The 57,671-nt window shown below is 61.6% G+C and carries 45 protein-coding genes (1 of these 45 only partly in view); 20 read left to right on the top strand and 25 right to left on the bottom strand.

Going from position 1 to position 57,671, the window contains the following annotated elements; genetic code table 11:
- Positions 1 to 43: 43 nt before the first annotated feature.
- Both QMG84_RS07110 and QMG84_RS07105 read right to left on the bottom strand, forming a co-directional pair.
- Positions 44 to 436: a type II toxin-antitoxin system MqsA family antitoxin gene (locus QMG84_RS07110; RefSeq protein WP_281931426.1), complete on the bottom strand. Its 393-nt coding sequence runs from the start codon at positions 434 to 436 to the stop codon at positions 44 to 46.
- Positions 437 to 485: 49 nt separating this feature from the next.
- The gene (locus tag QMG84_RS07105; protein WP_281931424.1) at positions 486 to 803 is read right to left on the bottom strand and encodes a type II toxin-antitoxin system MqsR family toxin; all 318 of its coding nucleotides are present in this window, start codon (positions 801 to 803) and stop codon (positions 486 to 488) included.
- A gap of 331 nt (positions 804 to 1,134) precedes the next feature.
- Here QMG84_RS07105 and QMG84_RS07100 point away from each other — a divergent pair, with 331 nt between their 5' ends.
- Positions 1,135 to 2,301, top strand: coding sequence for a glycosyltransferase family 4 protein (locus tag QMG84_RS07100; RefSeq protein ID WP_281931423.1), 1,167 nt, complete (start codon positions 1,135 to 1,137; stop codon positions 2,299 to 2,301).
- A gap of 12 nt (positions 2,302 to 2,313) precedes the next feature.
- Positions 2,314 to 3,585, top strand: a complete 1,272-nt coding sequence (locus QMG84_RS07095) for an O-antigen ligase family protein (protein ID WP_281931421.1) — start codon at positions 2,314 to 2,316, stop codon at positions 3,583 to 3,585.
- Here the strand turns inward: QMG84_RS07095 and uvrA are convergent.
- The 3 genes from uvrA to QMG84_RS07080 all read right to left on the bottom strand — a co-directional run bounded on the left by uvrA (position 3,542) and on the right by QMG84_RS07080 (position 8,339).
- Positions 3,542 to 6,544, bottom strand: a complete 3,003-nt coding sequence (gene uvrA / locus QMG84_RS07090; protein WP_281931420.1) for an excinuclease ABC subunit UvrA — start codon at positions 6,542 to 6,544, stop codon at positions 3,542 to 3,544. The genes QMG84_RS07095 and uvrA overlap by 44 nt on opposite strands.
- A 128-nt stretch (positions 6,545 to 6,672) precedes the next feature.
- Positions 6,673 to 7,080, bottom strand: a complete 408-nt coding sequence (locus QMG84_RS07085) for a hypothetical protein (protein ID WP_281931419.1) — start codon at positions 7,078 to 7,080, stop codon at positions 6,673 to 6,675.
- 308 nt (positions 7,081 to 7,388) lie between these two features.
- Positions 7,389 to 8,339: an AIM24 family protein gene (locus QMG84_RS07080; protein WP_281931418.1), complete on the bottom strand. Its 951-nt coding sequence runs from the start codon at positions 8,337 to 8,339 to the stop codon at positions 7,389 to 7,391.
- Between the two features lie 127 nt (positions 8,340 to 8,466).
- On the opposite strand from QMG84_RS07080, the gene dctA reads away from it, so the two are divergent.
- The 5 genes from dctA (at position 8,467) to QMG84_RS07055 (ending at position 13,487) form a co-directional block, all read left to right on the top strand.
- Positions 8,467 to 9,729, top strand: a complete 1,263-nt coding sequence (gene dctA, locus QMG84_RS07075; RefSeq protein ID WP_281931416.1) for a C4-dicarboxylate transporter DctA — start codon at positions 8,467 to 8,469, stop codon at positions 9,727 to 9,729.
- A 296-nt stretch (positions 9,730 to 10,025) separates the two neighbouring features.
- Positions 10,026 to 10,550, top strand: a complete 525-nt coding sequence (gene ssb, locus QMG84_RS07070) for a single-stranded DNA-binding protein (protein WP_281931414.1) — start codon at positions 10,026 to 10,028, stop codon at positions 10,548 to 10,550.
- 100 nt (positions 10,551 to 10,650) lie between these two features.
- Positions 10,651 to 10,884, top strand: a complete 234-nt coding sequence (locus tag QMG84_RS07065; protein WP_202072554.1) for a hypothetical protein — start codon at positions 10,651 to 10,653, stop codon at positions 10,882 to 10,884.
- Positions 10,885 to 10,983: 99 nt separating this feature from the next.
- Positions 10,984 to 12,570 (top strand): OpgD/OpgG family glucan biosynthesis protein, encoded by a 1,587-nt coding sequence (locus QMG84_RS07060; protein WP_281931413.1) that lies wholly within the window; start codon positions 10,984 to 10,986, stop codon positions 12,568 to 12,570.
- 17 nt (positions 12,571 to 12,587) lie between these two features.
- On the top strand, positions 12,588 to 13,487 hold the full coding sequence (locus QMG84_RS07055) for an FkbM family methyltransferase (RefSeq protein WP_281931411.1): 900 nt from the start codon (positions 12,588 to 12,590) through the stop codon (positions 13,485 to 13,487).
- A 210-nt stretch (positions 13,488 to 13,697) separates the two neighbouring features.
- Here the strand turns inward: QMG84_RS07055 and QMG84_RS07050 are convergent, their stop codons facing one another.
- A complete protein-coding gene (locus tag QMG84_RS07050) occupies positions 13,698 to 15,017 on the bottom strand; it encodes a glycosyltransferase family 4 protein (RefSeq protein ID WP_281931410.1) in 1,320 nt (439 codons plus the stop codon).
- Positions 15,018 to 15,319: 302 nt separating this feature from the next.
- On the opposite strand from QMG84_RS07050, the gene QMG84_RS07045 reads away from it, so the two are divergent.
- Positions 15,320 to 17,704 (top strand): bifunctional diguanylate cyclase/phosphodiesterase, encoded by a 2,385-nt coding sequence (locus tag QMG84_RS07045; protein WP_281931409.1) that lies wholly within the window; start codon positions 15,320 to 15,322, stop codon positions 17,702 to 17,704.
- 373 nt (positions 17,705 to 18,077) lie between these two features.
- On the opposite strand, the gene QMG84_RS07040 is transcribed toward QMG84_RS07045, so the two are convergent.
- The 4 genes from QMG84_RS07040 to QMG84_RS07025 form a co-directional block, all read right to left on the bottom strand.
- Positions 18,078 to 19,289 carry an ATP-grasp domain-containing protein gene (locus tag QMG84_RS07040; protein ID WP_281931407.1) on the bottom strand — a complete coding sequence of 404 codons (1,212 nt, stop codon included), beginning with the start codon at positions 19,287 to 19,289 and terminating at the stop codon, positions 18,078 to 18,080.
- 94 nt (positions 19,290 to 19,383) lie between these two features.
- A complete protein-coding gene (locus QMG84_RS07035) occupies positions 19,384 to 22,461 on the bottom strand; it encodes an efflux RND transporter permease subunit (RefSeq protein ID WP_281931406.1) in 3,078 nt (1,025 codons plus the stop codon).
- Positions 22,462 to 22,589: 128 nt separating this feature from the next.
- Positions 22,590 to 23,777 (bottom strand): efflux RND transporter periplasmic adaptor subunit, encoded by a 1,188-nt coding sequence (locus QMG84_RS07030; protein WP_281931404.1) that lies wholly within the window; start codon positions 23,775 to 23,777, stop codon positions 22,590 to 22,592.
- Positions 23,767 to 25,434, bottom strand: a complete 1,668-nt coding sequence (locus QMG84_RS07025) for an efflux transporter outer membrane subunit (RefSeq protein WP_281931403.1) — start codon at positions 25,432 to 25,434, stop codon at positions 23,767 to 23,769. Before QMG84_RS07025 ends, QMG84_RS07030 begins: the two co-directional genes overlap by 11 nt.
- Positions 25,435 to 25,699: 265 nt before the next feature.
- Between QMG84_RS07025 and QMG84_RS07020 the strand changes: the two genes are divergently transcribed.
- The gene (locus QMG84_RS07020; protein WP_202072545.1) at positions 25,700 to 26,341 is read left to right on the top strand and encodes a TetR/AcrR family transcriptional regulator; all 642 of its coding nucleotides are present in this window, start codon (positions 25,700 to 25,702) and stop codon (positions 26,339 to 26,341) included.
- A 159-nt stretch (positions 26,342 to 26,500) separates the two neighbouring features.
- Here the strand turns inward: QMG84_RS07020 and QMG84_RS07015 are convergent, their stop codons facing one another.
- Positions 26,501 to 26,833 (bottom strand): hypothetical protein, encoded by a 333-nt coding sequence (locus QMG84_RS07015; protein ID WP_281931401.1) that lies wholly within the window; start codon positions 26,831 to 26,833, stop codon positions 26,501 to 26,503.
- Between the two features lie 2 nt (positions 26,834 to 26,835).
- Between QMG84_RS07015 and QMG84_RS07010 the strand changes: the two genes are divergently transcribed.
- Positions 26,836 to 27,018 (top strand): DUF2933 domain-containing protein, encoded by a 183-nt coding sequence (locus tag QMG84_RS07010; protein WP_281931399.1) that lies wholly within the window; start codon positions 26,836 to 26,838, stop codon positions 27,016 to 27,018.
- Positions 27,019 to 27,054: 36 nt separating this feature from the next.
- Positions 27,055 to 29,340, top strand: coding sequence for a copper-transporting P-type ATPase (locus QMG84_RS07005; RefSeq protein WP_281931397.1), 2,286 nt, complete (start codon positions 27,055 to 27,057; stop codon positions 29,338 to 29,340).
- Between the two features lie 32 nt (positions 29,341 to 29,372).
- On the opposite strand, the gene QMG84_RS07000 is transcribed toward QMG84_RS07005, so the two are convergent.
- Both QMG84_RS07000 and QMG84_RS06995 read right to left on the bottom strand, forming a co-directional pair.
- Positions 29,373 to 29,822, bottom strand: coding sequence for a DUF6691 family protein (locus tag QMG84_RS07000; RefSeq protein ID WP_281931396.1), 450 nt, complete (start codon positions 29,820 to 29,822; stop codon positions 29,373 to 29,375).
- Between the two features lie 10 nt (positions 29,823 to 29,832).
- A complete protein-coding gene (locus QMG84_RS06995; protein WP_281931395.1) occupies positions 29,833 to 30,264 on the bottom strand; it encodes a YeeE/YedE family protein in 432 nt (143 codons plus the stop codon).
- 174 nt (positions 30,265 to 30,438) lie between these two features.
- On the opposite strand from QMG84_RS06995, the gene QMG84_RS06990 reads away from it, so the two are divergent.
- Positions 30,439 to 31,701 (top strand): OmpP1/FadL family transporter, encoded by a 1,263-nt coding sequence (locus QMG84_RS06990; protein WP_281931394.1) that lies wholly within the window; start codon positions 30,439 to 30,441, stop codon positions 31,699 to 31,701.
- A gap of 129 nt (positions 31,702 to 31,830) precedes the next feature.
- Here QMG84_RS06990 and QMG84_RS06985 read toward each other — a convergent pair whose 3' ends face one another.
- Positions 31,831 to 32,049 (bottom strand): hypothetical protein, encoded by a 219-nt coding sequence (locus QMG84_RS06985; RefSeq protein ID WP_281931392.1) that lies wholly within the window; start codon positions 32,047 to 32,049, stop codon positions 31,831 to 31,833.
- A gap of 108 nt (positions 32,050 to 32,157) precedes the next feature.
- Positions 32,158 to 32,490, bottom strand: coding sequence for a copper-binding protein (locus QMG84_RS06980; protein WP_281931390.1), 333 nt, complete (start codon positions 32,488 to 32,490; stop codon positions 32,158 to 32,160).
- A 415-nt stretch (positions 32,491 to 32,905) separates the two neighbouring features.
- Here QMG84_RS06980 and QMG84_RS06975 point away from each other — a divergent pair, with 415 nt between their 5' ends.
- The 6 genes from QMG84_RS06975 to QMG84_RS06950 all read left to right on the top strand — a co-directional run bounded on the left by QMG84_RS06975 (position 32,906) and on the right by QMG84_RS06950 (position 42,552).
- Positions 32,906 to 33,331, top strand: coding sequence for a hypothetical protein (locus QMG84_RS06975; RefSeq protein ID WP_281931388.1), 426 nt, complete (start codon positions 32,906 to 32,908; stop codon positions 33,329 to 33,331).
- 151 nt (positions 33,332 to 33,482) lie between these two features.
- A complete protein-coding gene (locus tag QMG84_RS06970; protein ID WP_281931387.1) occupies positions 33,483 to 34,220 on the top strand; it encodes a hypothetical protein in 738 nt (245 codons plus the stop codon).
- Positions 34,221 to 35,314: 1,094 nt separating this feature from the next.
- A complete protein-coding gene (locus tag QMG84_RS06965) occupies positions 35,315 to 37,633 on the top strand; it encodes a DUF1549 and DUF1553 domain-containing protein (protein WP_281931385.1) in 2,319 nt (772 codons plus the stop codon).
- Between the two features lie 33 nt (positions 37,634 to 37,666).
- Entirely contained in the window at positions 37,667 to 39,118 is a 1,452-nt protein-coding gene (locus tag QMG84_RS06960; RefSeq protein ID WP_281931383.1) for a DUF1501 domain-containing protein, read from the top strand.
- Positions 39,119 to 39,743: 625 nt separating this feature from the next.
- Positions 39,744 to 42,260: a TonB-dependent receptor gene (locus tag QMG84_RS06955; protein ID WP_281931381.1), complete on the top strand. Its 2,517-nt coding sequence runs from the start codon at positions 39,744 to 39,746 to the stop codon at positions 42,258 to 42,260.
- Positions 42,261 to 42,330: 70 nt separating this feature from the next.
- A complete protein-coding gene (locus tag QMG84_RS06950; protein WP_281931379.1) occupies positions 42,331 to 42,552 on the top strand; it encodes a hypothetical protein in 222 nt (73 codons plus the stop codon).
- A gap of 276 nt (positions 42,553 to 42,828) precedes the next feature.
- On the opposite strand, the gene QMG84_RS06945 is transcribed toward QMG84_RS06950, so the two are convergent.
- Positions 42,829 to 43,011 (bottom strand): hypothetical protein, encoded by a 183-nt coding sequence (locus tag QMG84_RS06945; RefSeq protein ID WP_281931378.1) that lies wholly within the window; start codon positions 43,009 to 43,011, stop codon positions 42,829 to 42,831.
- Between the two features lie 163 nt (positions 43,012 to 43,174).
- Between QMG84_RS06945 and QMG84_RS06940 the strand changes: the two genes are divergently transcribed.
- On the top strand, positions 43,175 to 43,786 hold the full coding sequence (locus tag QMG84_RS06940; protein ID WP_281931377.1) for a transglycosylase domain-containing protein: 612 nt from the start codon (positions 43,175 to 43,177) through the stop codon (positions 43,784 to 43,786).
- A 156-nt stretch (positions 43,787 to 43,942) separates the two neighbouring features.
- On the opposite strand, the gene QMG84_RS06935 is transcribed toward QMG84_RS06940, so the two are convergent.
- From QMG84_RS06935 to ribA, 5 genes are all read right to left on the bottom strand, one after another.
- Positions 43,943 to 45,418: an MBL fold metallo-hydrolase gene (locus QMG84_RS06935; RefSeq protein WP_281931375.1), complete on the bottom strand. Its 1,476-nt coding sequence runs from the start codon at positions 45,416 to 45,418 to the stop codon at positions 43,943 to 43,945.
- Positions 45,419 to 45,531: 113 nt separating this feature from the next.
- Positions 45,532 to 48,714, bottom strand: coding sequence for an efflux RND transporter permease subunit (locus QMG84_RS06930; protein ID WP_281931373.1), 3,183 nt, complete (start codon positions 48,712 to 48,714; stop codon positions 45,532 to 45,534).
- Entirely contained in the window at positions 48,705 to 51,824 is a 3,120-nt protein-coding gene (locus QMG84_RS06925) for a multidrug efflux RND transporter permease subunit (RefSeq protein ID WP_281931940.1), read from the bottom strand. The genes QMG84_RS06930 and QMG84_RS06925 overlap by 10 nt, the downstream gene beginning before the upstream one ends.
- A 5-nt stretch (positions 51,825 to 51,829) precedes the next feature.
- A complete protein-coding gene (locus tag QMG84_RS06920; RefSeq protein ID WP_281931370.1) occupies positions 51,830 to 53,080 on the bottom strand; it encodes an MdtA/MuxA family multidrug efflux RND transporter periplasmic adaptor subunit in 1,251 nt (416 codons plus the stop codon).
- Between the two features lie 121 nt (positions 53,081 to 53,201).
- A complete protein-coding gene (gene ribA / locus QMG84_RS06915; RefSeq protein WP_281931368.1) occupies positions 53,202 to 54,272 on the bottom strand; it encodes a GTP cyclohydrolase II RibA in 1,071 nt (356 codons plus the stop codon).
- Between the two features lie 202 nt (positions 54,273 to 54,474).
- Between ribA and QMG84_RS06910 the strand changes: the two genes are divergently transcribed.
- Entirely contained in the window at positions 54,475 to 55,107 is a 633-nt protein-coding gene (locus QMG84_RS06910; RefSeq protein ID WP_281931367.1) for a RibD family protein, read from the top strand.
- On the opposite strand, the gene QMG84_RS06905 is transcribed toward QMG84_RS06910, so the two are convergent.
- The 4 genes in view from QMG84_RS06905 to QMG84_RS06890 are tightly spaced (at most 26 nt apart) and all read right to left on the bottom strand, a layout consistent with a single transcriptional unit that may run on beyond the window.
- A complete protein-coding gene (locus QMG84_RS06905) occupies positions 55,104 to 55,907 on the bottom strand; it encodes a class I SAM-dependent methyltransferase (RefSeq protein WP_281931366.1) in 804 nt (267 codons plus the stop codon). The two genes, QMG84_RS06910 and QMG84_RS06905, sit on opposite strands and share 4 nt — an antisense overlap.
- A complete protein-coding gene (locus tag QMG84_RS06900) occupies positions 55,904 to 56,962 on the bottom strand; it encodes a glycosyltransferase family 4 protein (RefSeq protein ID WP_281931364.1) in 1,059 nt (352 codons plus the stop codon). Before QMG84_RS06900 ends, QMG84_RS06905 begins: the two co-directional genes overlap by 4 nt.
- The gene (locus QMG84_RS06895) at positions 56,959 to 57,363 is read right to left on the bottom strand and encodes a 6-pyruvoyl trahydropterin synthase family protein (protein ID WP_202072522.1); all 405 of its coding nucleotides are present in this window, start codon (positions 57,361 to 57,363) and stop codon (positions 56,959 to 56,961) included. The genes QMG84_RS06900 and QMG84_RS06895 overlap by 4 nt, the downstream gene beginning before the upstream one ends.
- Positions 57,364 to 57,389: 26 nt before the next feature.
- On the bottom strand, positions 57,390 to 57,671 hold the 3' portion of the coding sequence (locus QMG84_RS06890; protein ID WP_434085977.1) for a zinc-dependent alcohol dehydrogenase. It continues 726 nt past the right edge of the window; only the last 282 of its 1,008 coding nucleotides appear in the window; the start codon falls outside the window, past its right edge — the gene reads right to left on this strand; it ends in the stop codon at positions 57,390 to 57,392.

The following is a 57,671-nucleotide window of genomic DNA, read 5'->3' as shown; positions in this document are numbered from 1 at the left end:
GCTGCAGCAAAGCTACGAAATTGCCTCAGTCAAAACTGCCCCATTAATCGCCCGCGCGGAGTTCGCCGAACGAAGGCGGGGAGGCCGGACGCGGCCGTGCAGACAGCACGGCCAAGCCCGAAGGGTCATGATCGAGCAATGCGAGCGCACTGCCAATCGCACGACTGGGCAGAAGATCGCCCGCCTCGTATTTTTGGAAGGCGCGCGGCCCGCCGCCGATTAGCTCGCCGGCTTGCTCTTGGGTCAACCCCAGCTTGGTACGAATGCGCTTGATCTCCTCCGGCGAAGGCAAGCCCTCTCTCTCGGCTTTGAGCCGATTAAGGGCGCGGTCGGACACCTTCATGTCCTCGCCCGTGTGGATGCTTTCGCCGGACTCCTCACAATACCAGCCGGGCATGTCGAAGGTGATGCTCGCGCCTTTGTAGTCGAGGGTCATGGGACGCACCCCGCGCTGCATCGGCGCTCCCGTCGTCGGACAGACTGGATTAGTCATTGTCTTTCTCCTTGAACGACAGCAACAAAAATTCCGTCACGGCGTCGGCCGTGAACTTGATGTAAAGCGCGCCGACCGGCGAGGGCACGTGATAGACGTCCTGCCAAATCCGATGATCTGCGTAAGAGGTCATGGATTTGTAGAAATGGTCGCGCTGCATGGTCTGAATCGTTGCGGCGATGTCCACTCGGCCGAAACCCAAGGCCGCAGCGCTCCGCACAGCCGTGCCCGTAGCATTGAGCTTATCGGCGTCCCCGCAAGCCAACTTAAAAGCTGCCAAATCGTAGGTCGGCTTCCGCTTTTCATTCATACGGCGTTACACCATAATGGTGTTCAGTCAAGGCAATTATCGTTCCGCCTTCACGCGCGGCCCGCTTTTGCAAAGCAGCCTCGGCAAGCGCTTCGCTGCCCGAATGCTGGGCCACTACGCGCCCACGCGAACCCATAGAGCAAATGGTGATCGAAATCCTCAATAAGGTGAGGAATGACAGTGGCTATGAAGAGCAAAAATTCCTGCAGCGGCGCCCGATCCTCGGGCGCCGCTAACTTATTCTTAAGCAAGAAGCAAAATAGTCGCTTGGGGCGAAAATGGGCGACTCTGCTGAGCGGCGCGATAAAGCAGAGGGAAAAGGACATCCCTGGTGCAGCAGTCCGCGGAACATTCGGCAGCGCCGCTACGCATTGTGCATGTGTTTCGCGCCCCCGTGGGCGGCCTGTTTCGCCATGTGCTCGATCTGACGCGAGCGCAAATCGCGCGCGGCCATGCGGTCGGCCTGATCGCGGACTCGACCACCGGCGGCGCGGCGGCTGAAAAACAATTCGCCGAACTGCTCCCCAAGCTTTCTCTCGGCGTCATGCGCCTGCCGATCCACCGTTTGCCGCATCCCTCCGACCTTGGGGCCGCCATCGCGATCAACAAGCGCATCGCGGCGTTGAAACCCGATGTCGTCCATGGCCATGGCTCGAAGGGCGGCGTTTATGCGCGCGCGAACGGCTTGTTCTCCGGGGATAATAGCCCCGTCCGCATCTACACGCCGCATGGCGGAAGCCTCAATTACGAGCCCGGCTCTCTCAGCCATCGCATCTTCATGGCGATGGAAGCCTTGCTTGCCACGCGCACCGACGCGCTGTTGTTCGAGAGCGCCTTTATCGCCTCCCGCTTCGAGGCGTTCGTCGGCAAGCCGAAGGGCCTCGCGCGCATCATTCCCAATGGCGTTTCCGAGGACGAATTCGCGCCCGTGCAACCGCGGGCGGACGCCGTGGATCTGCTTTATGTCGGCGAGCTGCGCGACGCCAAAGGCATCGACACGCTGATCGACGCCATGGTGTTGCTGGGTCGACGCGGCCTGACGCCACGCCTTCTGCTGATCGGCGGCGGGCCAAATAGAGCTGCGCTCGAACGCCAGGCGCAAGAGGCCGGTCTGGCGGACAGGATCGTTTTCGGGAGCCCGCGGCCCGCGCGCGAGGCTTTCGCTTTGGGGCGCGCGATGGTCGTGCCGAGCCGCTTCGAATCCCTACCCTATATCGTGCTGGAAGCGGCGGCGGCGGGCGTTCCGCTCGTCGCCACCAATGTAGGCGGCGTGCCGGAAATCTTCGGGCCCTATGCAGATCGCCTCATTCAACCCGACAACCCGGAAATCCTGGCGGACGCTCTCGCGCGTCTCCTCTCCCAACCGGCGGAGACGCTCCATGAGGAAGCGCGGGCGCTCTCGACTTATGTCGCCTCGCGGTTTTCGGTCTCGCGCATGGTCGACGATGTTCTGCAAGGCTATCGCGACGCCATTGCGGCGCGGGCCGCAGACCGCTGAGAGTCGCAACGGATGATAGACGCCGCCGCGCAAAAGACCGGCTTGGTCGTCAACTACCAGCGCCTCGTCGACGTCGCCGTCTTTATATTCGTGGCTTGCGGCGCCATCGCGATCATCGAGCCCTCGCCCTATGACTTCGCCTCGCTCGTCGCCATGCCGCTCTGGTTTCTCGGCGGCTTTTCGATCAACCGCAGCTTTCTCGTCTTCGCCTTTCTGATCATCGCCTATACGATTATGGGCTTTCTGGCGCTCATTCCCTATTGGGACAGCGCCGATTCATCACTCTACCAGTATCAGTCGGCCTATCTCGTTCTCACCGGCCTGTTCTATGCGCTCTTCATGGGCAATGAAACGAACCGCCGCGTGGGTTTATGTCTTAATGCTTATATCGCTGGCGCGCTGATCGCGTCGATCGCCGGCATTCTTGGCTATTCCGGCATCCCCGGGTTTGGCGAAGGCGTTTTCCTGCATGCGGGCCGCGCCTCCGGCACGTTCAAAGACCCCAATGTTCTCGGCTCCTTTCTCGTGCTGCCGATCGTCGCTCTGGCGCACCGGCTGATTGTCGGACCAACGCGCAGCGTCATTCTCACAGGCGCGATGCTGCTCGTCGTTTTCCTCGGCATGTTTCTGTCTTTCTCGCGCGGCTCCTATGGCGCGACGGTCGTCGCTTTCGTTCTGATGCTCGCCTCCGTCTTCGTCAGCTCGACAAACAGGAAGATGAAACGCCGGATCGTCATGGCGGCATTCGGCGCGGTGGCGATGATCGGCGTCGTGATCGCCGTGGTTCTCTCAGTCCCCGAGACACGGGAATTCTTCTCCCAGCGCACCGCCGCCACGCAAGACTATGACGAAGGCTCCACCGGCCGTTTCGGCAATCAGCTCCGCTCGATCCCGATGTTGCTCGACCGTTTCATGGGGTTCGGGCCGCTGCGTTTCCGTCTCATTTTTGATCTCGAGCCGCATAATTCCTATGTCGGCGCCTTCGCCAACAATGGCTGGCTCGGCGGCTTTCTCTTCTTTCTGCTCGTCGGCGTGACAGTCTTCATCGGCTTGCGGCTGATGTTTACGCTCTCGCCCGCGCAGCGTCAGGCGCAAGCCGTCGTGCCCGCGGCGATCGGCCTGTTCCTGCAAGGCTTCCAGATCGATGTCGACCACTGGCGCTTCGTCTTCTTCATGCTCGGCGCCGTCTGGGGCCTCGAAGCGCAGCGGCAGAGGTGGGTCTACCGAGGCCAGGAGCCCCTCACCCCACCTTCGCGCCCCGCCGCGCCGGCTTCTTCTCGCTGACGAGCGGCCGCCGCGTCATCACTTCCGCCAGATAGCGGCCGGTGTGGCTGCGCTTTTCCTTGATGATGTCGGCGGGCGGGCCCGCCGCGACAATCTCTCCGCCGCCGTCGCCGCCCTCCGGCCCCATATCGATGATCCAGTCGGCGGTCTTGATCACCTCCAGATTATGCTCGATCACGACGACCGTATTGCCCTGCTCCACAAGCTCATGCAGCACTTCGAGCAGTTTCGCCACATCGTGGAAATGCAGGCCCGTCGTCGGCTCGTCGAGAATATAGAGCGTCCGACCCGTTGAGCGGCGCGACAGCTCCTTCGACAGCTTGACGCGCTGCGCCTCGCCGCCCGAAAGCGTCGTCGCCTGCTGCCCGACGTGGACATAGTCGAGGCCGACGCGCTTCAAGGTCTCCATCTTGTCGCGGATCGACGGCACGGCCTTGAACAGCGTCGCCGCTTCCTCGACCGTCATGTCGAGCACATCCGCGATCGATTTTTCGCGATATTTCACTTCCAGCGTTTCGCGATCGTAGCGCTTGCCCTTGCAGACGTCGCAGGTGACGTAGACATCCGGCAGAAAGTGCATCTCGATCTTGATGACGCCGTCGCCCTGACAGGCCTCGCAGCGCCCGCCCTTCACATTGAAGGAGAAGCGCCCCGGCGCATAGCCGCGCGCCTTTGCCTCCGGCAGGCCGGCGAACCATTCGCGGATCGGCGTGAAGGCGCCCGTATAGGTCGCGGGATTGGAGCGCGGCGTGCGGCCGATCGGCGATTGGTCGATGTCGATGATCTTGTCGATATGCTCCAGCCCTTCGAGCTGATCGAAAGGCGCGGGAACCTCATGGGCGTTGTTGAGGCGACGCGCGATTGCCTTGTAGAGCGTTTCGATCACGAGCGTCGACTTGCCGCCGCCGGAGACGCCCGTCACCGCAGTGAAAAGCCCCAGCGGAATTTGCGCGTCGACATCCTTGAGATTATTGCCGCGCGCGCCGGAGAGCTTGAGCCAACGCCCCGGCGTCGGCTTTCTCAGCTTGTGAACGAGCCGCACCTGCTTCTCGCCGGTGAGATATTGGCCGGTCAGCGAGACAGGATTGTCCATGATCTCCTGCGGCGTTCCCTGCGCCACGATCCGCCCGCCATGAATGCCGGCGCCGGGGCCGACGTCCACCACATAATCAGCGGCAAGTATCGCGTCCTCGTCATGCTCCACGACGATGACGCTGTTGCCGAGATTGCGCAGCCGGCGCAGCGTATCGAGCAGGCGGTCGTTATCGCGCTGATGCAGGCCGATCGACGGCTCATCGAGAACGTAAAGCACGCCTGTCAGTCCCGAGCCGATCTGCGAGGCGAGACGAATGCGCTGGCTCTCGCCGCCCGACAGCGTGCCGGAATTGCGCGAGAGCGTCAGATAATCGAGGCCCACGTCGACAAGGAAGGTCAGCCGCTCGCGAATTTCCTTCAGGATGCGGAAGGCGATCTCGTTCTTCTTCTTGTCGAGTTCGCCCGGAAGTTTAGTGAACCACTCGAGCGCCATGCGCACCGAGAGTTCGGACACCTCGCCGATATGCTTGCCGGCGATCTTCACCGCGAGCGCTTCCGGCTTCAGGCGGAAGCCTTCGCAGGCAAGACACGGCGTCGCCGACATGAAGCGCCCGATCTCCTCACGCGCCCATTCGCTATCGGTTTCGAGAAACCGCCGCTCCAGATTGATGACGACGCCCTCAAAGGGCTTCTTCACGTCATAGGCGCGGAAGCCGTCCTCATACGAAAACTTGATCTCCTCCTTGCCGGAGCCGAAGAGAATGACGTTCCGCGCTTTCTCGGGCAGGTCCTCCCAAGCGCTGTCGAGGCGGAATTTGTAGTGCTTTCCCAGCGCTTCGAGCGTCTGCATGTAATAGGGCGAAGAGGACTTCGCCCAAGGCGCGACGGCCCCTTTGCGCAAGGTCAGCTTCGGATTGGGCACGACGAGATCGGCGTCGACCTTCTGCTCGCAGCCGATGCCGCCGCAGGTCGGACAGGCGCCGAACGGATTGTTGAAGGAGAAAAGCCGCGGCTCGATCTCAGGAATGGTGAAGCCCGATACCGGGCAGGCGAATTTCGACGAGAAGACGATATGGCCCGGCGCATAATGGGTCGAGACATTGGCCGCCGCCTGCGCGAGTTCCGCGCTGGCTTTGCTGTCGGCGAATTCGATCACCGCCAGCCCGCCGGCGAGATCCAGCGCCGTTTCGAAACTGTCGGCGAGGCGCGACGACATATCCTTGCGGACCACGATGCGGTCCACGACCACGTCGATATCGTGCTTCAACTTCTTATCGAGCGGCGGCGCGTCGGCGATGTCGTAATAGGCGCCGTCGATCTTCAAACGCTGAAAGCCGCGCCGGGTGAATTCGGCGATCTCTTTCTTATATTCACCCTTGCGGCCGCGCACGACGGGCGCGAGCAGATAGAGCCGCGAGCTTTCCGGCAAAGCGAGCACGCGGTCGACCATCTGCGAGACCGTCTGGCTCTCGATCGGCAGGCCGGTGGCCGGCGAATAAGGCACGCCCACGCGCGCCCAGAGCAGGCGCATATAGTCGTGGATCTCCGTGACCGTGCCCACGGTCGAGCGCGGATTTTTGGAGGTCGTCTTCTGCTCGATGGAAATGGCCGGCGACAGCCCGTCGATCTGATCGACGTCGGGCTTCTGCATCATTTCCAGAAACTGGCGGGCGTAGGCCGAGAGCGACTCGACGTAGCGTCGCTGGCCCTCGGCGTAGATGGTGTCGAAGGCGAGCGACGATTTGCCGGAGCCCGACAAGCCCGTGAACACCACGAATTTGTCGCGGGGGATCGTCAAGTCGACGTTTTTGAGATTGTGCTCGCGGGCGCCTCGGATGGAGATGGTCTTTTCGTCGGCCGCACGTCTGGCGGCGTCGAAGGTCTTCTCTAGCGTCTGCGCGGATTTCTTGCTGGTGCTCGCCATTTGCCGAAGGCTGGTAGAAACGCGGGAAACGTTAATCTAAGCGCTGCCGGGGACAAACGCCACTTGTTGCGTTGCGGAAATCGCAGACGATGCGCAGGGCCCCCTGAGCTGCGCCCGGCAGAAAAGGGTCAATGGACGCGAAGCGTCCAGCGGTATTTCGCCGGGCGGTCGTTCGCGTCTCGGGACATCATGGATGCGCCATAGGACAATTTGAGCGTGTACGTCCCTGTTTCCGGCAGGGGGTAGGGACCCAATTCGAGCTCGTCCGTGCCGTCGCCGCTGGGAAAGACCAAATTTTCATGCGCGATGGGGTCGCCCCGCAGGGTCGCAACCTGACCGGCGCGGGCTTCGAACGCCGCGGCGCAGCCCGGCTTGGCGGATGACAACATGCAGGAGAACGAGATCGTATCCGAACCCCGCTTCATTTTCAAAATAAGCGGGCATTTTTCATTGCCGGGCTGACAGCCGGCACCATGAGCCACGCCGGAGAAGAAAACGCCGGCGCCCAACGCAAATATCAGCTCGATAGGTTTCATTTGGGCCTCAAACGGGTGAGTAAAAAATGCCGTTCATAATTTGCTTCGTCGATCAGGCTCGCCCAGCCAAACTTCCCCTAGAGGGCCACCAAATGCACACCACGTCATGGCCGGGCTTGTCCCGGCCACCCACGCCGCGCAAACCACGGCGACCGCTGGGCGTACATCGACGCCCTGCCTAAACTTATCATTCACGACCACGCGTCCAGTTAGGACTGTGCCCCTCGGCGTGGGTGGCCGGGACAAGCCCGGCCATGACGCTCCCGAAATCTGTGGCTCCCCTAGCCCTGGGAGGACAGTTAGAGACGTCAGGCGTCGTCGCCGCCGGAACCCGACGAGTCGCCCCAGGAGCCGAACGACGACGAGTCCCCCGACGATCCGCCGGAGCCCCCGCCCCAGCTATGGCCCACGCCCACCTCGGCATGGGCCGGCGCGCGCGACAGGATTTGGCCGGCAAGCCGAGAAACTGGCATGGATTGCAGCCAGACGTGGCCCGGCCCGATCAGCCGCGCAAAAAAGAAGCCCTCGCCGCCGAAGATCATGGATTTGATCCCGCCGACGGGCACAACGTCGAAACTGACCGTCGCGGTCTGCGCGACGAGGCAGCCGGCGTCGACGTGAATCTCCTCCCCCGGCGCGAGCTCACGCTCCACCACCATGCCGCCGGCGTGGACAAACACCCAATCCTGCCCGGCGAGGCGCTGCATGATGAAGCCTTCGCCGCCGAAAAGCCCGGTCATGATCTTCTTCTGAAAGGCCACGTCGATCTTCACGCCCTGCGCCGCCGCGAGGAAGGTCTCGCGCTGGCAAAACAACTCGCCGCCATAGCGGTCGGGACGCAGCGCCAGGATCTTGCCCGGATAGGGCGCCGAGAAGGCGACGCGCGCCGGGCCCCCGCTCACATTGGCGAAACGCGTCATGAACAAAGTCGCGCCCGAGAGCACCCGCTTGGCGCCGCCAAGGAGCTTGCCGAAAAAGCCGGTATTCTGCTCGCTGCCGTCGCCGAAGATGGTCTCCATCGAGACCGCCGCATCCTTGAACATCATCTGGCCGGCCTCGGCGATCATCGCCTCGCCGGGACGCAGCTCGGCTTCGAGGAACTGCAGCTCATGGCCCTTGATCTCGAAGGCGAGCCCCTCGCCCGCCTGCAGCGCGGGCTCGGCGGCGCTCCATTGCGTCAGACCGCCGCCCCCGAGAAAGGAGCCGCCGCCCTGGATACCCTGCCCGAGAAATGAGGTCTCATTATCGCCCGCGCTCATGCGCTCCTCCCGTTGGAATCTGGCTGAATCTTAGCGACGCTCCCGCCTGCGAACAATCTTCCAACGTGGACGCGCTCGGATTTTGCCGCCATAAGCGCGGCCTATAGAGGCTGCGCCAGAGACCGGCATGAAGAAACCCCTTCACCACCTGCTCTACGTCCAGGTCCTCGTCGCGATTGCCCTCGGGGCGCTATTCGGCTGGCTCGCGCCGGAGATCGCCGCCGCCGATTGGGTGAAGGCGCTCGGCGACGGTTTCGTGAAGCTCATCAAAATGGCGATCGCGCCGATCATCTTCTGCACAGTGGTTTCAGGCGTCTCGCACATCGAAGACGCCAAGAAAGTCGGCCGCGTCGGCGTCAAGGCGCTCCTCTATTTCGAGATTGTCTCCACCTTTGCGCTGGCGATCGGGCTTCTGGTCGGCAATCTGCTGCAGCCCGGCACGGGTTTCGCCGGCAAGCCCGACGCGGCGGCGGTCGCGAAATATACCGAAGCCGCCGCCAAGCACAGCGGCGTCGATTTCCTTCTCGACATCATCCCGGAGAGCGCCATCGGCGCCTTCGCCAAGGGCGATATTCTTCAGGTGCTGCTTTTCTCCCTGCTTTTCGGCTTTGCGCTACTGTCGCTCGGCGAGAAAGGGCGGCCGATGCGCCATTGGGTCGACGACGCCGGCCACGCCATGTTCGCGCTCATCGGCATCGTGATGAAGGCCGCGCCCATCGGCGCCTTCGGCGCCATGGCCTATACGGTCGGAAAATACGGCTCGGCGGCGCTTCTGTCGCTGGGCGGCCTGATCGGCGCCTTCTACCTGACGTCGGCGCTTTTCGTCGCCATCGTGCTCGGCGTGATCGCGGCGGCGGTGGGCTTCAACATCTTCCGTTTCCTGGCCTTTCTCAAAGACGAGCTGTTGATCGTGCTGGGCACGTCTTCTTCCGAAAGCGCCCTGCCCGCCTTGATGGAGAAGCTCCGGCGCCTCGGCTGCTCCCAATCCGTCGTCGGCCTCGTCGTGCCGATGGGCTACAGCTTCAATCTCGACGGCACGAATATCTATATGACGCTGACGAGCCTGTTCATCGCGCGGGCCATGGGCGTCGAGCTGGATTTCACCCATCAGGCGACGATCCTTGTCGTCGCCATGCTGACCTCCAAGGGCGCGAGCGGGGTCTCCGGCGCGGGCTTCGTGACGCTGGCCGCGACGCTCACCGCCGTCGATCCCTCGCTGGCGCCGGGCATGTCCTTCGTGCTGGGGATCGACAAATTCATGAGCGAATGCCGCGCGCTGACCAATTTCATCGGCAATGGCGTGGCGACGATCGTGGTCTCGGCCTGGGAGGATGAACTCGATCGGGAGAAGCTGGCGGCGGAGCTGGCGCCCTCATCCGACCCCTGCTGACGCAGGGGCCACCTTCTCCCGTAAACGGGAGAAGGGAGAGCCGCCCAAGTTTTGGATCACAGATCTTTCAACACGTCTCCTTCTCCCGCGCGCGATCGCACTTGCGGGAGAAGGTGGCCCTCGCGTAAGCGAGGGTCGGATGAGGGCGCTTGCGCCGACGCCTGTCGGATGCTAGAACAAAAAAAGAACATGAGCCCGGCGGCGCCGACGCATCATCTGTGGACAAATGATTCCCGCGCGCGAGATAGGCAAACCGTTGCACTAGAGTGCTCCGCAGAAAGCAAGTGGAGAGAGACATGGCGGGTAGCGTGAACAAGGTCATTCTGGTCGGCAATCTGGGCCGCGATCCGGAAGTGCGGACCTTCCCGTCAGGCGACCGCGTCGTTTCCTTCTCGCTCGCGACCACCGAGTCCTGGCGCGACAAGAGCACGGGCGAGCGCAAGGACCGCACCGAGTGGCACAATGTCCAGATCTTCAACGAGGCTCTGGGCAAGATCGCCGAGCAATATTGCCGCAAGGGCGCCAAGATCTATCTCGAAGGCCAGCTCCAGACCCGCGAATATACGGATAAGGACGGCAATCAGCGTCGCGTGACCGAAGTCGTCGTGCCGCGTTTCCGGGGCGAGATGACGCTGCTCGACAGCAAGGGCGGCGGCCGCGGCGAGGGCGATTACGAAGGCGGCGGCTATGGCCAGAGCAGTGGCGGCGGCTCCTTCGGCCGCTCCTCGCCCATGGAGCGCGCGCCCGCCGAGCGCCGACCGGCTCCGCCCGCGGGCGGCGGTCGCCTTTCCGATCAGCTCGACGACGATATTCCGTTCTGAGCCGCTGGGAGCGATGCGGAGAAAGGGCGCGGTATTGCCTCGCGCCTTCCTTTGATATAGCAGGGCTTACGCGGCGCCGCGCCGCCATCGAGAGCCGGACATGAGCCAGAAGCCGATCAACTACCTGCACCTTTCCACGCTGGTCGCCGTCGCGATCCTCGTCGGGACGGAGCTTGTCGGCGCATCCTGGGCGGCTGGCTGGGCGCTCGGCGGCCTGTTCCAGCTCGACCCGATGATCAGCCGCGGCATTGAGATCGTCTTCGCGGCTTTTGGCCTCATCGGCCTCTATTTCTTTATGAAGACCGCGATCCGCAACGAGCCGATCCGCGGCTGAGCGCGCCCAAGCCCTCGTTGAAGCGTCGAGCGTTCCGCCCAGAGAGCGCCGCATTGCGACGCCATAGGCTCCTTGGTTTTCGTCGATAGGGAACTTGAGATGATCGAGAAGCAGGACCGCCGTTCCTTCCTCAAAGTCGCGGCCGCGACGAGCGCGCTCGGCGCCGTCGGCGCCCGGCCGGCCGAAGCCGCGGCGTCGCGCATCTCCAATGTCAAGCTCGGCGAGCCCACGCCCTTCTCCTACGAGGCGCTGAAGCAGGAAGCGCAGCGGCTCGTGAAGGAGCCCTATCGCAAGCCCAATATCCCGGCCCCGGAAATCACCTCGCAGATCGACTACGAGAAGTGGGGCCACATCACCTACAATACCGATCACGCGCTCTTCGCCGACACGAAGGAGCGATTTCCGATCGAGTTTTTCCATCTCGGCATGTTCTTCAAAAAGGCTGTGCGTATCCACGCCGTCGAAAACGGCGTGGCGCGCGAGGTGCTTTACGACACGAGCTATTTCAACATGCCCGACGATTCCATCGCGCGGCAACTGCCGCCGGGGGCGGGCTTCGCAGGCTTCCGAATCCAGGAATCCAAGGAAGGCCCGCTCGACTGGAAGAAGAACGACTGGGTCGCTTTTCTCGGCGCCTCCTATTTCCGCGCCATCGGCGAGTTGCGGCAATACGGACTTTCGGCGCGCGGCGTTGCGCTCGACACCTGGCAGGCCGGCGCCAGCGAGGAATTCCCCGACTTTACGCATATCTATGTCGGGCCGGAGACCGAGGATGGCGTGGTGCTCCACGCGCTGCTCGAAGGCCCCTCGATCGTCGGCGCCTATAAGTTCCTGATGACGCGCGGCAAGGGCGTCGTGATGGACATCGACTGCGCGCTTTATCTTCGCGGTAAATTCACCCGCTTCGGCATTGCGCCGCTCACCTCCATGTATTGGTTCTCCGAGACTGTGAAGCCGACTGCCGTCGACTGGCGTCCGGAGGTGCACGACTCCGACGGCCTCAGCATGTGGACCGGCGCCGGCGAGCGCCTGTGGCGACCGCTCAACAACCCCTCGCGCGTCGTCGCCTCGGCCTTCGGCGACGAAAATCCGAAGGGGTTCGGCCTGATGCAGCGCGACCGCAGCTACGACCATTACCAGGACAATGTCTTCTACGACCGCCGTCCGAGCGTCTGGGTCGAGCCGAAAGGCGACTGGGGCAAGGGCGCGGTGCAACTCATCGAGATCCCGACCGACGACGAAATCCACGACAATATCGTCGCCATGTGGGTTCCCGATAAGCCTGCTGTCCCCGGCGCCGCCTTCGAATTTTCCTACCGCCTGCACTGGCTGGCCGACGAGCCCTACCCCGCCGGCCTGGCGCGCTGCGTCGCGACGCGGCTCGGCAATGGCGGCCAGCCGGGCAAGCCCCGGCCCAAGGGCGTGCGTAAATTCATGGTCGAGTTTCTGGGCGATCCGCTCGCCAAGCTCCCTTATGGCGTGAAGCCCGAGCCCATTCTCTGGGCCTCGCGCGGGACCTTCTCCTACATTTATACTGAAGCGGTTTTCGACGGCGTGCCCGGCCACTGGCGCGCCCAGTTCGACCTCACCGTCGACGGAACCGATCCGGTGGAGATGCGCCTCTTCCTGAAGAACGGCGATAAGGTGATCTCGGAGAACTGGCTGTATCAATATCACCCGTTCTGACGGGCGGAGGGGCGGAAATGACGACGCTGGGGGAGCTCGGAAAGAAATACGATGAATGGCGGCGCAAGGCTTTGCCGCAATCCGTCAATGACGCAGACTGGCGTCACGAGGAGACCCGAGCGCGCCTCATCGAGATAAAGGATTTGCTGCTCCCTCGTTTCCCGCAGAGCTCTGCGAGCGGCACGCGAGCGCTGCAGGATGAATTGCGCGCAACGCTTCGGCTACTGGAGCCACAAAAAGCGATCGGCGTCGCCAAGGCGCGGGTCGGCTCGGCTGGCGACGGCGGCTATGTCCAGCTCGACGATCTTACCGGCGTGATCCACGCTTTTTCCTTTGGCGTCTGTGACGACGACGCCTGGGATCTCGCAATGGCGCAGGCTGGCGTTCCAGTCGAGCAGTTCGACCACTCGGTCGAAAACGCGCCTTCCTCGCACCCGCTTCTGCGCTTCCACCGCAAAATGATCGCGGCCCAGCCTGGCCCGGACAGCGAGTCGCTTGCGGCGCTCGTCGCGGAATTCTCCAAGAGTGACACGCCCGACCTGTTCTTGAAAATGGACATCGAAGGGTGGGAATGGGAGGTCTTCGACGCAACTCCCGACGAGCTTCTGGTCAAGCACGCGCAGATCGTGTGCGAGTTTCACGACCTCTCGCAGCTCGCTTCGCCGCAATTCTATTTTCGCGCCAAGCGCGTCCTCGAAAAGCTGCATCGCCTCTTTGCCGTGACGCATGTGCACGCCAATAATTGCGTCCCCTATAATCTCATCGCGAATATTCCGCTTCCCGATGTTCTGGAAATCTCCTTCGCCAGCCGCGCGCGCTATCGTTTCGAGCCGAGCCAGGAGACCTTTCCGACGCCCCTGGACGCCCCCTGCTCGCCGGACAAGCCTGATTACATTCTCGGGGCTTTCCGCTTCTGATACGAGGTCCGCTTAATCGTTTCAGCGTCATTCCCGACGCTCCCGCCGTTCGGACACACAGGAAATCACCGCCGTCATTGCGAGGAGGCGGAGCCGACGAAGCAATCCAGGGCCGCATCGCCGCCCTGGATTGCTTCGCTTCGCTCGCAATGACGGGCTCTGAGTAAAGCCAGCGCTCTTGTGGCTCTGGATTCATTATATGAGACGCGATCAACCGAGGCTGCGCTGATAGCAATCCTCGCGCAGCATCCTCATCAGCTCGGCAGCCGAGTCGCTCCAACTCGATGGGGGGATAACCGGCGCGTGTTTTTCCGCAGCAAGCATTTGGCGAATCCGCCCGACGAGGCTCCCCGCGTCCAGAAGATCGAAATAACACGCAGCGTCGCCGCCGATCTCCCGAAACACGGCAATGTCGCTGGCGATCACGGGCGCGCCGAAATGCGCCGCTTCGACGAGCGGCAGGCCGAAGCCTTCGGCCATGGTCGGCAGAACCACCGCGCGGGCCTCGCGGTAGAGAAAAGCCAAATCGGCGTCGCTGGCGTTGTCGAGCCAGAAGAGCCGGCGCCCCTTCTCGCGATGCCTCCGCAACCTGTCTTCGAAAGCCGCGGCGTTCCATCCCGGTCGGCCGACGATGATGTAATTCGCCTCGAGCCCCTCCGCCCAGAGTCTTTCGAAAGCCTCCAAAGCCACCGGATAGCCTTTCCGGGTTTCCACTGTCCCGACGCTGAGAAAAAACGGCGCGCGCCGCGCGAGCGCCTCGATCGACGGCGCGGGCGCTTTTTTGTCCTCTTGCTTGAAATCAGCGCCGAGGCGCCACCATCCCAGCTTCATCCCGTCCCGCGGCTTGCGCTCTAGCCCTTTCACATAGGTGGCGAAACGATCCGCGACGCTCTTCGAAATGGCGACAATGGCGTCGCAATCCAGCAGAACGCGATGCGTCCAGGCTTCGAAATTCGCGATCAGCGTGTGCGTGTAAAGCGTCGGATAAAGCAGCGGGAAGAGATCGTAGAGGCAAGCGACGATCTTTCCGCCCCGCGCCCGAAAATCCTGCAGGAGCTGCGCGTAATCGTCGAGCCGGTTCCAGCCGGCGTCGAGAAGCAGCAATATGTCGCCCTCTCGGCACTCGATCGTTTCGCCCCCCTCCCCGCAAGCCGCCACGAGCTTTCCGTCCTTCACAACGACGGGAAGACCGAGGCCGAGCGCTGCGGCGTTGACGGAAATCTCCTTGACGACGCGCTGGATGCCGGTCGCCTTGCCGCTCGCCACGAGATCGGTCGCGTCGATGAGAATACGCGGCCCCGGCTGGAGCTGCACGGCGGCCGGAAAGATCGGCGCGCGAAATGCGCTGGACGCATTCGCCACATTATCGCGCTTCAGCAGTCTCGAGACGGTCCAGTACAATTCGCGAAAGCGCCGATAGACGATACGTGTATAGGGGTCCATCTCATAGGCGCGCAGAAAGCATTCTTCCTCGAAGACCTGGCGCCGAAGATAATCGTCGATACGATTCTGAGCGTCGAAATCCGTCATGCGCCAACCTTCCGAAGGATCGGCCCCGCATAAGCGCATCGGCCGCCATTTGCAATCGCGGCCCAATAGCGCAGGGTTCCGCATTCGGGTTAACGTGCTCCAGCGCCATGGCCGCGCTTGGCGATTCTGGCTACACCGAGGTTTTTCCTAATTCTTTTAACGTCGCTGAAGGCTCCTCCGATGATGCTCGCATGGGACTGGACAGGGGCGTTCCGCCCCTCGGCATGACGCCGCGCAGTTGACGGACATGAACGGCGCGGTTCCCCGCCCCGGCCCGCGACAGCCGGAGGCGAAACCCACTCATGCCTGTCATCTACGCTGGTATGGTTGAACAGCACGATCCATCGCTTGTCTTCCTGGCCGCGTGCGTTTGCGCGCTGACCGCGTTCGCCGCCATCGCATTACTCGCGCATGCGGCCGAGACAGAGGCAGGAAAACGCCTGTCCTGGCTGTCCGTCTGCGCCACGGCCATCGGCCTCGGCGTCTGGTCCACGCATTTCGTCGCCATGCTGGCCTATTCCCCTGGCGTCGACCACGGCTACGACGCCGCCTTGGCCTTGGCCGCGCTCCTCGGCTCGATTGCGTCGAGCTTCCTCGCGTTCCGCCTGGCGCTTTCCGCGCATTTCAGATTCGCCGCGCCTCTCGCGGGCCTGCTTTTCGGGATCGGCCTGGCGGCGACGCATTATCTCGGCGCGACGGCTTTCAGGGTCGCCGGCCGCATGTCATGGGATGGCGCGCTCGTGGCCGCCTCTGTGATCGCCGGCGCGGCCTTCTCGGCGCTTGGCCTGAGCCGCGCCCTTCGCGCGTCCTCGATGGCGGCGCGGTCAGCGGCGGCGGTCTTCCTGGTCGCCGCGATCGGCGGTCTCCATTTCACCGGCATGGCCGCCATGTCCGTCATTCCCGATCCGACGATCGCCATTCCTCCCAACGCGATTTCGCCATCGGCGATGGCGATCGTCAGCGCCGCGTCGAGCATATTGATCGTGACGTTTTCGCTGTTCGGCCTTCTGAACGAGAACGAGCGCCGGCGCCGCCTCGCGGAAGCCGAGCGCATGCGCGGGCTCGCGAACGCCGCCGTCGAAGGGCTCCTGATTTGCTGCAACGGCGTCGTCGTCACCGCCAACGACAGTTTCCTCGCCCTTGTCGGCAGGGATCGCACATCCGTCCTCGGAGCTGATCTTTCCGCCTTCTTTCCCAAGGATAATGTTTGCGAAGCCGCCCAAGCGGCGCAGAAAACGCCGTTTGAAACCGATCTCATTTGCGAGAGTGGCGGGCTGATCCGCGTCGAGCTACTCTGCCGCACGATCGACTTCGAGGGTAGCCCCCATATCGCCGTCGCCGTCCGGGATATTCGCGCCCGACAAAAAGCCGAGGACCGCATCCGCTTCCTCGCACATCACGACGTCCTGACGGGCCTGCCGAACCGGAGCAGTTGTTACGACATGCTCGATTCCGAGATCGCCGCGTCTGTTCATTCCGAACGCCGCCTCGCGGTGATGCTCATCGACCTCGATCATTTCAAGGAAGTGAACGACCTCTTCGGCCACGCGGAGGGCGACGCGATGCTCAAATCATTCGCGCGCGTCGTTTCCTCGGCGTTGGGCGGCGGCGCGACGCTCGCCCGGCTCGGCGGCGACGAATTCGCCGCGATCCTGCCCGGCATCGCCGATCGTGACGCCGCCGGCCGCGTCGCCCGGGCGATCCTCGACGCGATCAAAATGGAGAATGACAAGAACCGATCGCGCGCCGTCATGTCGGCCAGCATCGGCATCGCCCTTCATCCCGCCGACGGCGGCGACCGCGAAACGCTGCTCGCCCACGCGGATATGGCGCTCTATCAGACGAAGGCGGAAAAACGCGGCGGCTATCGCCACTTCGACCCGGTCATGGCGGCGCGTATTCGCGACCGCCGCGCCATCGAGCAGGATCTGCGCAGCGCGATCGACGGCGACGAGCTGCATCTCGTCTATCAGCCCCAGACCGACATTTCGACGAATGAAATCGTCGGCTTCGAAGCCCTGCTGCGCTGGACGCATCCTGCGCGCGGCAACATTCCGCCAACGGATTTCATCCCCATCGCGGAGGAGAGCAGGATCATGCTCCGCCTCGACGAATGGGTGCTGGCCGCCGCCTGCCGCGAAGCCGCCAAATGGCGCAACCCGCTGTCGATCTCCGTCAATATTTCGGCCGCCAGCCTGCGCAACCGTCATTTCCCGGCGATCCTGCGCAACATCCTCACGGCGTCCGGTCTCGACCCCGCCCGCCTCGAATTGGAGGTCACGGAAACGACCCTGATCGTCGATTTCGAGCGGGCGCTCGAAACCATGCTGAGCGTCAAAGCCATGGGCGTCAGGATTGCGATGGATGATTTTGGCACCGGCTATTCGTCGCTGACTTATCTGCGCGCCTTTCCCTTCGACAGATTGAAGATCGACCGCACCTTCATCGGCTCGGTCACGAACTGCGATCAGTCGGCCACCATCGTCCGCGCCGTGCTCGGTCTCGGGCGCAGCCTCGGCCTGCCCGTCGTCGCCGAGGGCGTCGAAACGCAGGAGGAGCTTCGCTTCCTTGCTGGCGAACACTGCGACAAAGCGCAAGGCTATCTGATCGGAAGACCGGCTCTCATCGACGCTTTCGTCAATATCGTCGACCGCGCGCCCAAGGAGGCGGACAAGGCGGCCGCTTGAGTAGGCGTCGAGGCCCAAGTGTTTTGCGCAAATGCAAAAAACCCTCGTGCTGAGGAGGCTGCGTAATACGAGATCCGCGCGATTGGTTCGGCGCCATTCCGACGCTCGCACCGTTTGGACACACGGGGAATCACCGCCGTCATTGCGAGGAGGCGGAGCCGACGAAGCAATCCAGGGCCGCATCGCCGCCCTGGATTGCGTCGCTTCGCTCGCAATGACGGGCGCTGGGTAAAACCAGCGTATTTGTCGCTCTGGATTCCCGCTCGGGCTTTCAGCCCGCCGGGAATGACGCGCTCCCGATGCGAGCTGTTCAAACTGAAATGGCAGCCGTCTCGAAGCGAGAGGGGCGTCAACGCCACTTCAGAACCAGCCCTCAGCGCCCCTGCGCTTTGCCCCGAAGCATTTTTTCGAAAGCGTCGAATATCTTCTCCATCTGGGGCCGCTTATAGGGAAAGACCACTTCGGAATCGAGCGTATGGATGACCATCGCCGTCCCCGCTTCGAAGATCAGCAGCTTGCCGTCGCGCGTCTCGGAACAATCCAGAAGCAGGTAATCCAACCCCGTCCGGCGGTGCGCCTCCGCCAGGGCCACGGCGTGCCGTTGCGCAAATTCCGCGTCGAAGCTCGCCATGAAACGCGCTTCTTCCGCACGGTTCGCTTCGCTGTCGAACATGTCCGCGTTGAGATAATGGACCATCCAATTTTTCGAGATCGCCATATGAACGGCGTAGGGGACGCCCTCGATCATCACGATCCGATATTTGCGGAACAAGCCGTCGCCGCTGCGGTAATCCACAAAGGGCGCGACATAGAACTGCGAGGCGGATTGCTCGTCGAGGAACGCCAGTATCGCTTCCGCGCTCTCGATCTTGCGCAGACCGTCGCCCGCATGGGAGCCCACCGGCCGTGCGATGATCGGATAATGGACCGGAGCCTCCCCCTTCGCCATGGCGACGAGGCGCTCGCGATCGACGCGCGCATTGGCCGGAAAGGATACGCCGGGCGCGTCGTGGAGAAGGCTCCACGCGCCGTCGCGCGTCAGTCGCGCGATCAGGCTCGGTTGATTGACGAGCTTGTGCGCCGACGCCCGCATCGCCCCGTCGATCTTCTCCAGGATGGTCTGATTGGCGTCCATCTCCGCCACGGCGACAAAGGTGACGTCATGCTCGGGTAGCGCGGGCGGGAAATCGTCGTCGGGGCTCAAATAAAGCGTTTCGAGCGCCACCTCGCGGCCTTCGACGAGAAACTCGATCGGCGTATTCGACATGAAGTCGCCCGGCGCCGCCAGGGCGAGCACGCGCAGCGGATCGATTGCCTTCGGCGCCAATGGCGGCTGAAATCGCCGACCTCGCTGTAGCGCGGCGGCCTGAAAGCGGTTCGCCGACTCGAAATTGCCGCTCAGCCTCTCGATGATCGATAAATCGAACAAGGCGCCCGCGTCGCTTCGCGCCGTCTTCTGCAGGAGCTCCGTCTTGAGCGGCTCGAGATCGCGCCCATTGGCGACCATTCGCGCGATCGTCGCCAGTCCCAGGATCGGCGCAGCACATTCGGGTTCACTTTCGAGCCCACCGACAAACCTGGTCACGACGCTTCCCTTCTCGCTGCGTTTTCGCTCCAGACCATCTGCGCTCGCGCTGTCTTCAGGCTGGCGAGGGCTCCGCCGAGCCCTCGCCGCCGTTTCATGCGCCCGCGAGATGCGATGCTTCCGGTTGCGCGGCCGAAGCCGCACGCGCATGCTTTGCGGCGAGCGCCAGATAGACCGCCGGCAGCACGAACAAGGTGAACAGCGTGCCGAGCGATAGTCCGGACGCGATCACGAGCCCGATATTGTAGCGAGAGGCGGCGCCCGCGCCGCTCGCCGTAATGAGCGGCAGAACGCCGAGCACCATCGCCGCCGTCGTCATCAGAATGGGTCGCAGGCGGATGGAGGCCGACTCTATGATCGCCTCCCGCCGCCCCATGCCGGAAGCCTGCAGCTCATTGGCGAACTCCACGATCAATATGCCGTGCTTGCTGATCAGGCCCATCAGCGTCACCAAGCCCACCTGCGTGTAGATATTGATGCTGGCGCCCCCGAAACCCAGCATGATGAAGACGAGCGCCCCGGCGATCGACATCGGGACCGAGACGAGGATAATCAACGGATCGCGGAAGCTTTCGAACTGCGCAGCGAGGGCGAGGAAGATGATGATGAGCGCAAATCCGAAAGTTGTCGCGAAGCCGCCCGACTCCTGAACGAACTGACGCGACGGCCCGGCGTAGTCGACGATATAGCCGGGCGGCAAGACGCGATCGGCGATCTCCTTCAACGTATCGAGCGCTTCGCCGGCGATGACGCCCGGCGCGGCGACCCCCGAGATGGTGACGGCGTTCGCCTGCTGAAAGTGGTTGAGAGACTCGGGCTCGGTCGTCGAGCGCAGCTTGGCGACGGTCGACAGAGGCACCGACGACCCGTCGCCGGTCTTGATGTAATAATTCAAGACCTGATCGGCGTTGAGCCGGAAGCGTTGGGCGACCTGCGGCACAACTTTATAGGAACGGCCGGCGAGATCGAAATATTGAGTATAACCGCCGCTCAGCGCCATGGTCAGTGCGCCGCCGACATCATTCATTCTGAGGCCGAGCTGCGCCGCCTTCTCGCGGTCGATGACGAGCTTTTCCTGCGGCTGGTCGATCTTGAGGTCCGTGTCGAGAAACATGAACTTGCCGGTCGCCATCGCCTGTGACAGCAGATCGCGCGCCACGCCGTCCATCTTGTCGAAGGTGTCCGGGCTCTGAATGATAAATTGGATCGGCAGGCCCATCGCTCCCGGCAAGGGCGGCTCCTGGAAGGCGACAATGCGCGATCCCGGAATCTCCGCAAGCTCGCCCTGGATGATGCGCTGGAGCTCGCCTGCGACGGTGTCGCGCTTGTCGGCCGGCTTCAGCACCATGCCAGAAAGATTCATCGCAGCCGAATTGATCTGGAAGACGCTGGCCGTCTCCGGATGTTTCGCCAGAACCTTGTAGAGCTGATCGCCATAGAACAGCTTTTGCTTCAGAGTCGCATTCGGCGCCGAGGTCGATTGCGCGAGAATAAGCCCCTTGTCCTCCTCCGGAGCAAGCTCGCTTTTGGAGTTCGCGTAAAGCCAATAGGTGCTCAGCAGCACCAGCGCGCCGAAGGTCAGCGTCACCGGCATATGCCGCAGCGAGGCGTCGAGGAGATGGATATAACGCTCGCGCAGGCGGTCCATCGTCTGGTCGATCGCCGCCACGATCCGCGCTTCCAAGGTTCCAGGCTGGGGAACCCTGAGGATCGCCGAGCAACTCACCGGCGAGAGCGTCAAAGCGATGATCGCGGAGACGGCGACCGCGCCGGCGAGCGTGAAGGCGAATTCGACGAAAAGGGCCCCTGTGAGACCGCTCTGGAATCCAATCGGGACATAGACCGCGATGAGCACGATCGTCATGGCGATGATCGGACCGGTCAGCTCACGCGCGGATTGCAGCGCGGCGTTGAATGGCGTCATGCCATCGGCCAAATGGCGGTTGACGTTCTCGACGACAATGATCGCGTCGTCGACCACGAGCCCGATCGCCAGCACCAGCGCCAGCAGAGTCAAAAGATTGATCGAGAAGCCGAAGGCGAGCAGGATCGTAAAGGCGCCGACCAGCGAGAGTGGAATCGCCACGATCGGAATCAGCACCGACCGCCACGAGCCAAGAAACAGAAAAACCACGCCGGTCACGATCAGGACCGCCTCGACAAGCGTGTGGACGACTTCGTCGATGGAGCTGTTCACGAAGTCGGTCGAGTCATAGACGATTTCGCTCGTGAGCCCCGCAGGCAGCGCCTTCTCGATCCCCGGATAGATGTCCTTCACGCCTTTGATGACATCGAGAAGATTGGCCGTCGGCGCGATTTGGATGCCGATGTAGATGGCCTGTTTTCCATTGAAGGACACGGAAGAGTCGTAGTCATCCGATCCGAGAGTCACATTGGCGACGTCCCTCAGCTTCACATTCGCGCCATTGACCTGCTTGACGACGAGATTGCGAAACTCCTCGAGCGAATGCAGCGACGTCGACGCCGCCAAATTCACCTGCACCATTTCTCCCTTGGTCATGCCGAGACCAGCGATATAGTCGTTGCCGGAAATCGCGGCCGAGATTTCTGTCGCGGTGAGCCCATAGGCGGCGAGCTTCTCGGGATCGAGCCAGGCCCGGAGCGCGAAGGTCTTGGCGCCGATGAGCTCGGCGGTCTGCACCCCGGTCACGGACTGCAGCCGCGGCTGCACGACGCGGATCAGATAATCGGTGACCTGACTCGGCGAGAGGATGTCGCTTCGAAAGCCGATATACATGGCGTCGGTCGACTGCCCGATCTTCACTGTGATGACGGGACGCTGAACATTGGCCGGCAATTGATTGAGCACCGAGTCGACCTTGGTGCTGATCTGCGTCAGCGCCTTGCCGGAGTCGAAGTTCAACCGCAGATAGGCGGTGATGGTGCTCGTGCCGATCTGGCTCGTCGACGTCATATAGTCGATGCCGTCAGCCTGCGCGATGACGTTCTCGAGCGGGGTGGTGACGAAACCCGCGACCGTCGCGGGATCGGCGCCGAAATATTGCGTGGAGATGGTGACGACGGCGTTTTGCGTGCGTGGATATTCCAGCACTGGCAAAACGCTCAGAGATCGCAGACCGAGCACCAGAATGAGCAGGCTCACCACTGTCGCGAGGACGGGGCGGCGAACGAAAATGTCGGTAAAGGACACGGGTTGTTCTCCCCCTTAGCCCGCTTTCCGCTCGCATGGAATCATGCGAGCGATGAGAAAGCGCGCTGATGCAAAAAGCTGGAGCGCATTCTTTTCGCAAAAGCCTGTCCACTTTTGCGAAATGCGCTCTAGCGGTCGATGGGCTTCGGATCGGGATTGACGGGCGGCTGGGGCGTATTGCTGATCTTGAGCGGCACGTCGTTGCGCAGCTTCATTTGACCGGCGGTGACGACGACCTCGCCGGCTTTGAGACCCTCGACCACCGCAATCTCGTCGCCGCGCGTCGCGCCAAGCTGCACGAAGCTCTGCCGCGCGACGAGGCCGCCGCTCTCGCCATTCCCCGCCTCCCCTGCCGAAGCGTTCTTCTGCGCAAGAAAGACCGAGGCGCCATAGGGGGCATGAACGATCGCCGTCTGCGGGACGGTGACAAGCTGCTCGGGCTTGCCGACGGCGATCGAAACAGAGGCGAACATGCCCGGCCTCAGCTTGCGATCGGGATTGGGAAAGGTGGCGCGTATCTGGACGTTTCGGCTGCCCTGATCGACCTTCGAGTTGATGGCCGTGATTTTTCCGGCAAATGTCTGGCCAGAATAGGCGTCGACCGAGGCTGTCACGCCCTGCCCGACGTCGAGGCCGTTCAGATTCTGCTGTGGCAGCACGAAGTCCAGATAAAGCGCGTCGATCGCTTGCAGGGTGACGACCGTCGCGCCTGCGCTCAGATATTGCCCGATGTCGACCGAGCGAATGCCGAGCCGTCCCGCGAAGGGCGCGCGCAAAGTCTTCTGCGCGATCACGGCTTCCTGCTGCGCCACCTCGGCTTTGGCGCTCCTCAAATTGGCAAGGTCGGAGTCGACCGTCGCCTGGCTGACGGCCTTGAGCTTCAATTGCGCCTGGTCGCGGCGCAGATTGATCTCGTTGAGCTCCGCCGTCGCTTTGAGCGATTCGAGCCGCGCATTGTCGGTGTCTTTGCGCAGCTCCAGAAGAATCTGGCCGGCGGCGACGTCCTCGCCCGACTTGAACAATATTTTCTCGACGACGCCGGAGGCTTCGAGCGCCAGGTCGGCGCCGCTGACGGCTCTGAAGGTGCCGATCGCCGCGAGCGTCGGCCGCCACTCCTCCAGCTTCGCGGTCGTGACCGAAACGGTTTGCGGCGGATTGGCCATCGAGGCGAGAAACCGCCCGATCATGATCGACCGAAAAGCGTTGAAACCGTATAGGCCGGCGAAGACGAGGCCGACGCTCGCCAGCATGATGAGCATGGGCTTGAGCGACGATCCGAAACGGTCTTTTGCGATTGTCCGAGCGCTAGTGAGCATTGGTTGACTCCTCCGCCTGCGCGCGCAACGCGGCGGCTATCGGCGACATGGAAATGGGATCGGTGGGCTTGGCGCGAGCGGCGGGCGTTTCGTCGTTTCGATTCCACCAGCCGCCGCCCAAGGCTTGCAGCAGCGCCACCGTGTCGGAGAAACGCGCCGCCTGGGCCTTCACGCGGTTGAGGCGGGCGTTGAGCAGGCTCTGCTCGGAATTGATGACGGTCGGATAGGTCGTCGAACCGGCGCGATATTGGACCTGCGCAATCTGGAAGCTTTCGGCGGCCGCCTTCTCGGCCGCAACCTGCGCCCGCAGCGTCGCCGCGTCATGCTTGATGGCCTGCAGCGCGTCGGCGACATTCTGGAAGGCGGTGAGAACCGTCCCCTGATACTGCGCCGTCGCCTGCTCGAAAGCGGCGACCTTCGCCTCGCGCTTATGGAACAAGCCGCCGCCGTCGAAGAGCTGGCCGGAAACGGAAGCGCCGAGACTATAGGCCATGGTTTGCGGCGTGAAGAGCTGCGCCGCCGTCAGCGCCTGACTGCCGCCGGAAGCGGAGAGCGTGAGCTGGGGCAACATATTCGCGGTGGCGACGCCGATATTGGCGCTGGCCTGATGAAGCTGACTTTCGGCGGCGAGAATATCCGGGCGCTGCCGCACCAGCTTCGAGGGAAGGCTGAGCGGCAACTCCTTGGGCAAATGCAAATTCTCGAGATCGATCGCCTCGCCTTTGTCCTCATTGGGGAAGCGGCCGAGATAAGCCATCAACTGATTGCGCGTTTGCGCCCGCGCCTTCTGCAAGGGCGGCAATGTCGCCTCCGCCTGCGCAAGCAATGTGCGCTCGGAGGTGACGTCGGCGAGACTGACGGCGCCGAGATCGAACCGCTTCTGGAGAATGTCGAGCTGGGCGCGATAGTCGGAGACGAGACCCTCGGTGACCTTGATTTGCTTGGCATAGGACGCGTCGGAGATGGCCGCCGAGATCACATTGGCCGTCAAAGCGAGATAGGTGGCCTCCAGTTGGTAACGCTGATATTCGGCCGCGGCCGCGTCGCCCTCGACCGTGCGGATTGTCTTGCCGAAAACGTCTGGCGTGAAGGAGACGGCGACATTGGAGTTGAACAGCGTATAGAGCGTCGAGAAGGAAGAGCTCGAGCCCGACGAACCATATTGCGCCGGAGAAAGCTGCTGGCGGGTAACGCCGCTGGTCCCTGTCGCGGAGGGCAAAAACGACGCCGCATCGGCCTCCAGCGTCTCGCGCGCCTGACGCAGCGCGGCCTCGGCCGACGCGATATTGGGGTGATTCTGGACCGCCTCCTCGACGAGCGCCGAGATCTGCTTGGAGCGGAACAGCTTCCACCATTCGCCCGGCACGTCGCGACCCAGTTCGAACCGCTGCCCGGCGCCCCCTGGCGTCTGCGAATCTGCAACGCTTTTCGATAGTTTTCGGGCGTATCCGGCGCCCTCGGGCGCGGCTGGCTCAACGAAATCAGGCCCGACCGCGCATCCGCCGAGGGCTGCCGCCACGGCGCAGGCGACGAAAGGAACGGCGCGCCTGATCGCCGCAGCCCTCCCCCGCCGCGACTCGTAACGGTCCAGCTCTCGCCGACCGCCACCGGCACGCAGCCGCGAAGCCGCTGAAAAATAAATGGTTGCGCGCGCCATTGAACCTGCTCAAGATTAAACTGAACCGTTTAGTTCGTGCAAATATGCTGCTGCGCGGCGGCCAAGTCAATGCTAAACTGAACGGTGCAGTTTAGGAAAAATTCCCGTAAGCAGGAATGAGAAAATGAAATTTGATCGCACTCATCCTGTTGAACAGGATAAAGAAAAGGCCGGCGCGCGCCCCGGGAAGGGCGAAGGTCGCCGCGAGACGGAGGGGAACGTCGCCGATGGCGAACAAGCGACATTTAGGCTCGGATCTTTCGGCATGAACGCATCGACGCCAGATCCAATGCATGCGCCCGAGCATTGCTCGAGCCCTAAAGAGGCGCAGATCGTGAATGCGGCGCGTAATGCGTTTCTCCAGCAGGGCTTCTCGGAAACCAGCATGGAGGCGATCGCGCGCGCCGCAAATGTGTCGAAGGCGACGCTCTACGCCTATTTCCCCAGTAAAGAGGCTCTATTCAGCTATCTGATCGGGCACGAATGCGAAGCGAAACGCATCCTCTTCACAGCGCCGTCCTTCGAAGACGGCATCGAGGGGGCGCTACGCACCATGGGCATGAAATTTGTGATCCATTTTCTCATCAAGGACGAGACGGCCTTTTTCCAGGCTGTGTCCAGCGAACGCGCGCGTTTTCCCGAACTGTGCCGTCTCTATTTCAACACTGGGCGAGAGAGGGCTGTGGATTTCGTCGCCGCTTTTCTCGAAGAAGCCAAGGCGACGGGCGCGCTGGCCTTCGACGACGCCCATGTCGCGGCAAACCAATTTCTCAATCTCGTATTGTGCGATCTGCCGATGCGCGTCGCCCTGGGCCTCGACCTCCCCAATGAAGCGGAAGCGCAGAAAGTGATGGAGGCAGGCGTTTCGACCTTTTTGAAGGCCTTTCAGCAAAGGTCGCAAACATAGAGTTCCCCAACACTTTGACGCGCATGGCGCGCTTTCATTGAAATCCGCTCCGCTTTTTTGCCAAGGGATATGCGTCTCTGCGCCCCGCTATCAGCGAGAACAAATCGAAGTGATAAATTTGCGCCGGCGCGGATCGTAGGGAACCGCGCATGGGGTCCGTTAAGAGTGTTGAGCGCGCAGCATGTCATACGAAATCCGCTCGATTTGTTCGGCGCTATCCCCGACCTCGCGCCGTTTGGACACATAGGAAATCACCGCCGTCATTGCGAGGAGCGAAGCGACGAAGCAATCCGGAGCCGCACCGCCGCCCTGGATTGCTTCGCTTCGCTCGCAATGACGGGCTCTGGGCAAAACCAGCGCTTTCGTGGCTCTAGGTTGCAAGGCGAGCGGCAACAGCCCGATTTGCTCCGCAACCTCAGCTATTTGATAATCGAGCCGATTTGGCGCGACAATAGGCCCTCTTTCATCGAAACGACCGATCGTGGAGACCAACGATGACAAAAGCGCCCCTGCTCGCCATCTACGCCTTGGCTGCGGCCTTTCTTCTTTATTGGCATTGGCGGCATGTCCTCGACGCCTTACCGTTCCTCGTGGTGCTGGCCTGCCCGCTCATGCATCTCTTCATGCATCACAACCATGGAAGCCACCACGAGAGGCGGCCAAATGATGACGTCTAATTGAGCGACGAGCCCCTTTGTCAGGAAGGCATGGCGATGACTCCCCAACATCCTGTCGATCATTCCGGGCATGGAAATCATCACGGACATCAGGGGCGCCAACATCCGCCGGGCGTCGAGGGGCCCAGCCGCGAGCGTTTAGAGCCGCCCGCCGCGGCCGAAGCGGGCGTCATCTACACCTGCCCGATGCACCCGCAAATTCGCCAGGCTGGTCCCGGCAATTGCCCGATCTGCGGGATGACGCTCGAGCCTCTTGTGACGACGGCCGATGACGTCCCGAGCGCCGAGCTTACCGATATGACGCGGCGGTTCTGGATTGGCCTCGTCCTCACCGTCCCGGTGGTCGCTCTCGAAATGGGCGGCCATTTCTCAAATCTCCATCACTACCTCGCGCTACAAATATCGACCTGGGCCCAATTCGTCCTCGCCACGCCCGTCGTCCTCTGGGCCGGTTGGCCGTTCTTCCTGCGGGGCGCGAGATCGCTCGTCACGCGCAGTCTCAACATGTTCACCCTGATCGCCATGGGCACGGGCGTCGCCTGGGTTTACAGCGTCGTCGCCACTTTTGCGCCGTCGCTATTCCCGCCCGCCTTTCGGAATCCGGACGGTTCGGCGCCGATCTATTTCGAGGCGGCGGCCGTCATCACAGTTCTGGTGTTGCTCGGCCAAGTCCTCGAATTGCGCGCCCGCGAGCAGACCGGGGGCGCCATCCGCGCGCTGCTCAACCTCGCGCCCGTTACGGCGAAGCGGATCAAGGAGGATGGGTCCGATGAGGAGATCACGCTGGACCAGGTTCACGTCGGCGACAGGTTGCGCGTGCGCCCCGGCGAGAAGGCGCCGGTCGACGGCGCGCTGCTCGAAGGCCGCAGCTCGGTCGACGAATCCATGGTCACTGGCGAGTCCATGCCGGTGACGAAGAGCGTCGGCGACAAGGTTATCGGCGGGACGCTCAACCGGACGGGGAGCTTCATCATGCGGGCCGAGAGGGTCGGCGCCGATACGATGCTGTCGCGCATCGTCGACATGGTCGCCGCCGCCCAGCGGAGCCGCGCCCCCATTCAGCGGCTCGCGGATCAGATTTCCGGCTGGTTCGTGCCGCTTGTGATCCTCATCGCAATTCTCGCTTTCGCCGCGTGGGCGGTTTGGGGGCCGGAGCCACGCATGAGCTATGGCCTCGTCGCCGCCGTCTCGGTGTTGATCATCGCCTGCCCCTGCGCACTTGGCCTGGCAACGCCGATGTCGGTGATGGTCGGCGTCGGACGCGGCGCGCAATATGGCGTGCTCATCAAGAACGCCGAGGCTTTGGAGCGTTTCGAGAAGATCGATACGCTTGTCGTCGACAAGACCGGCACGCTGACCGAAGGCAAACCCAAGGTCACGGCCATTCGTCCCGCCGCCGGCGTGAGCGAGAACGCACTCTTGACCGTCGCGGCGAGCCTCGAACGGGCGAGTGAGCATCCGCTGGCGCAGGCCATCGTGGAAGCCGCCCTCTCGCGCGGCCTGCCGCTGAGCGAGGCCACTGAGTTCAATTCGCCGGTCGGTAAAGGCGTCACCGGTCGCATCGGGGCGCAATTCGTCATCATCGGCAACCGGCGCTTCCTCGCCGAGCTCGGCGTGGATACGAGCGCGCTCGATCGTGACGCCGAGCGTCTGCGCGAGGACGGGGCCACGGCGATTTTTGTGGCGATCGACGGCCAGACGTCAGGCATCCTCGCCATTGCCGACCCCATCAAGGAAACGACGCCCGAGGCGGTGAAGGCGCTCTATCGCCAGGGCGTCTCGGTCGTGATGCTCACCGGCGACAATTGGACGTCGGCGCGGGCTGTCGCCAAGCGGCTCGGCATCAAGGACGTCGAGGCCGAAATTCTCCCCGAGGATAAAAGCAAGGTGGTCGCCCGCCTGCGTCAGGCCGGTCGCGTCGTCGCCATGGCGGGCGATGGGGTGAACGATGCGCCCGCCCTTGCTGCGGCGGATGTCGGCATCGCCATGGGAACCGGGACCGACGTGGCCATCGAGAGCGCCGGCGTGACCCTGCTCAAAGGCGACCTGGGCGGGATCGTGCGCGGCCGCCGGCTGTCGCGCGCCACCATGCGGAATATCCGCCAGAACCTCTTCTTCGCCTTCATTTACAACGCGGCCGGCGTGCCGCTGGCAGCCGGCGCGCTTTATCCTGCATTTGGCTTGCTGCTCTCGCCGACAATCGCCGCCGCCGCCATGGCGCTTTCGTCGGTCAGCGTCGTCGCCAATTCGCTGCGCCTGCGCCAGACGCAGATCGAACCTCAGCGCCTGTTGGAAATGCCGCCTTTCCCGGGAAGCGCGTGAAGCGATCGTTCGAAGTCTTTAACTAATCCCGCTCAGCCGTCTTGTACAATGGCGGCAGGGCGAGCAGGCGGCGACAAGAATAGCAGAATGCGCTCCACCCCGAAGCCAGCAACCATGGCGGCGAAGAACACGATCGCCTTTGGATCGAGAAAGCCAAGATTGAACACGGCCGGCCCCGGGCAGACGCCCGCAAGCCCCCATCCGACCCCGAAAACACCCGCCCCGGCGAGGAGCGCGGGATCGATTTTTCGAGAGGATGGCCCGCTGATTGCGCATCCCAGATAGGACTGCCGGCGTTTTGCCGCCAGCCGGAAAGCCGGCAGCGCGATCAAGATCGCTCCGCCCATGACGAAAGCCAGGGATGGATCCCAAAGACCAGCAAGGTCCAGGAAGCCGAGCACTTTTCCAGGGTCTGTCATGCCGGCCAAATAGAGGCCGCAACCGAAGATCAGACCAAGCGCAAAGGTGATCGCAAGGCGCATCGTTTCCCTTTCAGTTGAAAACATGGCGGATGAGGAACACCGTGGCCATGGCGGAAGCCATGAACATTATTGTGGCCGCCAGCGAGCGCAGAGACAGTCTGGATAATCCGCAGACGCCATGGCCGCTCGTGCAGCCGGCGCCGAGACGCGATCCAAAACCCACAAGAAGCCCGGCGGCTGCGATTGTTCCGTAACCCGCATCAAAGTCTGGGGGCGTCGGCGCCTTGGCGAGGCCGATAATGAGCGGCGCCGCAACGAGGCCGAGCAGGAAAGCGACGCGCCAGTCCCAGTCTCCACGCCTGGGCTGAACAAGCCCCCCGAGCACGCCGCTGATCCCTGCGACCCGCCCGATCAAAAGAATCGTCAGCCCCGCGGAAAGACCAATCATCGCGCCGCCCGCAACTCCGCTTGCCGGTGAAAAATGCGCCCAGTCAATTTGCATCCGTCTGTCTAACCTCTGAAGGACCGACCGTGAGCGTCAGTGTGCGGGTGTTGCCCAAATGTTACATACATCGCGCTTTTAGTCTATAATATTTATAGACCAAATCACGAATGAAAGGCTGTTGAGATGAAACGGTTCGGCTGGCCTCTGCTATTTGCCCTCATGGCGGCAACCATGACGCCACACGAGGTCGGCGCGACGGAAGGCTATTTCCTCGAAGGTTATGGGACGCGCGAAAAGGGAGTCGGCGGCGCGGGCGCAGCCGACTCCCGCGATCCGCTCGCCCTCTCCATCAATCCGGCGGGGCTCGTGGATGTCGGGCATCAATATACCCTCGGCCTCACCGCTTTTTCGCCCGATCGCGGTTACCGGACCTCAGGGCCAGGCTTCGTCGCGCCTGGGCGTGTGCAGAGCGGACGCGGCCTCTTCCCGATCCCGAACGGCGGCTACAGCAGACCCATCGACGAAAAATCCGCGTGGGGTGTCGCCGTCTATGGCAATGGCGGCATGAACACCACCTACTCCGCGAATTACGCAAGCCTCTTCTATGGAAGTCCGATGTGCCGGCAGACGGGCGTCTATTGCGGCCGCAACGCCGGAGTCGATTTGAACCAGGCGTTCCTCACCGCCGGCTACGCGCAGCGTTTCGGCAATCTCTCTATCGGTTTCGCGCCCGTGCTCGCGGTACAAATCTTCAAGGCGCGAGGGCTGGCGGTATTTGGGCCGTTCTCCTCGGCTCCAAACGAACTCAGCGACCATAGTTATAATTGGTCTGTCGGCGCAGGCGTCCGCGCCGGCCTGCAATATCGGCTGACCGACAAGCTGCGCATCGGCGTCGCAGGTTCCTCGCCGATCTGGATGTCGCCTTTCGAAAACTACAAGGGTTTATTTGCAAACGAGGGCGACTTCGACATTCCGGCGAATGTGACGGCTGGCGTCGCCTATGACGCCCTGCCGATGCTTACCTTGCTCGCCGACTGGAAGCATATTTTCTATTCGCAGGTTCCGTCGGTTGGAAATTGGTCGACGTTGCAAGCGCCGATGGGCGTGATGAACGGGCCCGGCTTCGGTTGGAGCGACATCGACGTCGTCAAAGTCGGGGCGGAGTATCGCGGCTTTGAAAAACTCGCGCTTCGCGTCGGCTACAGCTACAACAACAGCCCGATCAACTCGCGAGACGTCACGCTGAATATTCTCGCGCCGGCTGTCACCAAGCATCACATCAGCGGCGGCCTCAGCTATTACGTGACGCCGTCGTCATCCATCGATCTTGCAGCGGTGGTGTCGCCCCAGGGGACGGCTTCGGGAATTGAGCGAACGCCGCTGGGGCCCAATCCGCTGCGGACGATCAATATCTATCTTTCCACGTTCGAAATAACCGCTGGCTGGACGCAGCGTTTCGACGTGGCTCCGGCGCCCGTCGCTGCTAAAATTTAGAACTCAGTCGGGCGGCGTTTTGCTGTCCTCAATTCCCAGTATTGAGAGCTTGCCAGCTTGGCTGGCAGGCTCTCTCGAAAGCGCCACTAGAGCGCATTCCGCAAAGTGATGGACTTTCGCGAAAGCGCGTTAGCGGCAGTTCCAGACCCAGCCCTGAATTGCGTCCCAGTCCCAACAGACGTTGTGAACATGGTGGCCCGTTTGCTGGCTCCAATCGCGGTGCCCATGCCGCCAGTGGCCGCCGATATGCTGCATCGCGCTATGTTCTCGATGCTCCTCACTCTGCGCCATCGCCGGAGCGGTGAAGGCGAATAGGGACGCTATGATAGAGAATATGAACTTGCGCATTTCATCCCCCTTCAATCCGAGCGTTGCTGCTCGCGGGAATAATGGGTGCTTGCGAACCAGCCTTCAACCATGAATATTGACGCACTTATAACTTGGGCGCCGCCGGGTTTATTGCACACGTTGAATCTGGTCGATCACATAGCCCTGTGAGGATTTGGAGAGAGTAAAGGTAACCTTGGCGCCGGGCCCAAGCCCTTCGAGCCTCACCCCGGGCGCGACTTTGAACGCCATGGTCATTGGCGGCCATTTTAGCGCGGGGATCGCATCATGCGTAATCCGAAGCTGACGCTCCTCCTCGTTCACCGCCTCGACGACCCCTTGTCCGGTCGCCTTCTCTACCGCCTCCGCGATTTGCGTGCGGCCCGGGCTCTGCGCCGCGACCGATGAGACGCCGGCAAGCGCCAGCCCCAAGGCCGCCGCCAGTTTGAGAACTTGTCGCAACGCTGTTTCCAACACCGTCTCCCTTGGCTAAATGGATGGGCCGGTTCTTTCCAAAGCCGGTAGTTTGCGTTTTGTTCCGGCCCGGCGTTCTCGAAAGAACGCATGGCGCGACAAGGGCCGCGAGGCGAAGCTAATGCGTCACCAACGAACGAAGCGCTATCAAATCCATGATTGATTGAACGGCGCCAGACGCGGTTTATATCGGCCGATAACTCGCGAGCCTCACCGCAATCGTCGCGATTGACTCGTCTTCCAGTTTTTCCTACCATTATTGTAGGCTTTAGATTCAGCGGCTCGGTTTTGGCGCCGAGTCCAACCCCCCTCCCACGATCGTGAGGGGTGCGATCAGCCGAGACTTGGAAGGCGAGGAGGCCACGTTCTCTCGCCACCATCTGCTCCATACCGAGGGTTCACCATGCCTGAGAAATGGGAATACCAGTTGCGCTTCAAGCTATCGCCGGAGTTGGCGGAAGTCGCTCGCGGGGACGTTAATGACGCACGGTTCAAGCCGATCGCCGAAGTATTGGCGCGGCACAACGCCTCTGCGATCAGCCAGTTCGACGCCTTCGCGAATTATGTCGCCCAAGCCGAAAAGCATGGCGTCGATGAATATCCGCTTTACCAATGGACCAAGGCGACGATCGAAAATCCCGAAAAGAAAGCTAAGCACTCCACGGCTTTCGCTGTCTATGTCGGCGGCGATGAAGTCTATGACGAGGCTCGGGCCAATGCGCTCGAGCGAGATTTGCGCCCCTTAGTCGAGGCGGGACTTCTTCTCGCATTAACGAAGCACGACACGAACCCGGCCAACAATCCGCAGCCGCCGGCGCATTTGATATGAGCGCAACGCGCACGCGGCTGTAGCATCGGGGTTATATCGACTTCGTTTTCCCCTTGCGCCAAGAACCTCGCTTTTATGTTTCGACGGATCGCATGTTGTCTCATGCTCGATCCGATAAGAGCCTATACCCTTTCAATTTAGGAGAACACTCATGACAAGTGCTGCTGCGGTTATTCCCGAAGGCGGTCGACGCGTTGGGGATTGGCTCGTCGGTCTTGCTCTTCTTCTCTTGGTCGTTGGCTTTGCGCCGACGTTCTATCTGAAACCCGTTTTCGAGGCTGGGAAGCCGCTGACGCTACTCGTAATCGCTCACGGTGCGGCGACGACGGCCTGGATCGCCGTTTTCGCTTTTCAATATTACACGGCAAGCGCCGGATCACGGGAAAGACACAAGACCGTTGGCGTCATCGGCGCAGTCCTTTTCGGACTGGTCGTCGCATTGTCGCTCGTCACTGCCGTGGCTCGGGTCTCTTCTGCGGACCCGAAAATATCGGGGCTCGCGCCTTTGACCGGTCTCGCTTATCCTTTTTGGGTGCTCGTAGAGGTCACGTTTTTTGGTGTCGGGGCTCTCGTCTCGATCCGCCGTCCGGATTGGCATCGTCACTTTCAACTGGCCAGTTTCTTTTCCTTCATCGCGCCCGCGACCGCGCGCGCGTTGCGTTTCGTCATTCCTGCTGGGCCCGGAGTGACCTATGGTTCGTTGCTGATTTCCATCCTGCTCTATGCCGGCGCCAGCGGTCTCAAAGATGTTCGTTCGGGCAGAGTATCGCGCGCGGCTCTGGTCACCCTCGGCGTTCAGTTCTTGACGCTCCTTGTGCTTTTCTTCAGCTTGGATGCGGCGCCCCTATGGCTTCAATTCGCTTCCGCCCTCACGGGATACCCGCTGTAGCGCTCTAGGACAGGAGTCCAGGCGTCGCCGTCAACGCCAATTCCGAATGTTGATCAGGCCGAGCGAAGCCGGCAAGAAACAAGAAGGACGCGCCAGACTTCCGCGCTTCCTGCGTCGCTAATTCGCACAAAGCGCACAGTCGCCCGACACGGGCGGCGTAAAGACTCGGGCAGTCCAGCCGCCGCCGATCGCCGCCATAAGCGATAACGCCGCCAGAGGCCGCCCCGTCCGATTGCTTGACGCTGGGCGGCGAAGGCGTCCGACTGCGTTGTCACCTCACCGCACCCTCTTGATAGCGCTTGAGCGAGACGCTGAGCGTCTCGCCCGCGCCGGCGGCGGAACTGCCGCAGGCCGATGACCAGCCGCCAATAGATCACTGTATAGGGCGCCGCTGCAGCGATCCAGAAAACGCCGTCGAGGACGCGGTGATGATCCTCTGGGGCCGTCGACCGCGGTGCGCACCCCGCTTCGGTCACGAAGGGCTCAAGTGACCCCCTCATCGCTCATCAGTGGCCGAATAGACGCCGACCTCCCTTAGAGGGAAATGTTGAACCACCGATGCCCCCATCGAAAACATCATTGGGATACCGAACGCGGTCGAAAGCATGTTGTCGGACGTCGCAGTGACCAGCGCTCAGGTACCGAGAGTGCAGCGTCGACTGCGAGCTTACGTCGGGTAGGAGATTCGAGATGGAGCAGGAGACCCCTGTTTGAATGCCGGGCCATTGTCTATTTTTAAAGTAGGATTCAACATGCATGACCTCGTCAGCGCAGCCGCGGAAAAGTGAATTAAATTTTTAGATTCAAACATTTAAATATAACATTGAGGCAGCAGAGCCTGCACCGCAAGGGGAATTGACTCGTAAACTGTACCTTTTTAGTATGATTTACATCCGCAGCGCTCAGCTCCTGTTTCGTCGGGAAGAGACGATCTTTCTGTCGCAAGCACCAAAAGAGGCGGACGCGCTCAAGTATCTCCGTCTGGCAGTAAACGATGCTGATCGCGCCGTTGCCCACCATCGCTCTCCCGAGAAACGAAACACGCACGCCCTCGGCCGCCCGTTCTTTCCAATATCATCAAGGAAATCGAAGAGATGAAACATCCGGCAACAAAGGTAGGACTGGCTCTTCTGCTGAGCGTCTCGACCGCCGCGCTCGCGATAGGCGCCGACTCGAAACCCCTTCCCGACGCCGCGCCCGTCGCCAACGCGCCCACGCGCGCGCCGCACTGGGCTTATCAGCCAATCCGTATTGCCGGCGCGCCGGCGGTCGCTAATGCGCAATGGGTCCGCACGCCAATCGACGCTTTCATTTTATCAAAAATTGAAGCGGCAAAGCTGACTCCCTCGCAGGATGCTGACCGCGCGACCTTCATTCGCCGAGCGACGCTCGACATTTGGGGCCTTATTCCCCAGCCCGAGGAAGTCGCCGCTTTCGTCAACGACGAGTCGCCCGACGCTTATGAAAAGCTAGTCGACCGTCTCTTGGCCTCGCCGCATTACGGTGAGCGTCAGGCGCGCCGTTGGCTCGATCTCGCGCGCTACGCGGACAGCGGCGGGTTTCAGAACGACATCACACGTCCAAATTTTTTCCGCTATCGCGATTGGGTCGTCCAGTCATTTAATAACGACAAGCCATACTCGCGGTTTATCCAAGAACAGATCGCCGGCGATGAACTTGCGCCCGGCGATCAGGACGCACTCGTCGCGACGGGATTCCTCGCAAGTTACGCCGACAATCCGAACGCGCGTGATCTTATCAATCGAAAATATCAGATCACGACGGACATCGTCGACACCATCGGGACTGCGGTTCTCGGCACGACGATAGGATGCGCTCGCTGCCATGATCACAAATCGGACAAGCTGACGCAGAAGGATTATTTTTCGCTCCAGGCCTTCTTCGCCAACACGTCCTTCAATGCGAAATTCCCTGCCGCCAAGGGCGCACAAGAGGAAGAGTTTCTCAAGGCGCAGGCGATCTACGAGGCAGCCGCGAAAGACATCCTCGAGCGTCAGAAGGCGATCATCGAGTCGGTCCGGGACAAGGCCACACAGTTCTACAAAGAGCGCTTCAATCCGGACGCCCGCGCGTCGATCGTAAAGGCAAAATCCGAGTGGAACGCCCTCGACAGGTGGGTGAATTATCGCGCCGAGACCGTGACCGACCAGACGGCGCTCTCCAATTATATGCGCGATATCGCGAACGACGAGAAGAATCCAGACCGCACGCCCGAGATCGTCGCGAAGTGGCGGGAATATTCAAAACTCAATGAAGAGTTGAAGAAATACGAAAAACTAAAGCCGACGCGCGGGTCGGACACTTTCACGGCGGCGACTGAACTTGGCCATCCGGACGCGCCTGCGACCTATGTTTTCTTCGGCGGCAACCATGAGCGCCCGCTGGACGAAGTTCAGCCGGCCTTCCCGGAGGCAATCAGCAAAGAGAAGCCCGAGATCAGGCCAAGCGCGACATCCTCCGGCCGCCGCACCGCACTCGCCAACTGGCTGGCGAGCCCGAGCAATCCGTTGACTGCGCGCGTTCTGGTCAACCGTGTCTGGAATGAATATTTCGGCAAAGGGATCGTCGGGACAGTAAGCGATTTCGGCAAAGCCGGCGATAAGCCCACCCATCCCGAGTTGCTGGATTATCTCGCCGACAACTTCGTGAAGGAAGGCTGGAGCATCAAGAAGCTGCATCGCCAGATCTTGCTCTCCAGCGTCTACCGCCAATCATCGACGCAGCGTGACGAAGTTGCCGCCGCCGATCCAGAAAACAAGTTGCTCGCCTCCTTCCCGAGAAAGCGTCTGGACGCCGAGCAGATCAGGGATTCCCTCCTCGTCGCAGCCGGCAAGCTCGAAGACTCCCTCGGGGGGCCCGCCGTGTTTCCGCCGTTGCCTGCCAATTTGAACGTCGGCCCTGCTTGGGAGGCGTCCAACGATCCCCGTCAGACCAATAGACGCAGTATCTATATCTTCGCGCGCCGCAGCGTGCCCTATCCGCTGCTCGAAACTTTCGACCTCAACAATACGCAGCAAGCGCATAGCAAGCGCGACGTCACAACGACCCCGTTGCAGGCGCTGACGCTCGTCAACAATGATCTCGTTTTTCAGTGGTCCCAAGCGCTGGCGGGTCGTGTGATCCGTGAGGGAGGTGACGACGAGTCGGCGCGGATCGACCGTCTGTATCAAATCCTCTTCGCCCGCCATCCGGACGATTACGAAAAGGGCGTGCTGAAGGTTTTTCTGGACCAACACGAAAAAGTGATCGCGAGCAAAGCCTCGGAGGGGAGATTCACGATCGCCGAGCCGACCGGCAAGGATGTGAAAATTTCCGACCCAATCCGTACGTCGGCTTTCGTCGATCTCGTTCATACGGTCGCGAATTCGAACGAGTTCATCTACCGCTTCTGACACATCGCCATACTGAAAAAGAAGGAACATGACATGAGCAATAAATCGAGGCGCGACTGGCTGTTTTCCGCCGGCTATGGCGTTAGCGGACTGGCGCTGAATGGCCTCATGCCGGGCGGCGGAGTTTTATCCGTTCCGCTCGCGCAGGCGGCGCCGAGCTATATCGATCCGCTCGCGAAAAAGGAGCCGCATTTTGCCGCAAAAGTGAAATCGGTCATTTGGCTACATATGGACGGGGCGCCGAGCACGCTCGATCTTTTCGACTACAAGCCAGAACTCGTGCGTCTCGCGGGGCAGGAGGTTCCGGAATCGTTCCGCAAAGGCCTTCAGGTCACTACCTCGGGCGGCGCCGGCAAGCTCTTCGCCTCGAACCGGACATGGAAGCAGTATGGCCAGAGCGGCGCCTGGTTCTCCGACCTTCTTCCGAATCTCGGAGAGCATGCGGACAAGATCACCTTTATCAAATCGAGCGTGACCGTGGGCGCGACTCACGACATTTCGATCCTGAAACTCAACACGGGCGACGTAACGCCCGGTCGCCCCTCGCTCGGCGCATGGATCACCTATGCGCTCGGCTCGGCCAATCCGGACTTGCCGCCTTATGTCGTTCTCTACGGGGGCAAGCGTGAACCGCGCGGCGGCTCCGTGAACTGGAATTCGGGATTCCTCCCGGCCGTCTTTCAGGGAACCGCGTTCCGTCCCGGGGCGTCCCCCATTCTCAATCTCGACCGGCCGGAGCTGATCGCCGCCGCCCAACAGCGCGACAATCTCGATCTGCTCGCCAAGCTCAACGCGCACAAGTCCGAGGACTTCTCGGCGGATACTGAGCTTCAGGCGCGCACGCGCTCCTATGAGCTCGCCTATCGTATGGAGTCGTCGGCCCCCGAAGCCGTCGATCTTGCGAAGGAAACCGCAGCGACCAAGTCCCTCTATGGCCTCGACAACGAGGCGACCAAGGACTACGGCACCGTGCTGCTGCGCGCCCGCCGCCTCGTCGAGCGCGGCGTTCGCTTCGTTCAGGTGGTCTCCGGCCCGGTTGACTCGATCAACGAAGACAACAAGAACTGGGACGCGCATCGCAAGCTTGAAGAGAACCATGGCGCGAATGCGCGCGCGGTGGATAAGCCGATCGCGGGTTTGCTGGCGGATCTCGCAGCACGCGGGCTGCTCGACGAAACGCTCGTGGTGTGGACGTCGGAATTCGGGCGCACCTCATACGGCCAAAGCGGCGACGGACGCGACCATAACCCTTGGGGCTATACACAATGGCTTGCCGGCGGGGGCCTGAAGCACGGCTTCACCTATGGTCAGACAGATGAGATTGGCCTGAAGACAGTCGAAAATCCTGTCGACACCTATGATCTGCACGCCACGGTGCTGCAACTTCTCGGGCTCGATCATCTGAAGACGATCTACAAACGCGCTGGCCGCGCCGAGCGTCCGACGGTGGTCTACGGGAAAGTCGTGAATGACGTCCTCGCGTAGGCGCCGCGGGGCGTCGCCCGGCCCTGAGCTGCCGATTTTGAAAGGAGGTCGCGCACGGTCGTAATTTTGTTTCTACTCCCACCTACAGACTTCGCGCCCCGGCCCTGGCCCGGGGCGTGCTTTTAATGCCGGAGCGATTCGTGGATCCTCGGCGCGAGTGTCGAACGGGCCTCCGGCCAACTTAGCCAACCCTTGCTCCTTGTCGCCGCGGATGACCGCCCGCGACAACGGCCTTCGCTTTGATCGGCCCTCCTCCAACTGCCGGGCCGTTGCCCTCAAGCTTCTCCAGCCAGAATTGCAATGTATCATACCTTTTGAGTGTGATTAACACTCCTTTGACAGCCTTTTCTCGCCTCCGAACCAATGCGCCGTGACGTCGACGCATCCCGCCGATACAGACGTCAAGCGAACCCTGCTACGCCCCGCTCATGACGCGCTTATCATCATGTATTGACGTTATTTCTTCAAATCAATCTTTGAATGCGACCGCCCTATGTCAACTATCCCGTCGACGTCGACGTAACGCGTAAATCGGCGCCGCAGACAATAAACATGCGCCGCCTTGACTCTATTATTTCTACCTATTTAGTATATTTCAGTCAGCTTTTAGGGTGGAGGGGAATGAATGCGTGCCGCCAACCGGCAATTTGGGTCTGCGCTTATGAGCAGCGTTTCGATTTTGGCGGCGGCCACCGCGCTTTTCTCGGCGCCGTCCGCCCAGGCTGAGGACACTGCGTCCGCACAAGGGCCGATAGAGGTCGATAACATCGTCGTGAGCGGCAAAGGAAACGGCGGCATCGATCGCCCCGTTCAACAAGCCCAGGAAAAGCCGAGGTCGATTGTCGTCGTCGACGAAAAGACCATGGAAGATCAAAACATCAATCGGCTCGACGAATTGCAGCAGTTGATCCCTAATTATCGCGCCAACAACAGCGGCGCGAGCCAGGCCTCCCGCCAGACCATTCGCTGGGTCGGCGTCGGCGCGGCCGGCACCGGCGTCGGCACGGAGTCCCCCACAGGTTACGTGGTCGACAACGTGTTCTGGAAATACTGGGGCTTCCAGTGGATGGACCAATTCGATGTGAGATCCTTCGAGGTCGCCTATGGCCCGCAAGGAACGGCGGGAGGGAAGAATACCGCGGTTGGCAGTCTCATCATCAACAACCGACTGCCGTCCTTCGCGCGGCAGGCGAGTTTCGAGACCCATTTCGCCAATCACAGCCGCGTCATCGAGAAAGCGTACGTCACGGGTCCGATCATCGATGAGAAGCTCGCCTATCGCGTCAGCGTTTTCCTGGATAAGGGCAGCGGCTGGATTCACGACCAAGTGACCGGCGCCGGTTACAAGAACACTGACCGCTGGGGCGTGCGTGGGCAGTTGCTCTACGTCGGCGACGAGGTCACCGACCGCCTCATCGTCAATTTCAGCAAGTCAACCGAATACAACGGCTACACGCTCGGGCCATACTCGGACTCCTTCTTGACCTACGCCAACGGCACGCGTCCGGCGGCGACCTTTGCGCAGAATGTGGCGACCAAGCTCGGCAAGCCGATATTGTCCTGGGACCCATACAAGCCGTCCATCGCAAACGAGGGCGTCGATCCGGTAAGAACCGTCACCGTCTCGAACGAACTCAACATCGGCGTTGGGGAAAATCTTTTTACATCCATCTCGGCCTATGGCTTCACGCGAAATGAGCAGCGTTATTTCGAAGACACGCAATTGCTCCAGCTATGGCGGGGAGGCATGGACACCTACGTGGGTCAGGCGTCGCAGGAATTCCGTTTCAGCTCACCCAAAGAAGATCGCGACCTCGAGTGGACGACCGGCGTCTATCTCTTTTACGACGACGCAGCGAACCAAATGCATCATACCGTTTTCGGGGTCGACGCTGCGAAATGGCTAGGACCTCGTTACGGTGCAGGCGCCCTTCCCGGCGTAGCGGTATGGGATTACACCCATGCGCGCGACTTTCAGGCTGCCGCCTACGGCCAGGCGACATATCACCTCGATGAGAAGTTGTCGGCTACGCTCGGTCTGCGCGAGAGCTACGAAATTCGCCAAGGTTCGGTTAGCCAGCTCAACCGCTATTATCCGACCGTTTCAGTTTTTGCTCAGGATCAGGCGGTCATCGCCGCCGGGAGCCGCGGCCTCTCGGATACGGGCGGCAAGGAAAAGCCTCACAATTTTCTTACTGGGATATTCAATCCACAGTACAAGTACAACGATAACGTCCAAATATACGCACTGGTTGGCCGTGCGGAAAAAGCCGGGGCCGTGAACACGAGCGCGAACCCGCGCTATGTCAAGAATGCGTCGGGAGTCTACAAATTCGACTCATTCCCGACGGTCATCACCAAGCCGGAATACTCATGGGATTATGAGCTCGGATTTAAGTCCAACTGGTTCGACAACCACCTCTTGTTCAATGTGAACCTCTACTGGAACGATTTTTTCAATTTCCAGACGAACGTCATCGACGGCGTTTCGGTCGACAGCAATGGCGCGCCTCTCGGCCTGACGACGCTCGGGAACGCCGCTCATGCGCGCATCCGCGGCATTGAATTCGACGGGCGATGGAGCCCAATCGACAGATTGTGGATCACTTTCAATGGCGCCTTCTCGGACGCGCGTTGGGTGAGCTGGCCGGATGCCGGCCCGCCGCCGGACTGGAGTTGGCCCAGCGGGCCCGTGCCCGCGCCTCGGCAATTGTCGCTATCCAATACGCGCTGGCAAGGCGTTCCGCTGTGGACCTTCAATATTGGCGCAAACTACGAGCATCCGGTCGGGCGCGTGTTTTCCAATCTCGGCGATTTCTCGAGCCTGGGAGGTTTCGGCGCCTGGACTGGGCAGCCGATCAAAGCTTTTGGCTACGTCAACGTAAGCTGGCAGGACAAGACACGGCTGACCAACCCTTGGTCCGTTGCTCAGTATTGGCAGGGAAGTTTCGCTTATGTGAACGCCGGCGTCGGCTTACGCACAGAAGACGATCGCTACAGTCTCAGCTTTTGGGCCAAGAATATCGGAAACGAGAGACCCTTTAACTCCTGGGATCAAGGAACCCCCGGAACGCCGGCGCGCGTCGGCCTTGCGCGCTGGGACGCCACCTGGGGCGGCGCACTCCGCGTAAAGCTCTTCTGAACGACACGCGCCAAGATCGGACGCGATCGTCGCCAAAGCCAGTTCCAGTCGTGAAGAAAGAGAGAACCTAATGAAGGCGTCGTTTCTAATCGCCGTGCTGTGCTTTGCGCCCGCACTCGAATCCTGTAACTCTACAAGGACGACGAAATTGAGCGAAAGCTGTGATGCGAGTTGCCATGCCCGCCACACGCCCGAACAACACGCGGCGTTTTTGAAGCGGGTCAAGCAATTGGAAACGGATGAATCGGCCGATCCGTCAGGCCTGGGCGGCGGCGGCGGACATCATCACTAAACGTCGAGAAGCACACGCGCGGCTGGCGATTTGCGGTTTAATGAGCGCGTCGGGCCGGGTCGGCAAGAATGCCGACCCGAAGCCCGTATACCAATATTTTGCGACCACCGGAGCGGCTCAGCCTCGAAGCGATGCGTCCAGCCGCCGTAATTTCGAAGGTCGAGAGATAGAGGTTGATCGTCCGGAGCGGGTTGGGTCTGAGGGGTGTGCGCTCGATTCCAGAAACTGTCCCCTGCGGCGAAACCACCTTCGCAAGATCGATAGACGACGACGGCGTCACATATAGCTGAGGCCGCCGCTGATGTGATGCTTGGCGACGGCCGGCGCAAGGATATTCAGCGTGACGTCTCGCGAGTTGATCGGATTGTTGTTGTAGCTGTAGCCGAGCGAAGCGCGAGCCTGTCGAAGCCGCAACGCGGCGCCGCGGGCGCGCTTGGCTGAAGATCTCCGTTTTCGCATGACAAGCATCGCCTTCGCCAATCCGCCGACGATGCACTCTGCAACTCCTGTGTACAGCGCAGGTTGTCGACCGCGTCAATAAATCGGCGGGATCCCGCCACGCTGCGGGACCAATTAAAAAGCACACTGACTTTGTATGAATATAGAGGATGCGATGCAGCGCATGAGCAAATTTCTTGTTTTGGCATTGGCTACTGCGGTTCTGGCGGTTCTCGCCTACGAAACCTACGAGGTTGCAGCCGCTCGCAACGTCACGAAAGAGAAGTTCGCAAAATATGAGGCGGAGACCGCAAATGGGACGAAGGGGCCATCGGTTCTGTCGCAAGAGAGACAGGACATTCTTGTCAAGGTGCAGGATCCGCGTTTCTGGTCGCATAGCGGCGTCGACTGGAGCTATCCGCTTTCGACAACCGTGACGCAGTCGGTCGTCAAGAAGCTCTATTTCGAGGATTTCCGTCCGGGCTTCGGGAAAATCAAACAGACTTTGATCGCCTATTTCGCGGTTGCGCCTCTCTCATCCAAAAACGCGCAGTTGGCGGCGTTCCTGGACGTAAATGGTTTCGAGGCCTTGTCGGCGAAGTGGTTCGGTAAGCCGCTCCAGTCACTGAGCGACGAGGAATTTCTCTCGCTGATCGCCACCAACAACACCCCGAAGATTGCGCCGGGCTCAAAAGAGAACGGTGAAAGAGTCGCGCGGATCAAAAAGTACCTCGCCGGGAAATGCGAGAGACGTGGGCTTTCGGATGTCTGGCTCGACCAATGCGCGGCCAGTTGAGCGGCCGCTCCCCGACGCAAAATTCCCTGGAGGCAATTCCGCCGCGCGCCCGCACTCGAAACACTCAACCCGCGCTTCGCAAAAAAAAGCCGCCCAGGGGGCGGCTTCAAGTTGAGGGAGAGGAATGAAAGCAAGGGGAAGTTCGCGCGTCGTGGCCTATTGCGCGAGCGGAGGTTGCCCGATCGCAGCGCGCAGGTCCGCCAGAGCCCCGACGCGCGGACCGTGGAGGCCGGCGATCTGCGCGACATCCAGTTTCAGCTTCTGGATATTCTCATAGAGATTCACCGAGTAGGGATTGGGGCTCTTCGGGGGCGGCGCATCCTTTGCCTGCGGCGTGAAAGCGTCGGCCTCGATGAGAATTTTCTCCGCCGGCAAATAGACGAGCGCTAGTTCGTCACTGTGCCCATTGCCGGCGATGCGATGCACTTCGATCTGCCGCGCGCCGTCCGAAAGAACATGTTTGTCCGCATAGGTCTCGAACTTCGCAGCCTTCTTCGACTGCGCGAGGCGGTCCGGGCGAAGCGTATGCGGGGCCGACCACGCCTGCTCGTAATAAGGCTTGTCGAGTTCGTGAGTCACGAGCGTCGCGCCAGCATCCACGAAAGTGCGCAACCCGCCGGAGTGGTCGAAGTGAACATGGCTGTTCAAGACATATTTGATCGGCTTGTTGGGCGCGATCTCGGCAATCTTGGCGATGAGCGCGAGTGAGCGCTCTTCGTTGAGCGGCGCTTCGACGAGCACCACGTGGTCCTTCTGCTCGATCGCGACGCTGTGATGCGTGCCGCCCGTGAGCCAATAGACGCCCTCGGCCAGCTTGTTCGCGGTCACAGTCGGCGCCGCCGCCTTGGAGCTTGCGATATTTTCCGGGACGGGGATGTCGACGGCCTGGTTGAGCTTCGCCGAGGCGACCTTCACATGCAGAACGGGAAAGCCGCCCTGGCTACGGGTCAGTTCGGCCGGGAATTGAATGCCGCCGAAATCTTTGTAACCGGAGAACTTTGTCTCGACGAGCGTATCGCCGAGCACCGGGCTATCGATCCAGCTCCGCACCCATTCGAGCTGGTTGGCGGCGTTGATATAGCCCTCATATTTATGGCCGGCGCTCGTGAAGGAGATTTGCACGCCGGCGCCCGAAGCGCTCGACTTTGCGCCATTGGCGAGAGCCGCCTTCAGAAAGCCCTGTGGCGTCGTCCAGATTTCCGCCGTCCTCTCCTCGACCAAGGCGGGTTGCGGGGTCGCGACCGGCGCGGCGTCAGGGGACGCGTTGGCGGGCGGGGCGACATTCCATGCCTTGTCGCCGCTCACGAGCCAGGAGAGCTTCTGCTCGGTCGGCGTTGGGCGCTGGCGGCCGGGCTCGACCGTTTGGATGCGGGTGAGTAATACGCGTTGGGCGGGCGCGTTGAAATTCACGCTCGCAGAATAGCTGCTGACTTCGAATTGTGGCCATGGGCCGCCGGGCACAGGCGCCTGGCCGAATTGATACCAGTGGCCGGCGCCAGAGAATTCAAGGGATTTGGCGTCGACGGCGCCGAGCGCCGCAGCCGCTTCCTGAAGAGAGGCGGCGTCAGCAGCGATAGGGAGGAAAACGAAGGCGGCGGTGAAACCGCAGAGGGCAACCGATGGGATCCGCATGTGGGCGATATTCCTTATCCATAGTGGATAAGTAGATTTATTGCTCCATTGAGCCTGCTAGTCAAGCCACATTTCACGCAATCGCGATTACTTACCTACTCCAACGATAGTATTTAACCCCGAAAGAGCGTCTTCAGCTCGGAGGGCCGCGAGAGCCCGATACGCCAGCTTTTTATCAGCCGTTCGGCTTTGTCGACGTAGAGGAACACGACGGGCGTCGTGTAGAGCGTCAGTAGCTGGCTGACGACCAGCCCGCCGATAATTGCGACGCCAAGGGGTTGCCGCGTTTCGGCGCCCTCGCCGGACGCGATTGCAAGCGGCGCGGCGCCCATGATCGAAACGAACGTCGTCATCAGAATCGGGCGAAAACGCATCGCACAGGCCTCGATGATCGCGTCGCGCGCCGGGGCGGCCCGCGTGCGCTCGGCGTCGATGGCGAAATCGACAAGGATGATGGCGTTCTTCATCACCACGCCGATGAGGAGCAAGACCCCGATCATCGCAACGATGCTGAAATCCGTCCCGCACAAAAGCAGCGCGGCGAGCGCGCCGAGTCCCGCGGAAGGCAGAGTCGATAGAATGGTAAGCGGGTGAAAGAAACTCTCGTAAAGGATTCCAAGAACGATATAGACGGCTGCGAGAGCCGCGGCGACCATGAAGGGCTGGTTCGCGAGCGTCTCCTGATAGCTCGCGGCGGTCCCGGCGAAAGCCCCTTGGATCGTGGCGGGAGCGCCGATTTTCGCGATTGTCTCCGAGATGGCCGTGGCCGCGTCGCTCAGAGCTTTCCCCTCTGAGAGATTGAAGGAGACGGTGACCGCCGCGAAATGTCCCTGATGATTCACCTGCATCGGAGTCGGGCCGGCGTTCAGCGAGCTGAAGGACGCGAAGGGAATCATGCGTTCCGATGCGTTTGCGGGGAGCGACAGAGCGCGAAGACCGTTGATCGGCGTTCGGCTTGTCGTGATGACGGGAGGCTGGCCGCCGCGCGCGCCAATATAGAGTTCAGCCAGCGCGTTAGGCGACTCCCTGAATTTCGGCGCCAGCTCGAGCACCACATGGTACTGATTCAACGGTTCGAAGATCGTCGACACCTGACGCTGGCCGAAGGCGTCATAAAGCGTGTTGTCTATCTGGCTTGAGGAGACATTCAGGCGCGCGGCCGTTTCGCGATCGACGACGACATCCGAGCGCAAGCCTTTCTCCATCTGATCGGAATTCACGTCGGCCAGCGTCGGATGGCGCTTTAGCGCCTCGGTAATACGCGGTCCCCAGAGCCGCAGCTCTTCGAGGGAATCGGCCAGGAGCGTGTATTGAAAAAGGGCATTGCTCGATCGGCCGCCAATGCGAATATCCTGCGTGGATTGCAGGAAAAGCTGGACGCCGGGGACTTGAGCGAATTTCGGCCGCAGTCGCGCCAAGATTTTTTCGGCTGAAATCCCACGCTCTTTGAGCGGCTTCAATGTCACGAGCAAGTCAGCGAAATTCGCGGAGCTTGTGATCCAACCCGTCGCAGACTCAATTCCGGGATCGTTTTGCAGGATTGCGACAACTTGCTCGAGCTTCTTCTTCGTGACGGTAAAAGACGCGCTCTGGTCGGCAATCATCGCGCCGCGCATGCGCCCCGTATCCTGCACCGGAAAGAAGCCCTTCGGTATGATCGTGAAGAGGTGCTGATTCACTCCGACGAGCGCCAGGAGCGCGAAAAGGACGAGACGGCGATGATCGAGAACATAGCCTAGGCTCGCCAAATAGAGGCGATGAAGGACGGCGAGACCAACTTCGGTCGCCTCGAAAAGGCGCGCTCTTGCGGCGTGCGTCACATCCTCGAGAAGATGCGCGCAAAGCATCGGCGCGGTCGTGAGGGACAAGAGCAGCGAGACGAGGACAGCGATCGAAAGCGTTGCGGCGAATTCTCGCATCATGCGGCCCACGATCCCGCCCATGAACATGATCGGGAGAAAAACCGCGATCAGCGAAAGCGTCATCGAGAGGACTGTAAAGGCGACCTGCCGCGCGCCGAGAAGCGCGGCCCGCCTCGATGGCATGCCGCTTTCTATCAGCCGCGTGACATTTTCCACGACGACGATGGCGTCATCGACGATGAATCCCGTCGCGATCGTCAGCGCCATCAAGGAGAGATTGTTGAGACTATAGTCGAGTAGATACATGCCGACGAGCGCGCCGAGCAAGGAGACGACGACACAGACGCCGGGGACGACGGTCGCACGCGGATCGCGCAGAAAGACGAAGACGACGGCGATGACGAGCATGACGCTCAACGCCAGCGTCGTCTCGATCTCACGCAGCGAGGTTCTGATCGTCAAAGTTCTGTCTTGCACGATGCGCATCTCGGCTTCGGCAGGAAGCGCTGCGGAAAGCGGCCCCATGAGCGCCTTGATGCGATCGACGAGCTCGATGAAATTGGCGCCGGGCTGGCGGTAAATTTGAACCTGAACGCCAGGGCGTCCATTGCTGACGCCGAAATTTCGATCATCTTCCACAGAGTCGATCACCTCTGCGACATCGTGGAGCTTGACCGCCGCGCCGTTCCGATAGCCGACAATGACGCCGTCATAGTCCCGCGCCTTGCGGGACTGATCGTTGGCGTAGATCTGGTAGCGCTGGTCGCCGGAGTCGAACGCGCCCTTGGGGCCATTGTAATTCGTCGCGCCGAGCGCTGTGCGCACGCTTTCGAGCGACAGTCCATATTGGAAAAGCGTGCGCGGATTGACTTCGACGCGGACGGCCGGGAGGGCGCCGCCGCCGACGGTGACCTGCCCGACGCCTTCCACTTGCGAAAACTTCTGCTGCAGGATGTTTGACGCGACCTCGAAAAGCGCCCCTTGCGACAGCCGATCAGAGGTGAGCGCGATGATGACCACCGGGACCTCGGCGGGATTGGCGCTCCTGAACGTCGGGTTGCTGCGCAGATTGGCGGGCATGTCCGCACGCGCGGCGGCTATCGCCGCCTGAATGTCTCTTTGCGCGCCATCGACGTTGCGATCCAGATCGAATTGAAGATTGATGCGGGTCGAGCCGAGGTAGCTCGCCGACGTCATTTCCGTGACGCCGGCGATCTGACCGAGGCGTCGCTCGAGCGGCGTAGCGACGGAGGAAGCCATAATCTCGGGGCTTGCGCCGGGCATATTGGCCCCGATGCTGATGACCGGATAGTCGATTTGTGGAACCGGGGCCGCCGGCAGCACAAAGAAAGACACAAGACCCGCGAGGCAGAGGCCCAGCATTAGAAGGCTGGTTGCGACCGGGCGGTCGATCGCGCGGTCGATCAGGCGCATTTTTCCTCCGCCGCCGAGGAGGCTGTCGCGTCGCGCCCCTGCCCGATCGGCAACCGTTTCGCCAGCTTGTCGAACGCAAGGTAAATGACCGGCGTCGTAAAGAGCGTCAGAATCTGGCTCAGGATCAGGCCGCCGGCGATGCTGACGCCAAGCGGAAGCCGAAGCTCCGAACCTTCGCCCCCGCCGACGATCATCGGGACTGCGCCGAGCAAGGCTGCGAGCGTCGTCATGAGGATCGGACGAAACCGCAGGAGACACGCCTGATAGATCGCCTCACGCGGAGAGAGACCTTCGTCGCGTTCCGCCTGCAAGGCGAAATCGATCATCATGATGGCGTTCTTCTTCACGATGCCGATCAGAAGGATGATGGCGATCACGCCGATGATCCCGAAATCGTTCCCCGTGATCATGAGCGCGAAAAGGGCGCCTATGCCGGCGGACGGCAATGTGGAGAGGATGGTGATCGGATGGATGTAGCTTTCGTACAGGATGCCGAGCACGATGTAGACGGTGACGATCGCGGCGAGAATGAGCAGCAGCGTGCTTGTCGTCGACGAGGCGAACGCCTGCGTCGCGCCCTGGAAAACCGTGATGACGCTCTGCGGCGCGCCAAGGTCGCTCTGCGCCTGTTTCAAGGCGGCAATGGCGTCGCTGAGCGCGAAACCGGGCGCGAGATTGAAAGAAATTGTCACCGCCGGGAATTGCGAGAGATGGTCGAATGAGAGCGGCGCTTTCGTTTCGCGGATTGTGACGAGCGAAGCGAGCGGAACTTCAGAGCCGCCCGCGCCAGGCACTCGGAGAGAACCGAGCGCATCGAGGCTCGGAACGCTGCGGCCGTCGGCTACGAGTATGACGCGATATTGGCTCGTCTGCGTGAAAATCGTGGACACGATCCGTTGACCGAAGGCGTCATACAGCGTGTTATCGATTGTCGAGACCGTGACCCCATAGCGCGCGGCCGCGTCGCGATCGATCTCCACGTAAAGGGCCCGCCCCGAGGTTTGGGCGCTACTGGAAACATCCTCGAAAGGCGGCAGGCTGGCGAGCCGCTCGACGAGTTGCGGCGCATAATGCGCAAGCTCATCCGGATTGGCGTCCTGCAAAGCGAAATGATAGGCGCCGCGGCCTCCGCCTGAATCGATGGTGAGATCCTGTACGGGCTCCAAGAAGAGCGAAATGCCGCCGACGTCTTTTGCCGCCGCTTGCAACCGGCGAACAACTTCCGTCGCCGTCGCCTTGCGCTCCGCTCTGTCTTTCAATTTGATCAGGACGCGGCCGCTGTTGAGCGTCTTGTTCTCGCCATCGACGCCGAGCGTGGAGGTAACTGACTCGACCGCGTCGTTGTCCAGCAGGCGCTTCACGAGCGCGAGTTGCCGCTTTGACATCGTCGAGTAAGAGGCGCTCTGTTCTCCGATTGTCGCGCCCTGGATCAGCCCCGTATCTTGAACGGGGAAGAAGCCTTTTGGAATGACCACGTACAAGACGCCGGTCAGGCAAAGCGCGCCGAGAAACACGGCGAGAGTCGTTCTGGCGTGATCGAGAGCCAGCGTCAGCAGGCGACCATAAGAGTCGATGATCGCGTCGAACCAGGTCGCCCCCTTGGCGTGGCTGTCGACATGGCTATGCATGTCGCCCTGCGCGAGCAGCTTGCTGCAAAGCATGGGGGCCAATGTAAGAGACACGACGGCTGACAAAATGATCGTCGCTGCAAGGGTGACGGCGAACTCCCGGAACAGCCGGCCAACGATTTCTCCCATGAAAAGCAAGGGAATTAACACGGCGATGAGCGAAATCGTCAGCGAGACGATCGTGAAGCCGATCTCTCGCGCGCCTTCCAGGGCGGCGTCGATGGGCGTGCGGCCCTTTTCCAAATAGCGTGCAATATTTTCGACCATGACAATGGCGTCGTCGACGACGAAGCCTGTCGCAATGGTCAACGCCATCAGCGTCAGATTGTTGAGGCTGTAGCCCAAGAGATACATGACGGCGAAGCCGCCGACGAGCGAGAGCGGCACGGCGACGCTGGGCACGAGCGTCGCGCGCAGATTGCCGAGAAAAAGATAAATCACGCCGACGACGAGGAGCACGGCGAAGAAAAGCTCGAATTGCACATCTTCGATCGATGCGCGAATGGTCGTCGTGCGGTCGGATAAAATCGCCACCTCGATGGAACCCGGCAGCGACGCCTGCAAGGTCGGCAACAGGGCCTTGATCCGATCGACGACGGCGATGACATTGGCGCCGGGTTGCCGTTGGATATTGACGATGATCGCGGGAGTTAGATTGCTCCACGCTCCCAGCTCGCTGTTTTCCGCGCCGTTGAGGACTTTGGCGACATCGCGCAGACGCACCGGCCCGCCGTTTCGATTCGCCACGATAAGCTGGTCGTAATCCTTAGGGCTTTTAAGCTGATCGTTGGAGTCGATCGCGAATTCTTGCGATCGGCTGTCGATGTTGCCCTTAGGCAAATTGACATTGGCGCTCGAGATCGCCGTCCGCAGGTCTTCAAGCGACATGCCATAGGAGGCGAGCGCCGCCACATTGGCGCGCACAACCACCGCCGGGCGGTTGCCGCCGCTGACGCTGACAAGGCCGACGCCCGAGAGCTGGGAAATTTTCTGCGCTATTCGCGTGTCGGCGAATTGCTGAACCTCGGTGAGCGGAAGCGTTTTGGAAACCAGGGCGAGCGTCAGAACTGGGGCGTCGGCCGGATTGATTTTTGCGTAAACAGGCGGCGCGGGAAGGTCGGTGGGAAGGAAGCTTGCCGCGGCGTTGATCGCCGCCTGCACCTCCTGTTCGGCGACGTCGAGCGTCAGCTTCAGGCTGAACTGCAGCGTTATAACCGATGCGCCGCCGGAGCTTGTCGAAGCAATCTGCGCAAGGCCGGGCATCTGGCCGAGTTGGCGTTCGAGCGGCGCGGTGATGGCGGACGCCATCACCTCCGGACTGGCGCCGGGGTAGAAGGTTCGGACTTCGATCGTTGGGAAGTCGATTTGCGGCAATGCCGAAATTGGCAGGAGGCGATAGGCGATAGCCCCCGCGAGGAGTATTGCCGCCATCAGCAGCGAGGTCGCCACCGGCCGAAGGATGAAAGGGCGGGAAAGGTCGATCGCGCTCACGACGCGTCGTTCTTCGCCACAGGCCCGCGCCCTGGCCCAACTGGCGCCCGCTCCGCGCCCGGAAGGCTAATTGCCGCGCCTTCCCGAAGTCGGTCAGCGCCCTCGACGACGACTTTCTCGCCCGGGTTCAAGCCTTCCAGCACGACGACCTGCTCTCCACCCGAGGGCCCGAGCTTCACGGCGCGCGTCTGGACGGTGGCGTCGTCCTTGATTGCATAGACGAAGGGGCCCTTTGCGCCCTGCTGCACCGCTGCAGAAGGCGCGAGAGCCACATCATGCAAGGTCTCGACAAGGAGATCGGCGTTGACGAACTGGTTGGGAAACAATCTTTCGTCTTCATTGGGGAATTCGGCCCGAAGCTTCACCGTCCCCGAGGAGGCGTCAATCTGATTATCGACTGCAATAAGGTGGCCGCGCGCGAGTTCCGTCACGCGCTCGTGGTCGTAGGCGACGACGGTCAGCTTTTCGCCGGCGCGCGCCTTTTTCAATACTGCGGGAAGCCGGCTTTCCGGAAGCGTGAAGACGACCGTGATGGGCGAGAGCCGCGTGACGACAGCGACGCCGCTGGCGTCGCCCGGCTGGACATAATTGCCCTGATCGACTTGGCGCAACCCCACGCGGCCATCGATAGGGGACACGATCTTGCAGTAGGCAAGATTGAGTCGCGCCTGATCCACGAGCGCGCGGTCGATTGCGACCGTTCCCTTGTATTGGTTGATAAGGGCGCGCTGCGTATCAACCTGTTGCCCAGAAATGACGTCCTTCATCTTGCGGATGAGCGCCTCGTAGCGGGCAAGGTCGCGCTCGGCGTTCTGTAGCAGCGCCTGGTCCTTTTGCAACTGGCCTTCCGCCTGGGCCAGGGCGAGTTGGTACGGCCTGGGATCGACGCTCGCGAGCTCGTCGCCCGCCTTCACATATTGCGATTCTTTAAAATTGACCTCGACGAGATGGCCGGAAATGCGCGTCTTCACGACGGCTGTCGCCGATGGCGTCACCGTGCCGAGGCCACTCAGAACCACCGGGAAGCTACCTTGCGATATCTCCGCTGCGGCGACCCGTGTCGCTTGGCCTCGCCCCGGTCCTTTCCCGGCCGCAGAGGGCGCAGCTCCGTTCCGAAAAACAGCGGAGTAGCCATAGATAAACCCGACCCCCAGAAAAAGGGCGAGCGCGGCGCCAGCGAGGTATCGGCGCAAGGGCGGGCGAAGCAAGTCCTGGCGCGGCCGAGGCGCGGTGATGTCCGAACTCATGACTCTTTAAGACCTCGTCTGCCGCATTGGCCGGGATTGAAATTCAATCTACAAAGAGGGTAGATAAATAGCAATGGAGTACCGACGCGCGCCCAGTTGAAAAGCCGAAGCCGCCCGGGGCTTAATCGAGCAGATGCCCCGCCCGGTCTCGTTTTGTGGCGAGGTAGCGAATGTTGTGATTGTTTTTGCGGCCGACGATCCGATGGTCCGAAACGAGAACCAGCCCCGCCGCCTCCAGAGCGCTCAGCTTAGTGGGATTGTTGGTCATCACGCGGATCTGCGTCACGCCGAGAAGCTTCAGCATTTCTCCTGCGAAGCCGAAAGTGCGTCCGTCCTCCTCGAAACCCAGGATTTCGTCGGCGTCGAATGTGTCGAACCCACGCGATTGAAGGCTATAGGCGTGGATCTTGTTTGCCAGCCCGTTTCCGCGGCCCTCCTGGTCGAGGTAAAGCAGCACGCCGCCCCCATTTTCCGCCATATGGCGCGCGGCGCGGCGCAACTGGTCGCCGCAGTCGCATTTCAAGCTGCCGAAAAGATCGCCCGTAAGGCATGCCGAATGCAGCCTGACAGTGACCGGTTCTCTGATATTTGGCTGGCCGATGACGATCGCCACTTGATCCCGCAGGCCCTCGCCGCCACGAAAAACCACAAACTCTGAGTCCGGCGCGCCTTCCAACGGAACGGGCGCCCGGTTGACGATACGTAAACGCCCATTCCGTTCGCCTCGGAAAGCATTCACATTTGCTGCCCGCGCTGTCAGCAACCCCGGTGGCGTCTGGTCCTCGATTGGAACGATGAGCGCCGCCGGCAGGACATGGGCCAGACGGAGAAGCTGCAAGGCGCTTTCATAAAGAGACGGCGCGACCGCGACCGGCGCATCGAGACGGGCCTGGGCGTCGGCGGCCAGGGTCATGATCCGTTTGACGTCGATCGACGGCAGCGTAATGAACCCGGCGCTTTGACGGTCCGCCCCGAGGCGTCGCAGGCGCGTCGGCGTAAGCGCGAGGTGCGCGGCGCCGCTCGAAACTTGTTTAAAGGGCTCTATCTCTCCAGCGTCGAGCGCTTCGACGGAAAGGACAAGCGCGCAACGCGAGTCCTCGCTCAAGAGGACAGGCCTTCCGGCCCGAACCTCGGCGATCGCGCGCTCGACCTCGACGTTCGCAGTTGCTTCGCCTGAGAATTTTTCGATCATTTGTTGCCGCCAGCCGTTGCGATTTTATCGGGGTCATATACTATAAAAATGGTCGGATAAATAGGGTCAAGCTCAAGTCTCGGAGGGACGCTTGGAGCAGACGGGATCTGTCATTCGTTTCCCTGTCCCGTTCGAGTCGGGGCCCCAGGCCAGAGCCATTTTCGCGCCCTTCCGCGCGGCATCGCCGGAGCGTTCCTTCGTCGTGGCCCAACTCGGGCAATCGCTCGACGGCCGTATTGCGACCGTGAGCGGGGAATCCCGAGACATCAGCGGCGGGGCGGCGCTGGACCACCTGCATCGGATTCGCTCGCATGTCGACGCCGTTGTCGTGGGCGCGGGCACGATCCTCGCCGACGATCCGCAGCTCACCGTGCGACGCATTGCTGGAAAAAACCCCGCGCGTGTCGTGATCGATCCATGTGGGAGAATTGGCGCGCGGGGCAAATGGCTGGCCCGCGATGGATCGCAACGCATTCTTATTACCGCCTCCGCGGTTGCGAGGGGAGAAGGCGCCGAAATCGTCCGGATCGACGCGCATCAGGGCCTTATTCCCCCCGCCGCAATCATAGAGGCGCTCTTTGCGAGAGGCCTGCGTCGCATCCTCGTCGAAGGCGGCGCGCGGACGATTTCGAACTTCATCGATAGCGGCTGCGTCGATCGTCTGCATGTGCTGGTCGCGCCTGTCATCATCGGCTCGGGACGGACCGGGCTCGACCTCTCGCCCATCGAACGGCTTGATATGGCGCTACGGCCACGCGCTGAAGTTCATGTCCTCGGCGGCGGCGACGTACTTTTCGATTGCGATCTCACCGCATGCCGTAAGCGCTCGAACTAAGCAGGCATTCGTGCGAATAGGTCGATGTGGCCTATTTCGCAGGAAATCGCATGCCGGCGCGCGCACCGCCAATCCTCGACGATTTCGGCCGCCACACAGCCCGTCTCTTCGATTGCTCGCGCTGCTCCGTCAGCGAGCGCTGCAATGAGATCGGCGTCGTTATCTCCCAGTCGCCAGGGCGAATAGGCGGTCGAAACGCGATAGCCAAAAGATTTCAGTTGTCCTTCCAGCAATGCCGCCGCTCTTGGACCCGCGGCGGGGCCAAAGCCTTTGTCTCGCGCTTGATGGGCATGAAATGCGGCGTGCGCCGCTGCGTCGGTCGGATGTGCGCGCTTCCAAATTTCTTCGCCTGAATAGGTAAGCACGGCATAGAGCGGCAGCCGACGCCGCGCCAGTTCTGTGCAGAAACGCGCGATCCAGTCTTCCGAAACCAAGTCAAAAAATGCCGATGCCGTGACAAGATCGATCTCCCCTTCCAGCGCGGCGTGGGGCGCCGCCGCAAGATCGAGAAGCTGTAAGGCGACGTCGATTTCGGCTTCGCGCTGGCGGAATTGGGCGAGCGTCTCCTGCACCACGGCCAGCAAAAAAGGATCATTATCGATGAGCCGCCAGCTTTGGCGCGCAGCGATGAAAGGCGACAAGCCTCGTAAGTTCGAGCCGGAGCCGCTGGCAAGGTCGACGATCCGCACATGTTCGCGACCCGCGAGATGGGCCACGACAGCGTCGCGCAAAACCGGATCGCGAGCGCGATGGTCGGCAGATTCACGGAGGGACAGCCATTCTTTGGAAAAACCGCTCATATCGCAGGCGCTCCGACGCGTCTCGCGGCTTCGACGACGATCCGCGCGGCGTCCTCCCAGCGTGGTAATTGCTGGCCGGCGCGCCAGGCCTCGTCCGACAGGCGTAGGCGCAAACCGCGATCCGTCATCGCAAGCCGCAGGGCTGACCGTAGCGCCGGGATGTCGCCGGGTGGGACCTTCAGCGCCGCACCCTCCGGAACGGTCTCACCGGCGGCGCCCCCTTTGGTCATCACGATCGGTAAGCCTCGGGCCAGCGCCTCGGCGAGCGCCATTCCATAGCCCTCATAATGCGAAGATGAAACGAAAAGTTCGGCGCCATCATATAAGGAGGAAAGCGCGTTACTCGAGCGCTCTCCAGCGAACTCGACGCGCGGCGCCAGACCGAGCGACGCAACTCTCTCCCGGAGCGCGAGCGCCGTCGCCGGGGCATGCTCGTGACTCCCCACGATGTTCAGGCGCCAATCGAGATCATCGAGGCCCGCAAGCGCTTCGACGAGAATGTCGAAGCCTTTACGCGGAATGATCGACCCGACCGCGAGAAGCGCCAAAGGAGTTCCTGATCCCTGCGCCCGCGCGGCAGGATCGGTCCCTGGGAGCGCGACTGAAATTTTCGCTGGCGGCGCGCTGAAATCCTCCACGAGCGTTCCCGCCGTGTGCGGGCTTGTCACGAGGATATGCGCGACGAGGGCGAGATTGCGCGTTTCGTTTTCGCGCAAGGTCGCAGCGCGCGCGGGCGCCAATCCGGCTTCGAGACACAGTGGGTGATGGCAAAGCTCGATCAACGGCATGCGAATGCGCCGCAGGGCGCTTTCCGGCAATGCGCCACACGCCAGCCCATCCATGAGAACGACGTCGCCGGGCTCGACCGCCCGATCGAGGCTTTCGACCGCGTCGGCGACGTCCTGCGCGGATGGCTCTGGGAAGGAACCCGGCATCGCCAGATGAACGATATCGACGCCCAAAGCGGGAACCGCTTGCAGAATGCGTCGGTCATATTCATAGCCGCCCGTACGCGCGCCGAGATCGCCCGGGATGGCGAACAGGATACGCCTCACGAGGCCACGGGTCCTTCGAACCAGGCGCGGGCGACATGCGACTCATGCAGGGTCACTCGAATCTTCGTTATCCCCTCTCCTCCGGGGCCCAGCTCGCCCGAGCGCGCCGCCGCCGCCATGGCGTCGAAAATATGCCGTGACAGAAACTCCGTTGTTGTCTGCCGCCCATTGAAGATCTCCAGCGCGTCCAGATTCTGATAGTTGAGCGGGGCGAGCGTCGCCTTCAGCGCATCGTGCGCGCGGCCGATATCGACGACAACGGCGTCAGTAGTCAGCGTTTCCCGGAAAAAGGCGACGTCGACGACGAAAGTCGCGCCATGTAGCCGCTGCGCGGGGCCGAACAGTTCGCCACGGAAACTGTGAGCAATCATGATGTGGTCGCGAACTTCGACGGCGTACATTTGCATCTCCAAAGGTGGTTGAATTTTCAGTAGCGCACGACGGCGCCAAGACCCTTCGCGTCGGGCGCCAGGATTGACGGCAGCTCTTGGGGTAGATCCTCGAATGCGATTTCCCTGCTGAGGAGATCGTCGAAGCGGGGGTCGGCGAGCAGCTCCAGCGCCTTATCGAGCCGGCGCGCGTAAGACCAGCGCGGGCGACGTGAGGGCGAGACCTGACCGACTTGTGAAGAAAGGAGGCGCAGCCGGTTCGCGTGAAAGGCCGCGCCAAGCGGAATCGCAGGCGCGGCGGCGCCAAACCAGCTCACCTC

The sequence above is a fragment of the Methylocystis iwaonis genome (assembly GCF_027925385.1).
In the GTDB taxonomy this organism is placed as follows: Bacteria; Pseudomonadota; Alphaproteobacteria; order Rhizobiales; family Beijerinckiaceae; genus Methylocystis; species Methylocystis iwaonis.
Note: the sequence above shows the minus strand (reverse complement) of the source record. Positions and strands in the feature narration are given on the sequence as shown.

Coding starts and splice junctions, on each gene's coding strand:
- QMG84_RS07110 (WP_281931426.1), bottom strand. CDS start 436: ATGACCCTCGACTACAAAGGCGCGAGCATCACCTTCGACATGCCCGGC.
- QMG84_RS07105 (WP_281931424.1), bottom strand. CDS start 803: ATGAATGAAAAGCGGAAGCCGACCTACGATTTGGCAGCTTTTAAGTTG.
- QMG84_RS07095 (WP_281931421.1), top strand. CDS start 2,314: ATGATAGACGCCGCCGCGCAAAAGACCGGCTTGGTCGTCAACTACCAG.
- uvrA (WP_281931420.1), bottom strand. CDS start 6,544: ATGGCGAGCACCAGCAAGAAATCCGCGCAGACGCTAGAGAAGACCTTC.
- QMG84_RS07085 (WP_281931419.1), bottom strand. CDS start 7,080: ATGAAACCTATCGAGCTGATATTTGCGTTGGGCGCCGGCGTTTTCTTC.
- QMG84_RS07080 (WP_281931418.1), bottom strand. CDS start 8,339: ATGAGCGCGGGCGATAATGAGACCTCATTTCTCGGGCAGGGTATCCAG.
- dctA (WP_281931416.1), top strand. CDS start 8,467: ATGAAGAAACCCCTTCACCACCTGCTCTACGTCCAGGTCCTCGTCGCG.
- ssb (WP_281931414.1), top strand. CDS start 10,026: ATGGCGGGTAGCGTGAACAAGGTCATTCTGGTCGGCAATCTGGGCCGC.
- QMG84_RS07065 (WP_202072554.1), top strand. CDS start 10,651: ATGAGCCAGAAGCCGATCAACTACCTGCACCTTTCCACGCTGGTCGCC.
- QMG84_RS07060 (WP_281931413.1), top strand. CDS start 10,984: ATGATCGAGAAGCAGGACCGCCGTTCCTTCCTCAAAGTCGCGGCCGCG.
- QMG84_RS07055 (WP_281931411.1), top strand. CDS start 12,588: ATGACGACGCTGGGGGAGCTCGGAAAGAAATACGATGAATGGCGGCGC.
- QMG84_RS07050 (WP_281931410.1), bottom strand. CDS start 15,017: ATGACGGATTTCGACGCTCAGAATCGTATCGACGATTATCTTCGGCGC.
- QMG84_RS07045 (WP_281931409.1), top strand. CDS start 15,320: ATGCCTGTCATCTACGCTGGTATGGTTGAACAGCACGATCCATCGCTT.
- QMG84_RS07030 (WP_281931404.1), bottom strand. CDS start 23,777: ATGCTCACTAGCGCTCGGACAATCGCAAAAGACCGTTTCGGATCGTCG.
- QMG84_RS07025 (WP_281931403.1), bottom strand. CDS start 25,434: ATGGCGCGCGCAACCATTTATTTTTCAGCGGCTTCGCGGCTGCGTGCC.
- QMG84_RS07020 (WP_202072545.1), top strand. CDS start 25,700: ATGAACGCATCGACGCCAGATCCAATGCATGCGCCCGAGCATTGCTCG.
- QMG84_RS07010 (WP_281931399.1), top strand. CDS start 26,836: ATGACAAAAGCGCCCCTGCTCGCCATCTACGCCTTGGCTGCGGCCTTT.
- QMG84_RS07005 (WP_281931397.1), top strand. CDS start 27,055: ATGACTCCCCAACATCCTGTCGATCATTCCGGGCATGGAAATCATCAC.
- QMG84_RS07000 (WP_281931396.1), bottom strand. CDS start 29,822: ATGCGCCTTGCGATCACCTTTGCGCTTGGTCTGATCTTCGGTTGCGGC.
- QMG84_RS06995 (WP_281931395.1), bottom strand. CDS start 30,264: ATGCAAATTGACTGGGCGCATTTTTCACCGGCAAGCGGAGTTGCGGGC.
- QMG84_RS06990 (WP_281931394.1), top strand. CDS start 30,439: ATGACGCCACACGAGGTCGGCGCGACGGAAGGCTATTTCCTCGAAGGT.
- QMG84_RS06985 (WP_281931392.1), bottom strand. CDS start 32,049: ATGCGCAAGTTCATATTCTCTATCATAGCGTCCCTATTCGCCTTCACC.
- QMG84_RS06975 (WP_281931388.1), top strand. CDS start 32,906: ATGCCTGAGAAATGGGAATACCAGTTGCGCTTCAAGCTATCGCCGGAG.
- QMG84_RS06970 (WP_281931387.1), top strand. CDS start 33,483: ATGACAAGTGCTGCTGCGGTTATTCCCGAAGGCGGTCGACGCGTTGGG.
- QMG84_RS06965 (WP_281931385.1), top strand. CDS start 35,315: ATGAAACATCCGGCAACAAAGGTAGGACTGGCTCTTCTGCTGAGCGTC.
- QMG84_RS06960 (WP_281931383.1), top strand. CDS start 37,667: ATGAGCAATAAATCGAGGCGCGACTGGCTGTTTTCCGCCGGCTATGGC.
- QMG84_RS06955 (WP_281931381.1), top strand. CDS start 39,744: ATGCGTGCCGCCAACCGGCAATTTGGGTCTGCGCTTATGAGCAGCGTT.
- QMG84_RS06950 (WP_281931379.1), top strand. CDS start 42,331: ATGAAGGCGTCGTTTCTAATCGCCGTGCTGTGCTTTGCGCCCGCACTC.
- QMG84_RS06945 (WP_281931378.1), bottom strand. CDS start 43,011: ATGCGAAAACGGAGATCTTCAGCCAAGCGCGCCCGCGGCGCCGCGTTG.
- QMG84_RS06940 (WP_281931377.1), top strand. CDS start 43,175: ATGAGCAAATTTCTTGTTTTGGCATTGGCTACTGCGGTTCTGGCGGTT.
- QMG84_RS06935 (WP_281931375.1), bottom strand. CDS start 45,418: ATGCGGATCCCATCGGTTGCCCTCTGCGGTTTCACCGCCGCCTTCGTT.
- QMG84_RS06930 (WP_281931373.1), bottom strand. CDS start 48,714: ATGCGCCTGATCGACCGCGCGATCGACCGCCCGGTCGCAACCAGCCTT.
- QMG84_RS06920 (WP_281931370.1), bottom strand. CDS start 53,080: ATGAGTTCGGACATCACCGCGCCTCGGCCGCGCCAGGACTTGCTTCGC.
- ribA (WP_281931368.1), bottom strand. CDS start 54,272: ATGATCGAAAAATTCTCAGGCGAAGCAACTGCGAACGTCGAGGTCGAG.
- QMG84_RS06905 (WP_281931366.1), bottom strand. CDS start 55,907: ATGAGCGGTTTTTCCAAAGAATGGCTGTCCCTCCGTGAATCTGCCGAC.
- QMG84_RS06895 (WP_202072522.1), bottom strand. CDS start 57,363: ATGTACGCCGTCGAAGTTCGCGACCACATCATGATTGCTCACAGTTTC.